Source organism: Metabacillus sp. 84 (assembly GCF_050107715.1).
Taxonomy (GTDB): domain Bacteria; phylum Bacillota; class Bacilli; order Bacillales; family Bacillaceae; genus Metabacillus_B.
Genome location: NZ_JBNILN010000001.1, coordinates 225,573 through 283,243, shown reverse-complemented (window position 1 = coordinate 283,243; position 57,671 = coordinate 225,573). Strand labels below are relative to the sequence as shown.

Below are 57,671 nucleotides of genomic sequence, written 5' to 3'. Positions count from 1 at the left end.
ATGATCGCTAAACCACGAAAAACCCCTCTCTATATCCTCAAACTGCAGGCTTTGCTCAGAAGGTTACCTCCCAGCCATCCCAAAGTTCCTCAAATTACCGAAGAACTAACTAAAAGGATGGCTGGTTTCAAAGGTGAACTGGCGGCAGACTATCAGCTTTCATTGATCGATCATCCGAATCGGGTGATCCTGACGGATTTAAGGCTGCCGCATGCTTTGACACACTTTCAGATGGATACGCTGATAATATCCCCTAAAGCTGCTGTGATCATTGAAGTGAAAAACATAGCTGGTACAATCTATTTTGATCCAAAGTTCAATCAGCTGATAAGGAGAAAGGACGGTCAGGAAACCGCGTTTGCAGATCCTGTTCTTCAGTCGCGGCGTTTAGAATTCCAGTTCTCTGAATGGCTCAGGAAAAACCACTTCCCCGCTCTTCCCATCCACACACTGATTGTAATAAGCAACCCTCAAACCATTATCGAAACCCCTTCTGCCCATAGTGCTGCGTTAGCTAAGAAAGTCATACACGCACAGATGCTCCCTTTTGAACTAAAATTATTGGAAGCACAATATAAAAAAGTATTCTTGACCGAAAAGGAACTTGAGAAGATGGCAAGGAGCTTAAATAGGGCAAATGAGGAAATAGATGTCCAAATAACAAATAAATACGGAATTCTGCATTCTGAATTAGTAAAAGGAGTTCTCTGTCCTGATTGCAGCGGTCGGTTTGAAAGGTACAAAGGGGGCTGGCTTTGCAGCGGGTGCCAAAAGAAGAATAAATGGGCTCATTTGGAGGCATTGAATGACTATCGGTTATTAATAGGCTCAACAATCACGAACAAGAAAATCAGAGAATATTTAAGCCTTGTAAGTCCATCCTCCGCTACTAAACTCCTCCAATCCCTCAACCTAAAATCCTCCGGTCAAAACAAGGGGCGAGTATATGAACTCGAGCTCCAGGAAAAAAGCACCCCATCATAAGGTGCTTTCTCGAACCATTAAGTCCATCCTCCGCTACTAAACTCCTCCAATCCCTCAACCTAAAATCCTCCGGCCAAAACAAGGGGCGAGTATATGAACTCGAGCTCCAGGAAAAAAGCACCCCATCATAAGGTGCTTTCTCGAACCATTAAGTCCATCTGTTATTCCGTACTTTCCCGTCTTGCCGCCTTCACTCGCCATAAGTTTTCACTAAAGTCATTCTTCATTGCATAAGTTTCAAACAGTACCTGAACAAAGCTGCCTTCGCAACCAGCTTTTACTGTTCATCATTCAAATTATTCCGTCCCCTTTTTCCACTTCTCCTGTTCAATAAGCATTTTGCCCGGCCATGTGTAGGCCATGATGCCGCCATCTGCTGTGATGTCTTCGCCGGTTACGTAGGAGCTGTCGTCGGAGGCGAGGAATAAAGCGACTGTCGCCATTTCCTCGGGACGGCCGAGGCGTCCGAGTGGTGTGATCCACTTGTTGGCTTCCCGGAATTGTTCACCCATGTTTTCCTGTTTGCTTCCCACCAGTTCATCGATTAGCGGTGTTTCGATCGTCCCCGGGGAAAGGGAATTGACTCTGATTCCGTCGCGGGCATAGTCGATTGCCATCGCGCGGGTGAAGTTGGTAATGCCGCCTTTTGCGGCGTTGTAGCCGGAGCGGTCCAGGTCGGCTGCGCGGCCGGACATGGAGGAGGTGTTGATGATGGAACCCCCATGTTCGAGCATGAGCGGGATCAGATACTTGCTTGTGAGAAAAGTCCCGCGCAAGTCAACAGCGATAATTTTGTCAAAGAGGTCGACAGGATATTCATGTACTTTTCCACCCTGCTGGTCCACACCTGCATTGTTAAACAGAATATGTATCACACCGTGCTTTTCTTTTACTTTTTCTGAGAATTCGATCACGTTTTTTTCGCTGGACACATCCAGGTGCCAGGCCTCAGCCTGTCCGCCATTTCCCTTGATCCGTTCAACGGTTTTCTTCATCTGCTCCTCATTGATGTCGGCACAGATCACATGTGCGCCTTCCCGGGCAAAAATTTCAGCTGTTGCCTGGCCGATGCCCGTGGCTGCTCCTGTAATCACTGCCGTTTTATTCTCTAATCTGCCCATTTTATAAAAACCTCCTATATATTGTATCTGACCGTAAGATTCCCTGTATGTGAAGAAGTAAACATAGGGATGGGCTCATTAAACCATACTCTATTAAAATAAGAAAACTCCCAACATTAAAACATTTATCCTTCAGGTTGCCTATTACTTTTGCCTGTTTTACAATAAGCAGTACTCAATTATCCTAATTTTATATCCTTGTATAATATCAGTTAAGATTCGGTCTGATAGTCTCTACCTGGCAGCCGCAAATGCCGGACTACAAGGAAGTATGAATAGAAGAGATGTGCGGTTCAGTCTGGTTTTTTAGCCAAGACCCCGGCATGCGGGCTCTGTTTTCATGCTTTCGGTCCAACTGGCTGAGGGTGAAAATTAGGGCTTTTTTTGTTGGGTAATGACATCCGGGAGTTGAGAGCATGTATTTTTTGATTAATATGTTGGGGATTTTTCTTGTCATTGGGCTGATTTTTGCTTTGTCTCCGAACAGGAAACAGATTAAGTGGAAGCCCATTGGCGTTTTGCTGGCTGCAGAACTGCTGATTACGTGGTTTATGCTCGGTACAAAAACAGGAGGACAGGCGATCCAAACCTTCGCATCGTTCTTTAATTGGCTCATCGAGTGCGCAAACGAAGGAATATCCTTCGTTTTTCCGTCGGTTATGGCCAATGAACAGGTGGACTTCTTTTTCAGTGCGCTGCTGCCGATTATTGTGATCGTTACTTTTTTTGATATTTTATCCTATTTTGGCATTTTAACTTGGATTATTGATAAAGTAGGCTGGGTCATTTCCAAGCTGTCCCGTCTCCCTAAGCTGGAAAGCTTTTTCTCCATTCAAATGATGTTTCTCGGTAATACAGAGGCACTGGCCGTGATCCGCCAGCAGCTGGTGGTGCTGAAGGATAACCGGCTGCTGACCTTTGGAATCATGAGTATGAGCAGCATCAGCGGTTCGATTATAGGAGCTTATCTGACCATGGTTCCTGCGGAGTATGTGTTCAGTGCGATTCCGCTAAACTGCCTGAATGCCTTGCTTCTTGCAAGCATGCTGAATCCTGTTGAAGTGCCGAAGGAGGATGACATTGTATACGTCCCTCCGAAGAGTGAAAAGAAGGACTTCTTTTCTACTATTTCCAACAGCATGATGGTTGGAATGAACATGGTTATCGTCATCCTTGCGATGGTGATCGGCTATGTCGCCTTAACAGCCATCCTTAATGGAATTCTTGGGTTTTTCGTTGATGGCTTGACCATACAGAAAATATTCTCGATCCTATTCAGTCCGTTTGCCTTCTTACTTGGCCTATCCGGCGAGGATACGATGTATGTTGCACAGCTGATGGGGATTAAAATGGCAACGAACGAATTTGTTGCGATGCTTGATTTGAAAAATAACCTTGATACGCTAAGCCCTCACACAGTTGCGGTGGCCACTACGTTCCTTACGTCATTTGCAAACTTCAGCACCGTAGGCATGATCTATGGTACATTCAATTCAGTTCTCGGTGAAGAAAAGTCTTCGATGATCGGGAAAAATGTCTGGAAGCTCCTAGTGAGCGGAATGGCTGTTTCTTTGCTCAGTGCGATGGTTGTCGGTCTGTTTGTCTGGTAATTAGCGGACAGACAGAGTGGTCAAGGCCCCGTTCCACCCGTAAAGCTTCGATAAAAGTGCTCAGAGCTCTGAGCACTTTTTCCTGTTGGGGAAGAGTCCATTTCATGCAAGCTCTTTAAGATAAAGCTGCCCTGACCATAATGACAGCTCGTTTATCATGCGTCATGGTGCGAATTTATTCAGGAGGATGTAATCCTATAAACCTGACTTTAGAGGCATCCTTTAGCCGGCAGTGATCCGGCGCTCCCCATGTCCCGCTGCTTGCAGCCCGGAGTGTCACGCAATCCCCATGCTTTAACAAAGCCTAAAAAACAAACCGCTGCATGAACATTCCGTAATAAGGCTACATTAAGAGCATCCAAAAAGCATTTCACCTTTCTGCCTGTCTGTAAGGCCGCATATACTGAGAGGGTGAGGGGGAATCACATGAGCAATTGGACCATGAAGCAGACTTGGAGCAATTTGCTGTTTGTACACTGGCCCGTGAGCGCTGAATGGCTGCAAGCCCTGCTCCCGGACCCATTGAAGGCAGATACATATGAAGGAAGCGCCTGGATTGGCCTTGTTCCCTTTAAAATGGAGAAAATCCGATTCAGAGGCTTGCCGGAGGTTCCTCTCCTTTCCAGTCTGCTGGAACTGAATGTTCGTACATATGTCACCTATAACGGAAAGCCCGGGATTTATTTTTTCAGCCTTGATGCCAGTCATCCCATAGGCGTATGGATTGCCAGAACTTTTTTTCATCTGCCCTATTTTCATTCTCAGATGAAGGCGGAATTTCAGCCAAATGAGATCAGCTTTTCCTCCAGGAGGATTCATAAGGGAGAGCCGCCTGCACAGTTAAGACTAACCTATCGGCCAGGACCGGTTAAGACTCAGCCTGAACCCCTGGACCTCTGGCTCACGGAGAGATATTGCCTTTATACAGTGAAAAACAGGAAAATATACCGCGGGGACTTGAAGCATGCTCCTTGGAGCCTGCAGAACGGAACATGTGAAATCTTATCCGATACAATGACATGGGATTTTGGGAGAAGCGAACAGAAAACCCTGCATATTCTATATTCAAAAGCTGTGGAGACGGAGTTTTTTCCGTTTGTTAAATTGTGTTAACATGTAAAGGAAAGACTTAAAGCAGCACCTTTCACAAGAATGTTCGGAATTTTACACCTGGTTTTCTTACGGTAAACATAGTAAGATGAAGAGGCTATACACTCAGATATTGAGGAGGAAGATATGTCTAAACAAAAGCAGCTCATGCTTAAAAAGAACATGGCCCCATTTGAAAAATCAAGTGTGAAATCAAGCGTACGACAGCTATTCAATACATTTCCGCCCTTTTTTCTCCTTTGGTTTGCAGCCTATCAGTCTCTTGCGGTTTCCTATTGGCTGACATTAGCCCTGTCCATTCTAGCTGCAGGTTTTGTGATTCGGATCTTTATTATTTTCCATGATTGCTGCCATCAGTCTTTCATGAAAACCCGAAAAGGAAATGACATTCTTGGAATTATCAGCGGTGTTTTAACCCTGTTCCCATATGAGAAATGGAAAAGAGCCCATTCCATCCACCATGCGACCAGCAGTAATCTGAATAAGCGGGGTACCGGCGATATTTGGGTTCTGACAGTCGATGAATATGTAGCCTCTTCATTTTGGAGGAAAGCGGGCTACCAGCTTTACCGCAACCCGCTCGTTATGTTCGGACTCGGTCCATTTTACCTTTTTCTTGTTTCCAATAGGTTTAACCGTAAAGGGGCAAGAAAAAAAGAACGCCTGAATACGTATTTAATTAACTTTTTGATTGCCGGATCTTATGGACTGATGTGCTGGTGGATTGGATGGCAGGCTTTCCTGCTTATTCAGCTTCCGATTGTATTTGTATCCGGAGCACTTGGTATTTGGCTTTTTTATGTACAGCATCAATTTGAAGATTCGTATTATGAGAATGAGGAAGAATGGGATTATGTAAAGGCTGCAGTAGACGGCAGCTCTTACTACAAGCTTCCGAAGGTTCTGCAGTGGGTAACAGGGAACATTGGATTTCACCATGTTCACCATTTAAGTCCGAAGGTTCCAAACTATAACCTGGAAAAGGCGCATCAATCCACGCCGCCGCTTCACAAGGCGACAACGATTACGCTCGCATCCAGTTTGAAATCCCTGCGGTTCCATTTATGGGATCAAAAAAACAAAACGTTCGTACGTTTTAAGGATATTAAGCATCTCCTTCGCAAACCAAAAACGGAAATGTAACATGTCCAGGCCTGCAGCGTTTAAGCTGCAGGCTTTTTGTATGCTGTTCTGCTGCATATTTTTCCCGGCCTGTGGAAAGATAGGGGTAATTGAGGTGAGACGGATGCATAACTCCGGAAGCGGATTTTCAGGACAAAAGCGCTTACTTTCTTCTGGAAAAGCAGAGGAAACAGTCCAGTATGTAAAGGATGCCTTTTTTCAGGCAGATGATTTGAAAATGAAGCAGCTTATTTTTAACGGGAAGCCTGCTTATATCATGTACATAGATTCGATTGCAGACCGGGATCAGATCCAGACCAATGTCCTGAAGCCTTTATTGAAAACTCCGGAGGGGAAAATTGAAGACCTGGCCGCTGTCACCATTTTGAAAAAGACTTATGAGCTTGAACAAGCGGTTCAAGCCATGTTGGAGGGGGATTGTCTTTTTTTTACAGACGGGAGAAAAGAACTATGCTTGCTAAATGTCTACAAAAAAGATATGGAAAGCGGGCAGGAGCCGAATAATGAAAAAATAATCCGCGGCTCCCATCAAAGCTTCTCTGAAAACGTGATGAAGAACATTCATTTTATCCGGGAACGGATAAAAAGCCCGGCTCTCACCGTTAAATTCCATTCTGTAGGGAGAACTAGCCGTTCAAAGCTAGCGTTCGTTTACGTGGGAAAAATTGCAAATCCTGCCCTTATGGAAGAAATAGAGCGAAGGCTGAGCTATCTGCAGGTGGATTCAGTGCAGTCTCCAGGCTATTTTGAAGAGTTTATAGAAGACTGCCCGTTTTCACCTTTTCCGCAAATTTTGAATACAGAAAGACCGGACCGGGCGGCAGCGAACTTAATGGATGGCCGGATAGCGGTTTTGATGGAAGGCAGTCCAACCGTTCTCATTCTCCCGGCCACTTTTTTCTCTTTTTTCCAATCATCAGAGGATTATAATATGCGGACGGTGCTCGGTTCTTTTTTCAGGCTGATCCGCGTCATCTCTTTCATTATTGCACTGATTCTTCCGGCATTCTACATAGCCCTCGTTTCCTTTAATTATGAAGTCATTCCGGTAGAGATTGTCTTCTCGATTAAAAACTCTTTGGAATTTGTGCCGTTTCAGCCTGTGCTGGAAGCGATGATTATGCAACTCACACTTGAACTTTTGAGGGAAGCGGCCATCCGGCTTCCGAATGCCATTTCACAAACGATTGGTGTAGTGGGTGGTTTGGTCATTGGGACTGCGGTCGTGGATGCCCATCTAGTATCAAACACGATGATTATTGTTGTCGCTATAACGGCCATCTCTTCCTTTGTTATTCCTTCCAATGAAATGAGCAATACCATCCGGATATTGGGGTTTCCGATCATGCTGATGTCCGCGTTATTCGGTTTTTTCGGAATTGTCATCTCCATGATGCTCATCTTGGTTCACCTCGTAAAGCTTCAGCCGTTTGGCAGCCCGTATTTATATCCGCTTGCCCCGTTTAACACAAAGTTCTTTAAGGATACGGTTCTGCGTTTCCCTGTATGGATGATGAATGAACGCCCTGAGGATGCGAAGCCCGTTTATCTTTGGAAGGAATCAAGATCCAGAGGGTGGAAACGAAATGAATAACCGAGTGACGGTGTTTCAGCTTTACTTTTTTATTATCCAGACTCAAATTGGAGTAGGCATTCTTGGCCTGCCTTTTGAGGTGCAAATGGAAGCTAAAGGGAATGCATGGATTTCAATTCTCCTTTCAGGGGTACTTATTCAGCTGATCCTTACATTGTACTGGCTATTGGCAAAGCGCTATCCGAATCAGAATCTATATGAGTACTCGCCGCAGCTTCTTGGAAGGTTTTTTGGCGGAGCAACAAATCTTTTGTATGGTGTTTATGGGATTGCCGTGATGGCTGTCATCCTCATTTTTGCGGTAGGTGTCATCAAGGATTGGGTGCTTGACGAAACGCCTAGATGGATTATTCTCGCGATGATTTGTCTAGTTGGAGTGTATCTTGGCAAGGAGAAGCCGGATGTGATTGCAAAATTTCACGTCATCGTTTCAGGGCTGATCCTTCTGCTTCTTGTCATCACCATCATCGCCCTCTTCAACTATCCGCTGGAAATAAGGTATTTGTTTCCCATTACTCAAACCGGAGTGAAGGAAATACTAAACGGAGTGACTAAAGTGTATTTTTCCATGATTGGCTTCGAGCTGCTTTTGATCATTTATCCTTATATGAAGGCAAGGACATCGCTTTCGATTTTAAAGTCAGCGTCGCTTGCAAACGTGACGGTCACATCTGTTTATGCCTATTTAACTGTCGTATGTCAAATTGTTTTCAGCCCTAGAGAAATGGAGATTATTCCACAGCCAATCCTCTATCTGGTGAAGGCGCTATATATTCATGTAGTAGAGAGGTTCGATTTGCTTTTTGTCTCTATTTGGGTTGTAAATGTTGCAACCTCTTATATAAGTTATTTGTTTCTCACGCTTGAAGGAATGAAGGCTGTTTTTAAAAAGGCCAAAAGATCCTTTCTTGCTTATCTAATTTGTGCAAGTACGTTTTTATTCGCTCTTTTAATAACGAAAGAGGAGCATGCTAATTTTTTGAATGACCTTTTATTGAAAGCAACTGTTTTTTTTCTATTGTTTGTTCCGTTCCTGCTTCTGGGCCTTTCATTGATTATTTCCAAAATGAACAGAAAAAGGAGTACGTAGATGCGAAAATTCACAATAACAGCCTTAGCTGCCCTGCAGCTGTTTTTAGCAGGATGCTGGGATCAGAGGCTTCTGAAAGAAAGCCGCCTTGTATTTGGGACTGGAATCGATCTTATGGATAACGAAAAGCTTTATGTTTCCGCTGTGATTAGAGACTTTATGAGCGGTGCGCCGACCAATACAATCGTTCACACGGAAGCGGATACATTAAGAGAATCAAGGATGAAAATGGACCGTAAAGTATCAGGCAGATTTGACCCATCGAAAAACAGGATATTTCTGCTCGGAGAAAATTTGGCCAAAAGTGATTTGTATTCCTATTTGGATGTTTTATACAGGGATTCGAATAGTTCTGTTTCTTCAAAAGTAGCCATTGTCAAAGGGAAAGCCAGCGAAATTATGAATATGACAAAGGTGCAGAACGTTCTGATATCGGAGTATTTAATCGAATTAATAGAGAGTGATGAGAAATCGACAAGCATTCCCGCACACAGCCTTCAGACAATTTGCACGGTGATGTTTGATGAAGGAAAGGATTTTGGTCTGCCGCTTCTGAAAAAACAGCTTGATGAAATCGTAGTGGATGGGATGGCTCTTTTTCATAAACGATCATTAGCCGGGTACTTAAATGTTAATGAATCCACCCTGCTCCTCCTGCTAATGGGGGAAAAGTCAAAATCAGCAGGCTATGTGAGCAAAGTGAGCGATGAGGAGAAACCTGAAAAAAATAATTTTATAACCTACTCCTTCTTAAAGGTTAAATCGAAAATGAACATAGCTGAAGCGGCTCCTGAGAGGATTAAAGCAAACCTTACGATGAGGGCTACGATAAACGTAAAAGAATACCCCCAGGATTCTTTAACGGATAAGAAAGTATTAAAGGAGCTGAATAAGAAAATTTCAGAGCAGCTGACCGCAGATGCCAAAGCCGTTATTCAAAAAATCCAAGAAGCAAACAGCGATATGTTTGGGATTGGAAGGGAATTAATGGCACACCATCCGGATACGTGGAAGAAGATGGACTGGGAACAGGATTATCAGAACGTCGAAATCATACCTAAGGTTGAGGTGGAAATCACGGAGCACGGGATCATTAATTAATAGAAAATGATCGAGAGAATGTGCATGCTCTGACTGATAAAGAATGGCAGAAAGAGCCGAACGCCGAACAAAAAAGGACCCGCCCGCGGGCAAGTCCTTTTTATTTTACAACTCGATATCCTCTGGTCCTTCAATGACTCTGCCTGCCGTTGATTCAAGGTTTGCGATTGGATCGCTTTCCTTCAGGTCTTTGAATTGAAGTCCGGTTAAAGATTCTATTTTTGAAAGGGGCACCTGATAGGTTTTGTAATCGCCGTATGCGAATTCAAGATCCCCGATTAAATTTTTCTGCGATTGAAGGTAGGCGGTGGCAGAAATAGACTCATCTTCTTTTACCATAACCGCAACCTTCCAGAATTCAGCCGGTATTTTCGTGTCGCGATAGACGAGGTCATCGTCTCTAAAGACAGGACCTGTAAAAATGGTCGCTTTAAATTGATGGTTTTCAGCATTTTCGAGAATATAGTTTTCTAAATCAAGCCACGTTTTTTGATTCAGGTTTTTATGCTGCGGAGAGCAGTTTGTAAAATGGAACGTATCCTCGTTCGCCTTTTTGGCATCTTTGCCCCACACCGGGTCTCTTCTCCGGACTAAATGGCCGCGGTCCAAATCGTTCCGCCTGTATAACTCTTCTCCCGTTTGATGGTTTTCATCAATTCTCGGATCAAAATACCAGGAGTCTTTCCCGCGCTTGACTTCTTTAATCTGTTCTCCATCAATGTTGACAACGGTGTAAAACGCGATTTTTCTTGATTTGCTCATGACAATGGAGAAATGGGTATAGTTTAAAACGTTTCCTCCTGATTTGACAGGAGCTGCATCCTTTTCAATGTTCTCTCCAAGTTCTGGTAAAGAAACGGTGTGCTTGCTGCCAAGAAATTCCGGATCATATCCGCTGCTGTTTTCATACTCGGAAGGCTTTAATTTTTCCACTTTCATTGGTTTTTCTTCTTCGATTTCAATCTCCTGGTCATTCAATAAGGCAGCAAGCTGTTCTCTTTTTTGCCCTCTCAGTACGGTCTTCTGTTCAGATAGAAAACGGACAATGCTGCTGATCCGAATGCCTTCGTTCGCTGTGTATTTTTCAGGATCTTCAGGATCGGGGACGCCTGCATGATGGAGAGCGACGATCACCCACTCATCATTGAAAACCGGTGAACCGGATGATCCTTCATTCGTGTCCGTAGAATAATGAATGTAATCATCAAATACATCTGAAATTTGGTTATCCCTGATTGCCAGTGCTTTCGGGGCTCCTGATGGATGCTGAATGATGGAAACATACTCACCAACGAGCGCTTTTCCTGATTTGGCATGAAGCGGAATGTGTCCAAAGTCGCTCAGCGGTGACCCGTCAGCAGATGTCTCTTCAACCGCGACAAGCGTGATATCCAGTTTTTCGTCTGTTATAAAAAGCTGTTCAGGTGTTATCTGGAAACTCTTAATCTGCTTTTCTTTTAAATGTATATCCAGCTCATAATTAAATTGTGCCAAGCTGTTTAAAGCGGTGTCTTCATCAGTAAGAACATGATGATTCGTCATTAAAAGGTTGGGGGAAATGAGAAATCCTGTACCGTGTCCAAGAACTCTGCCGATTCGGTCTCTAATCTCAATTCTGCATACAGATTTTGATGCTTGAATTCCGGCTTCAAGGTAGGAAATAGGAAACAGGTTGTTTTCTCCGACAATTCGTTCGATGGCGAGACCATCCCGCGGACTGAGAATCGCTTGCCGATATGCGGCTCTTTCCGGTGTGTCCACTTCAAGGGGATTTTTTGTCTCGAGCTTCTTTGACAGCTTTTTGCGCTCTTCTGAACGGTCTTCGTACCGCTTACGGGCCTCTTGATCCTGTTTAGCTGCAAGTTCCTGGTTCCACTGTTTCTGAGACTCTTTCAAACGAATGGTCATGGTTCCCTCCTGTAAGTTTGTTCTAATCCCTTCCATATACGGGGGACTCTACCATTATAAAAGAGACTTTCATGAAGCTCAAATCCTGGCTTATGTAAAAGCGGGTATGCTAACTTAGAAGAAGATACATGTGTGCCGCAAGCCCCATTCTGTTTCGCCGCAAATGGTGCTGATGGCGCAGCATCTGTTCTATCATAAAGGAGAGATTTGCATGATTAAGCTAACCGATCAAGCAAGACAGCAGTTCACTCAGACGCCTGCCGGAACCGTATTCTCCATTCCCTTTGACCCAGGCAGCTGTGACATTGTTAACAATGTGTACGAGATAAAAGGGGTTCAGGATCGGGAGTTGGAGGAACGGGAACAGAAAGTGACAGCAGACGGAATTACATTTATCGTAGATAAAGATTTTGGCGAGAGCTTTGACAATGATTTGACGATTGATTTTGCCAGCAATCACTTTGTGCTGAGAAACAGGAACCAAATCTTTAACAGCCGGGTCAGGCTTACTGTGGAAGAGCAGAAGGGGAGCTGAACAAGGGCTTGAAGGGTAGGGCCAGGCTTGTGCTGCCTGACTTTCTCAGCCTGCCGCATAAAAAAAGTGCTCAAATTTGAGCACTTTTTTTGTAAAATGGGAATATTTGAGCAGCTTGGCGGCTGCACCAGCCGCGACATATTACTTCCGGTTCTTTGTAACGTATTGAACAATCTTCCGAAGCTCAGTGACTGCCGGACGTCCGAATGGGCTCGTTTGTCTTTGCTGATAAAGGACCTTTCCATCCTCGTCAATGAGAAAATAAGCAGGCTCTCCATGAGCACCGTGGTCTTCGTAAGGAGCATCCTCTCCGTGATAGAAAACATCATAGCTTTTTAAGGCTTCCAATTGCTCATCTGCTAAAATCGGGAAGGTTAAGCTGTTATCCTCAGCCATCTTCTTCAAATCTTCTTTTTTATCAGTCGAGATCGTGATCAGGTGAACATTTTTATCCTGAAAATAAGCATTGCTTTCCTGAAGGCTGTTCAGGTCACTCACACAAACCGGGCACCACGCGCCTCTGAAAAAAATAACCAGGTGCAGGCTCTTATGCTCGCTTAGATGGGAATCAAAAGAAAATTCCTCTCCAGTTACTGCTGGCAGTGTAAAATTCGGTGCCTTTTCTCCTAATTGAAAAGCTGGCATACTAAATTCCTCCTATCCATTTATGATTTCGTGTTTACTATACCCCATTCCTGACAAATTCAACAGATTTCTGCTCATCCCAGACACATTTGACAAAACTTGAATCGTATCATAATTTGAAATCAACAGCATATCAATTGGTAAAATGAAGGGGGAGTCTGAACGATTTGTGATTCTGGAAACGTTGAAAGAACTAGAATGAGAGGGTTTTAATAATTGGTGCAGAGCAGCTGGAAGATGATCCGCGAAATGGCGAGGCTTCTGACAGGCCCTATCTTTTTTTCATTAATCTTTATAAAGCTAAATTAAGATGCTAGTTTCTGCCGCCTGTCACCCGGAAGCATTTAAAATCTGCTATAAAGACCTGTTTGATGCTATTCTGAGATGGAAACCGGATGAAGAAGAAATTAGAGCGTGAAAAATGATGGAGGAGAGTTTGTGCGGAATACTTGTAAAAAGGAGCTGGAGAAATGAAGCAAAGGGACCTGTATCGGGAATTTTTCCTCCACACGGATATTTGGATCATGGCTGCTATTTTTGCGGCGCTTGGAGGCTTGATTATTTCGCTTGGGACAGCTTGGCATAGTATTCTGTTTTTCGCAGGCGGTCTTATTCTTTTTGTTTTTAGTGAATACTTGACCCACCGGTTTCTGTTCCATTTAAAGCCGCCGGAGAACCGTTATTTACTTCAGTTTTTAAAGCGCTTACATTACGATCATCATAAACATCCAAACGATTTAAAGCTTTTATTTCTGCCTGTATGGTACAGCATTCCCAATTTCCTTGTCCTGGCAGGGATTTGTTATTTGATAACCAGAGATACAGCCGGTACGGCTGCCTTTGGAATGGGTTTGATCCTCATGTTGCTGGCATATGAATGGAAGCATTATGTCGCACACCGCCCGATCAGGCCCCGCTCAGCATTTGGGAAATGGATGAAAAAGACCCACCAGCTCCATCACTTTAAAAATGAAAACTACTGGTACGGCGTTTCCAATCCGATTGGAGATATCCTGTTCGGAACTTTGAAGGATGAAAAGAAGGTAGAAATGAGCCAAACGGCGAAGGATTTGGAAAAGAGAGGCTGATCATGTTGAAACGAATTGCGATTGTTACCGGCGCTTCCCGTCTAAATGGAATCGGAGCCGCTATAGCCAGAGAGCTTGCAGAAGCAGGGTGTGATCTCTTCATCACATCCTGGACACCCTTTGACCGGGATGTGTATCAAAACTCAAGGGAAGGGGAGCCCCTGCTGCTGCTCAAGGAACTGCAAGCCAGGGGAATTCGCGCCGAATGGATGGAAGCGGATCTATCGGATCCCGCCATTCCTGAACGAATTATTGAGAAAGTCAGCGGAAATTTTGGAGCAGCACCGGATATTCTCGTCAATAATGCGGCTTACAGCGTAAATAAAGATATTTTTGAATTGACTTCAGGAGACATGGATCTGCACTACAAAGTGAATGTAAGGGGAACCGTTCTGATGTGTACGGCATTTGCGAAAAGGTTTTCCAGGGAGTATGGAGGGCGGATCATCAACATGACTTCCGGGCAATCACTTGGCCCCATGCCGGGAGAAATTCCCTATGTTGCCAGCAAAGGCGCCATAGATGCGCTAACGATTTCTCTTTCAGCAGAACTTGCCCCTATAGGCATCACAGTAAATGCTGTTAATCCCGGTCCGACCGACAGCGGATGGATGAACCGGGAAACCAAAGAGCACCTTGAACCCATGTTTCCCTTCGGACGCATCGGCCAGCCAGCCGACGCCGCCCGCCTTATACGCTTTCTCGCAAGCGAAGAAGCCGAATGGATCACTGGACAAGTCATCCACTCTGAAGGGGGATTTCGGAGGCAGCCGGTTTAAACTGGCATGGCATGAGATGAACTGTCTTTATTGCACATCCCAATTTAATCTATAGGCAGAACCGGCCGGAAAAAGCGCGGTACCTGACACTTTGTATGGAAAAAAATTAAGGGAGCGTGTTAAGTTCCCCTGTAATCAAGCCGTAACGAGAGAGGATATTTCCAAATGCCTTCCATTCCTTCTATTCTTGCTGATACTGAACTCTCCTGCAGCGTTAAGATCTGCTATGCCGCTGAAACCGGAAGCCGGATATGGGGCTATGCATCAGAGCTAAGTGACTATGATGTACGTTTCATTTATATTCATTCTCCCGATTGGTATCTTTCAATTGATCAGGGCAGGGATGTAATTGAGCTTTCGGCCAGCGGCCCGCTGGATATGAGCGGCTGGGAGCTTACGAAGGCGATGAGGCTTTTCAGGAAATCGAATCCTTCCCTATTAGAATGGCTTTATTCGGAGACGGTCTATGTCAATCGGTATTCTCTTGCTGATCGCCTAAGAATGCTAAATGATTCTTATTTTGAGCCAAAGCCTGCGCTTTTTCATTTCCTGACCATTCTGAATTCTAACAAGAAGAGGCTCGCTGGAAATGAAATCCCTGTAAAAGCGTACCTTAATCTTCTCCGGGCGATGGCTTCAGCCAGCTGGGTGGCAAAGCGAGGGACGTTCCCTCCATCCGGTGAACAAGTATTTACGAACACACATCAAATCCTAAAGGACGAATTTTCGCGGGCCGGCGCTGAAAAGCTTTCACACAATCTATCCATCTCTCTCAGCAGGGAAGTGCAGGAGTTTATTCACCTTGAGTACGAAAATCTACGTGAAAGGGCGGAGTCTTTCAACAAAAAAGGAGAAGATCCCACACCGGAACTTAATCTATTATTCAGGAATGTTCTCCATAAAGCGTGGAAGTAAAGCAGTTTTCAACAAGAGAACTGTTTTTTTTTTGCACTTTTTTAAAAATAGTGTGATCCATTAGGAAACGGCTCCCGTTTACTAGGTGTAAAACAAAAAACAAAGGAGTGAACAGTACATGAACATGAAGAAAATTTTGATCATGATGATGGCTTTGCTGCTTTTTATCCCGACTATGGCAATGGCCGCGGGGGAAAAGTCTCAGCCGACAGTATCAACTCCGGCAGCGGATCTTAGATCCACACTTGACCAGCTGCTATCCGAACACTATGTATTGGCTGTTATGTCTATGACCAAGAAGTTTGATGGAGCAGAAGATGCAGAACAAGTACAAGCTGCACTTAACCAAAACGCTAAGGATATGACACCGGCTATCGAGTCTGTTTATGGCAAAGAGGGAGCGGCTCAGTTCGAAGAAATCTTCCTTGCACATAACAGCTATACGGATTCTCTTGTAGAAGCTGCGAAAAGCGGTGATGAAAATGCACGTAAAGAAGCTGAAGCAGAAGTACAGGAGTTTGTAGACGAACTTTCAGCATTCCTTGGAACAGCAACAGAGGGAAACCTTCCTGAAGCAGCAGCGAAAGAAGCTCTTCGCGCACATGAAGATGATGTAATGAAAACATTTGATCTTTATACTGAGGGCAAGTATGAAGAAGCATACACAGCAATGCGTGAAGGATATGCCCGTATGTTTACAATCAGTAAAGCGCTATCAACAGCAATCGTGGCTCAAATGCCTGAAAAATTCGAAAACACGAAAGCTGACACACCAGCAGCAGAGCTTCGATCCAACCTGAATATGCTTGCTTCTGAGCACTTTGCTTTAGCAGCGATCAGCATGCAAAAAGGATTCGATGGTGCGGAAGACTATGATTTCGCAACATGGGCAGAAGATATGCATACAGCAGATTTCAAAGCTGCAATCGTATCAATCTACGGTGAAGAAGGCGGAGCACAATTCGAAAAGGTTTGGCAGTCTGAGCACATCACAGCACAAGCTGACCTTGCTGCAGCTGCAGCACAGGGCGATGAAGAAGGAATAAAAGCTGCTAAAGAATCACTAGGCATGTTCTCTGAAGACTTTGGTGCATTCCTAGGAGCAGCAACGGAAGAAAATCTTCCAACTGCTGATGCACAGGCAGCTGTTAAAGGCCATGAAGATACAGTAATCAGCACTTTTGACAGCTATGCAGCTAAAGATTACGATGCAGCATACACTTCATTCCGCGAAGGCTATGCTTACATGTACGGTGTAGGTGAAGCTCTTGGAGGAGCAATCGTTAAGCAAATGCCGGATAAATTTATGGCAGAAAATATGCCGTCTGATATGCCTAAAACAGGTATGGGCGGAGCAGCTGATAATCAATCCCTAAACATCATGCTTGCAGCACTTGCCGGAATCGCAGCACTTACTGGAGCGATTGTATTCCGCAAAAAAGCAATGAATAAGTAATACAGCAGAATTGAGAAAAAGAAGAGAATTCCCTTCTCTTCTTTTTCCTGTAAATCTATCCCTTTGAAGCGGAGGTGCTTTCATGAAATGGTTCCTGTCAATTGTATATATAGGACTGTTCACTCTATTCATTTATAGTGCTGCTGACTATTTTTCTCTGAATAACCGGCAGCCTGCTACTACAGCTAATGGAATCGAAAGACAGCCGGAAGAGAAAAAGGAAGAGAAGCCTGGAATTATCAGGACAGATCTTCCTCTAAATAAAGAGTTTCCGAGAATCAAAGACCAGATTGAATCCATGAACGGTTTAACCTCTGACTTTAAAGGCATAGAACCTGCTAAAGTAGAAATACCATCCATTGAGGTTTCGGCTGATATGGAGCATGTTGGAACCCTTCCGAGCGGTCAGATGGATGTCCCGAAGGATGACCGCAATGCAGCCTGGTACAATCCGGGAACAAAACCTGGAGACAAGGGAAATGCTGTTCTGGCCGGTCACGTGGATAACAAAACCGGACCAGCTGTCTTCTTCGATCTCAAAAAGCTGGAAAAAGGCGACGAAATTATCGTCAAGGATGATAAAGGGAAAGAGATTGTTTTTGTTGTTAAAAATAAAGCAAGCTACGGACGGACGGACGCTCCGCTGAATGAAATTTTCGGAAGCTCCGATAAACGGAATCTGAATCTGATTACATGCACAGGAACATTCGACAGGGAGAACGGAACACATGAAGAGCGGCTCGTAGTCTACACAGAGCTTAGAGAAGATTTTGTCAAACAGATTGAAACTAAAGCTGAGAAGCCGGCCGCGCCTACCCAGGCAGAAGTGAACGGGAACTTTGTTTCCTGGCATGCTGTCAGGGATGAAAAAATCATCGGCTACCGGATTTACCGGAAAAATAAAGACGGGATCCCCGAACAAGTGGGCAGTGTTTCTTCACTGGACCGGAAAAATTACAATGATCCTGATGCAGGAAATTCCTCATACTCTGTAACCTCTGTTGATTTATACGGCCAGGAATCCCAGTTTGCCAAATGGACTGAAAAAAAATAATTCTTCCACCCGTTTCGTGAGCGCGAAGCGGGTTTTTAATTGGGGTTAATGTGAGCATAACGCTTATAAAACAGATGTCTCTTTGATATGATTTACATAAAGTCAATAGGATCTTAGTTCCTCATTTCTCATAATTTCACATACTTCTCTCATTCTCTTGCCAGATTCTTTTTCTATAATAAAAACATGGGCTAAGAGAGCGAAGAATAAAAATACACGGGAGGAATTCGCGATGGGTTATTACGATCAGCAAACCAATACAAACCAAGAGAATCAGGAGATAACTCCATCCCGGTATGGTGATGGAAAAAAACCTGTTAAGCAAAGCCGGTGGAAGCCTGTACTGTCCTCAATCACAAGCGGTGTAGTCGGAGGGATGATTGTTCTTGGGGTTTACCCAATGATTGAAGACAAACAGGAGGAAACTCCGGCCTCTCAATCGGCACCAAACGAACAGACTGCTTCGCAGACTGCAGCCAATTCAGATAATGTGACATCAGTCAGCAAGTCCGGCAGTGTAGCGGATGTAGCGGAAAATCTATCTCCTTCTATCGTTGGTATATCAAACCTTCAGCAAAATAAGCAGAGCTTCAGTGATGCAGCGAAAGAGGCAGGCTCTGGTTCAGGCGTCATTTTCAAAAAGGAAGGCAATGATGCTTTTATTTTGACCAATAACCATGTGGTGGAAGGTGCGGAGTCACTGGATATCTCACTTTCCAACGGAGAAAAAGCAAAGGGGAAACTCGTTGGAGCAGACGCGCTGACAGACTTGGCCGTGCTTCGGATTGATGCTGCTGAAGCACCTGGAGTCGCGCCAATCGGTGATTCCTCCAAACTTCGTGCCGGGGAAAGTGTCATTGCCATCGGCAATCCGCTCGGAATTGAGTTCTCAAGAACGGTCACCGAAGGAATCATCAGCGGAACAGATCGAAGCATTCAGATTGATACATCACAGGGGCCATGGGAGCTGAATGTTCTTCAGACGGATGCTGCCATTAACCCCGGGAACAGCGGCGGACCGCTGATTAATATGAGCGGAGAAGTCATTGGCATCAACAGCTTGAAGATCAGTCAAAGCGGGGTAGAAGGACTGGGCTTCGCCATTCCAAGCAGTGACGTGATGCCGATCGCAGAACAGCTGATGGAAAAGGGTCAGATTGATCGTCCGTTTCTGGGGATTTCTATGGGGGATATCGAACAGATTCCGCCTCAGGCTGCTGCCGAAGAGCTTGGGCTTCCGGAAGGCATGACAACAGGCGTTTATCTAGATAAAATTCAGTCAGGTTCACCTGCTGATCAAGGCGGTCTAGAAAGAGGCGACGTGATTACCGCCTTGGATGGCAAAAAAATAAAAAATTCCAGTGAGCTTAGAAAATACTTATATGAAAGCAAATCGGTAGGCGATACCCTGAAAGTCACCGTATATCGCGATGGCAGCAAACAAGACCTTACACTAAAGCTCACTGCTCAAGAATAGATCACCAATCCATTAATACTAGACTATTTCGGCCTGCTTCTTAATTTGGAAGCAGGTTTTTTGATTTTTAAAAAGTTTTTGTATACTAAATTTCGAAAAGATTGCAGGGATGCCGGGGAATGAATAGTAAGGTGGCTGCTAAAAACTATGAAAATCCTGGAACGGGCTCATTTTGTAGTTTCGTCATTTAGACAAAGGGTAATACAGCCAACGTAACCGCCCAAATCTGTACATATGGAAATAAAGGCAAGGAGGAAATGAAATTTGGATTATAAGGGGACAAAAGATTCAGTTACTAAAGATGATGTAACGGTCGTGGATATAGGGGCGGCTAAAAAAGCAGTAACAGCAACCAGTATCGGAAATGCAATGGAATGGTTTGATTTTGGTATTTATTCTTATCTCGCAGTAACCATCGGTAAAGTGTTTTTCCCTGAAGTGGATGGACCGATGCAGCTGGTATATGCATTTGCAACATTTGCTGTTGCTTTTCTTGTGAGACCCATCGGAGGCATCTTTTTTGGTATGCTAGGGGACCGCATGGGACGAAAAAAAGTGCTGGCGATTACGTTAGTGATGATGGCCATTGCTACTCTGGCGATTGGACTGATTCCGAGCTATGAGTCGATTGGTGTTACGGCATCAATTTTGCTTTTAATTGCACGTCTTGTGCAGGGGTTCTCCACCGGGGGCGAATACTCAGGTGCGATGACGTTCATTGCGGAATCCACACCGGATAAGAAAAGGGGGATAATGGCGAGCTGGCTCGAAGTCGGTACGTTAACCGGTTACATTGCGGGCTCAGGGCTTGTTACGCTGCTGACCTTTATACTTGGCTCTGAAACGATGCTTGAATGGGGCTGGCGGATCCCATTTTTAATTGCCGGACCTATTGGGATAGTAGGCTTGTATTTAAGAAATCAATTAGAAGAAACACCAGCTTTTGAAGCGATGGAAAAAGCAAAGGACAATAAAAAGGAGCACATCTCCTTAAAGGAATTGCTCGTTTTCCATAAAAATCCATTACTCATTGGGATCCTGCTTGTCTTTTTTTATAACGTAACGAATTATATGGTGCTTTCTTATATGCCTTCTCATCTTACGGCTGTCCTTGGCTACGGTGAGACAAATGGTCTTCTCCTCATCCTGATTGTTATGTGTGTGATGATTCCCATTGTTTTATTGATGGGGTATTTCAGCGACCGTATCGGAGGGAAAAATATTATCGCAGGCGGACTTACAGGTCTGATTATTTTTTCAGTTCCAGCATTCTATATGATTGGCACCGGAAATACTTGGCTCGTTTTTCTCGGAATTCTCATTTTAGCCATCTTTTTGGCAGCCTTTCAGGGGACAATGCCTTCGCTGCTTCCATCCTTATACTTTACCGATGTGAGGTATGGGGCGCTTTCCATCACGTACAATTTGTCCGCCTCATTATTTGGGGGAACGACTCCGCTCGCAGTAGCATGGCTAATCAATGAGACAGCCAATAACTATGTCCCTTCTTACTACTTGACAGCTGCATCGGTTATCGGCATTGTGGTTGTCCTGTTTTTGGTGAAAGATCCAACAGGAAAGCCGCTTCGTGGATCCCCCCCGGCAGTTGAAAAAGAGCAGGAGATTCAAGCAGCAGTAAAAAAAGGTCAGGCTGAGGGGCTATGGTGGAAGGAAGAAAAAAAGGAAATCGAAGGCAAAATCCAAGCTCAGAAGTCTGAGGAAAGCTTAAATTAATTCAAAAGGCAGGTTTCAGATGAATTTCTGGAACCTGCCTTTTTTACAAGAAGGCTGCACATACCAGTGCCGTACTATTCGCCCCCGCCATCAGATGATGAGCTTACCGATCCTGCAATCGCAGCAATCATGATAGCCTGCTGTGCCTGCAGCACAATTTCCATGGACGTATAAAGTCCGGTTCCAAGAACGGATGCCTGCTGAATACAGCCGCTTACGGACAAGTGAGTGGCGGCGGTAAAGTTCATGTTTTTATACCATTTAAACTCCCTGTCTGAATTCAGCTGGTCAACGGTTTCAGCAAGAATGGCCAAATCGCGGCTGCTTTCTCCAGCCAGGGAGAGGAGGCCGATTTCTGGATAATGTTTTTTCTTAATCGTAAATCCAAGCTGCTCCAGTTCGCGGGCAGATTGTGTACAGCGCGACAGAAGACTGTGAAAATTGGATTTTTCATCCAGTGATAGAATATGGCTGAGAAATTGCAGGTCATTGCCTTTTTTAAAGCCTTGCCTGTTTAGTTCGTCATAATAGGTTTCCATTCGCTCAACCAGTTCGTTTACAGCTTCTTCTTTATGGGAGAGAAGTGCGGCAAGAGGATAATCGCTGGCAGAGGTCAGAAAAAAATGCTTTTCTTTCATGCGTGAGTAGATGGAGTATGCTTTAGATGCTTTTTCCAGGCTAACCGGCGAATCAGCAGCAGTCCCCATGATGGCCAATGCTGCAATATAAGTAAAGATGCCTTTCCGGAAACCGGCTTCGGCAAGCAAATCATGCACATGGTTCATTTCTTCAAACTTTGCAAAAGGATCTTCGTACCGGACATCCAGCATCGTTGCGGTAATAAACCGGTGATAGGATTTAAATGGAGAAAATAGACCGCTGTATTGCTTCATGTAATCACAAATATTTAAATAGGATGGAAGGTGGAAAGGTTTGCCGGAGACAGCATAGAGGGAAGCCGCCATCATTATAACCCTTTGATCCGCAGCCTTCCATTTTAATTCTTCTTTCAATGATAAATAAATTTCTTTGTACAAATATAATTTGTGCTGGATGGTTTCCATGTGAATCCTCCTCGTCCATTGCCTCCTTTACATACGTATAAAAAGCAGGAAAGATTCCTTCAGCTTGCGGATTTTTCCATTTTCTTCTCAATTTCAACAAATTCCATTTGTTTGGCAGAGACTTCAGAGAGTTCTTTTAAAGGAGTAAGAAGAAATTGAACGTCACGGTCAAATAAGTACCGTTCCTCAAATCCTTTTACGACAAAGGTGGCGAAAAACCAAATTTGTTCTACATGGTTTGGCGCAATTGAACTGGCAAGGTTCTTCAAGGCTTTAACAAGTTCAATCGTGATCATAATATTATCACGGGAGTAATGGCGGATGGACGCATAAGAATCGTATAAATAATCATCAAAGCTGCGCTGCTTCATCACAACTCTCAGGTTTTCTCCCTCATCGGATAAATAAGGAGAAAATTGAGTAACCCGGCAAATTGTCCTAAGCAAATCCGATATTTGATGGATGGAAATGGTGGCTGTCTTCATATCATCGTTTCCTAATGAACGAATAGCAATCTCTACGAATTTCATTAAGTTGTAGTGGATATCCTGAACATCTGTCTCAGATTCCCCAACAAGCACCGCTTTGTAATAATCCTTCTCGCGAATGTCCTTTCCTTCTGTCCTGTATAAACAGAAAAGGGGATTTCCTTTTAGAATAAATTCGCCAACATCATAAACCATTTTGACGATGAGTCCATCGCGTATGGCCAATTCCAGCAGTTTCTCATAATCGGCGATTTGAATATAACCTGATTTTTTTGAAAGCAGGGAAAAGCCTTCCTCCTCTGGAATTTGCTGTTCGAGCTTCATTGCATCAACTGACCTGTAAGGTTCAAGGTCCTCTTCAAGAGAATGAAGGATCGTTTTCGTTGAATCTTTTTTCATAGAATTTGCCATATGGTTTACCTGAAGCCATTTAACCGCGTGGTTAATAAAGAACACGAAAGTTCCGGCACAGATTATGACAAGCAGCGTAACGGTGTATGGAATCGCAAAGAATGCCATGTTTTCTTCACTGGATGTAAACAGGAAAACGAGCATGGTGTACAGGAAGCTTCCTATAAAAATGCCCAGAATTCGCTGTGTAGCTTTAGAGGCAATGAAGTTCTTTAAAATTCTTGGTGAATATTGGCCTGCCATGGATGTGAAAGCAACGAGGACCAGGTTAAATGTAAACGTTGTAAGAGTTAATACAGCTGGCGCAATCGTACTCACGAGTGTATTCGTCAGCTCAAATTTCACACTTAAAAAGGACGGTACTTTCGAACCGAGCATAAAAGGATAATCCAACATAAGAGTGATGCAGGCAAGTAAAACGGAATAAAGGCAATAGATCAAAGGAGCAAACCATAATTGAGACCGCAGCTCGTTGATAAACTGCCTTTTTGTGATATTTTTTAATTGTATCGTTCGATTCGATAAAAATGACATGCTGCAAATCTCCTTAAAAAAAAGCTACTGGTTTGTTTCCCGCAGAAATATTCACTCAAACATTATATGGTAATCATAGAGATGCAGAGAATTGGATAAATCGCAGGTACTATCTGATCATTAGATGCATCCGGGTTTTACATGCCTGCTCATGCCTTCTGAACATCAAAAAAACCCAACAACTCTCGCTTGGGCCGAGTTCCTGGGTTTTTAACTATTGTGCATTCCCTTTTCCAGCTGAAGCAGCGGAACACCATCTGTCTATACCAGTTGCAGAAACCGTTAAAACTGCGTCTAAAGCAGCTTTATGCTGACTTAGATTCAGCCGGGGTTTCGCAGCTTTTCTTTTTAAAAAAGAACCGGTATATGAGATAGCCTGCCAGCGCCAGTCCTGCAAGGATAAGGATGACGGTTTGCATGCTAGACAGGAATGTTTGGACAGAGCCTAAATTTCCGGCTGAACCAAGCCATAGCATAGCAAGGTTTAATGGGAAAACACCAATGAATGTCAAAAGCAGAAAAGGCAGCAGTTTTACTTTTGATAATCCTGAAACGTAGGAAATATAGTTCCCCACACCAAACGGCCTCGAGATGGCAATACTCCAGATCCCGCATTTTTTAAACCATCGCTGGGTCCGTTCGATGGTTTTCCGTTTACGGTTAAACTTCTCTTTTACTTTATGCTCAAGCTTCGCTCCAATCCAGTAAGGAATAAGAGTAAATACTGTGTATACCAGACTCGCGAGGAGCGCAATCAAAATCATCTGGGAGAAAGGCTGATCAAGTACATATCCGTAAGCAAGTGTTAAAAGGGCTCCTGGAAATGGAACAGAGGAAGCCTCAATGGCAATTCCACCGAGCAGCCCCCAAATACCGAACGTTTTTAGGATGTTAATGACAAATTCAAGCATAATAGCTCCTTTCCAAGAGAATCAGTCGGTTACTAATTCCCTAAGAAAGGAGCACTCTAAACTGGAATATATTTGTTCCTATAAATATAGAGGAAAATGCGAGGTACGGTCATAGTAAGAAGCTTCGGCTAAATCTTTAAATAATTTTGGTTCAGAATGTGCTTTTAAAAAGTTTTTATAAACAGTAGAAGCCATACCGGGAGCAGCAGCCAAGCCTTTAACAGGATTGGACAGAGCAAAAAGGTACAAAAGGAATCCTCCTCTCTTTGTTATATCGATCGTTCACTGAGCCATTGACCCAAATAATCAGGGAGCCCATTTTTCACAGTGAAAGTAGCGTGGCCTCCGTGAAGCACATGGATGCTTTTATCCGTGCTGGAAACATGGTCTATCATTCCTGTGCTCAATTCCATTGGAACGAGCTTGTCATTAGCAGCGCAGATTACGAGCAGATTTGCCTTAATGTTTGATAGTTTGGCATCCCTGCCATTAATTTTTAAGGTGCCCTTAAGCAGTTTGTTTTCTTTTCCCAAGTCTTGTATAAGCTGTTTCATTGCCGCGCCTGAGAAAGGAATATGCCCCTGTGTCCAGCGATTGAACCGTCTCCAATAGTCTGTGTATTCTTTATGGTCAACCCGCTTGAGGAGGGATAAATAAGGGCTGTAATAAATAGGATAGCTTACCATTCTTAGTCCTGCCTTCATAAAAAAAGCAGGGATAATACCAACCGCGTCGAATAAAGGATCCAAATCAGCTTTTCCTTTTCGAAGCCCTTCTGTAATTTGATCGAATACTTCATACTTGTGAAAATCAATAGGAGCCACATTTAAGATGAAGTTGCGGATCGGTTCATCGGCTACAGTCGCATAAATGGCAGCAACCGTTCCCCCGAGGCAATACGCAATCATCGTCAGCTCTTTGGCACCCGAATGACGAAGTGTTCTTCTGGCCGCTTCCTGGACATACTTTTTAACATACTCATCAATGGTAATGTCCTTATCTTCATACCCGGGGACACCAAAATCGAGCAGGTAAACGTCGTATCCTTCATTGACAAAAGCTTCAATCATACTGTGTCCCGGCGCTAAATCAAGAATGAATGCTTTATTAACAAGTGAATACACAAGAAAAAGCGGAATCGAATATTTCCTTTCATTTGCAGGATAATGCCAAAGAACAGCCTTATTCTTTTTCCAGACAGCTGTCCGGGGTGTCATTCCAGTATCCGGTTCCTGCTCCGACAGGAGAAGAGCGGTCTTTTTCAGTTGTTCAACTATTCCGGCAGCTGGAATCATGATTCTGATGCTTCCTTTAAGAGGGGATGCTTTGTTCCAAGGGCATGGTGAAGGAGAACTTCTTTTAATAATCGTTTCCTTTTTTCACCTTCTGAAAGCTGAGTCTGTTTATTCAGGGCGGATGGAGCAGGGTCTGCTTGCTTAGGGAGGGGAAGGTCAGCCGGGTTTTCCTTCTTGGCAAATTCATACAGGAAGCTTTCGATTTGATCCAGTTTTTCTTCCATCTGGATAGTGAGATTTGCTAGACGCAGAAAATCCTTTTTTGTAGCGTAATTCAGAGGAACAGAGAGGAATTCGGAAATTTCCTGACTCTGATGATAAAATTTTTTGATAAGTGGAGCAGCTATATTGGCAAGGATCAAAAGATCTTCCCGATTCAGCTCAGTCTGAATTGTTTCATTAAGCTTTTTTTCCAGTTCCGTTCCGACTTTTTTAATTAGGGCCAACGCTTCTTGAGTAGTCATGTCAGGCATACGATGTTCCTTTCTCGTTCATTTATAGGCTTGTATAATAGAAACCGTTTACCGCTCTGCGGGCAGCAGCAGGAAGCGGAACTAAACGGAGTCTCTATTAATCATCACATTACAGTATAAGTTTAATTCTGGTAAATGTGATAAAAATGATTGATAAGCCCGTACGATCAGGAAGAAATGTCGTGTGTATAAAGTTATGAGTAATTATACCTATTTTTAGTGGTTATTATTGAAAATTGGACTTTAGTGACGATATTATAGTCATAATGAATCAAGACTATAAGACTCATACTGAAAAGGAGTGAGGGATATGGCGTTTATGGAAGCTTTTCGTGCAGCCTTTATGTGGGCGCATATTGGAGTGCTGGCGGTCGGCTGCACGTTCATCTATTATCACGTATACAAAAACCGTAAAAAAGGGAAAGCTTAAAGACTTCGGTATAGTTTAGAAAATACATCATTTAAATACTTTTCTTTCGGAGTCGTTCTTCCTGCAAACAGCTTTCTCTCAATGATGAGGGCTAAATCTGCACAGGAACGGACCTCAAGCTCATTCATATATTGATGGCGGGCTTTATTAACCGCAAAAAGCCTGCTGGAATCACTTACAAAGGAAAGAAGCTGTTCTTCAAATGGACGGCTGCCATCAATTTTTTCAGCAAGCCCTCTATTTGTTAAGTAATCCAGGTTGACTTCTTCCTGGCCAGGCAAGACAGAATGAATGAAAATCAGCAGCTTCTTTCGGATCGATTCGCTGATTGTTACACCGCCCGGTTTTGTTACAATTGCGTCTGCCCAGCCATACAGCTGATTCATTTGTTCAGCTGACGCAATATAAGGCAAAGGGGTGATGTGGGGAGAACCCAGGTTCTCAACTTTTTCAAATAAGGCCTTATTGGAACCGCATAAAACCTTGTATTCTACCAGTCCGCTGTTTGAGAATTGGAGCAGATTCGGCAGGTTTTTTCCAAGTCCGAGGCTTCCCCCTGAGAGGATGACGTGAATTTTTTCATCCGAATACCGGTTCATTTTCCGGCGGTTTAGACGATCATTCGCAAGAATTCCAGACACAATAATTTTGTCTTCCTCTATTCCCATTTCGAGCAGTTCATTTTTAATATCCTTGCTTGGGACACAATGCAAATCTACTTTTTCTTTTCCCCACAGACCGTTTATGAAAAAATCCGTATACAGGTTCAGAACGGGAACATCACATACTCCGTACCTTTTCAGTTTATCTACAAGAAACGAAGGGAAGCTGTGGGTACAGACAATTAAGTCCGGCTTCTTTACTTCAATCAGCTGTTCCATTTTTTCAAGAAAAATCGCTTCATATGCCGATTGGACAATGTCTGATTTTTTATTGAAGAAAAGCCGGTAAAATGTACTGTAGGCACTTGGAAATCGTTTTATCCAGGTTAAATACAGTGTGGATATGAATTTCTCCAAACCGGCGTTAACGAAGCTCAAAAAATCCACCTTCGCACACTGCAGTTCCGGATCATGCTTTTGCAAAGCCTCTGCTAATGCATTTGCACTCCGATGGTGACCGGATTCCATTGTAAACAAAGGCAATACCAATACCTTTTTCATATAAACGCCTCCTTTTTTAGCATCCTAATCCTCAAGCATAATGGGCAGCGGCTTCCGCAGCGATTTTACAACAGGAATCGCTGCGGACAGAAGACCGATTGTCACACTTGCGATCAGCCACCCTGCAATACCTTGAGGGTAAATCTCATTCTGCAGAGGTGATCCGAGCAATGACAGGCCGATTCTTGTACTTAAAAATTGACTTAGCGGGAGGGAGATCACCCCAGCCAAACCCCAGCTAACGATGGAGACAATAATGCTTTCTCCTGCATACATTCTAAATATCTTTCCCGACGATCCTCCGATGGCCCTTATAATGCCAATTTCTTTCTGGCGTTCATACACGTTCATGCTGGCAGCTGTCATTAAATTCATCATTCCTAAAAGGGTAAAGAGAAACCCGGCCGCTAAAATGGAAGACACTACCAGTCCAATGATTTGTTCTGGACGTTTCTTCATAGCCTGAATCGTTTCAGAGCCCTCCACTGACACATTACCCGCTGCTAAACGCTTTTCGAGCAGGTCTGAAGCTTCTGTAAGGTCGGCACCGGATTTCATTTTTACCGCAACCCGGTTTGCTGCATTGCTTGAAAGCCATTGCTCATAATCATTCGAACTCATATAAGCAGCAGGTCCCTTTAACTGGCTGCTGATGATTCCTTTTATAGTAAATGCTTTTTCTTCTCTGCCTATTTTAAGCTTTACGGTCTCGCCTGCTTTTGGATTTTCAAGCAGAGTGCGCAAATCCTCATTAATAACAATCGCAGGCTTTCCTACCTTACTGAGCCATTGTCCCTCCTGAACGGCAGGCCTGATGAGTTTGGACTGTTCTGGAAGCGACATAAGCAGAGCATTTTGTCTGCCTCTATCTTTGGAGAGAACTTCTGTATTTCGAACCGTCCAGCCTTCTGCTTCGCTCACACCTTCTGTTTTCTCAAAAAGGCCAATCAGTTCTTCCTTCGGTAAATCACTTTTGACAGACCATTCCTGATCATAATTCCAAAAGTGATTCATTTGCTGAAGCTGATTGGTCAGAGTCTGATGCAGAGTAAGACAGGATAGGATGATCGCTCCTCCAAATGAGAGCATCAGAATATTGGATAGCACCTGAGCTTTTCTAGACCTTGCATGTCTCCAGGATAATAGACTGAGGGAAAACCATACAGCTCCTTTTTTTTCCTTTGAAGGAAAGGAGTGCGGCACATTCCGCAAAGAATCAGTCAGCGGCTTGTTCAAAACGTTTAAAACAGGCCAGAATGCACCGAAAAAAGGAATCGCTAGTGAGAATCCGGCAAGCAAATACACCGTATTTAAATCGATAGATTCTGTGTACGATCCGATATTCAGCTCTTCTGCCAGATATCGGACTGCCCATTTGCTTCCATAGTAGGTCCCTGCTGCAGATAACAAAAAGGACAGTGTCCCTATTAACCCTAAATAAACAATATACTGCCTCCATATAAACGAAGCCGATGCCCCGACAACCCGCTGAATCCCTAATTCTTTTACTTGTTCGGCGATGACCCGGTGAAATAAATGAATGATTAGAATGAATCCGAGAACAAGAGAGCAAAGCCCGAACAGGATAAGCACCGTTAAAATGGAAGAGGCAAGAGTGTTTCGTATATAAAAGGTTTCCTCTGACTGTTCAGTGCGATAGGAAGTAATGTCTGAGGATTTCAGGATTTTGTTAATCCGGGAAATGAGCTGATCCCGTTCCTTTTTACTCGTTCCATCTTCAAATCGGACCTGAATCTGTGTGTAAGCCAGTGGGACACCTAGTTTTTTCAGGGCATCCTTTGTCAGATAAACATAGCCTGTGCCGGTAAACCCTGCTGGGATTCTGGAGGGGTCCGATACTGAGCCTGATAGCTGCATGCTTTTTTGCTTCTCACCGGGAATAAGAAGCTTGATTTCTTCGCCTTCCCTCCAAATGTATTCATTTTTGGTGGAAGCTTCAGCGTAGACACCTGAATCGGATTTTTCATCCTTTGCGATGTTGATTTTTCCAATTTGAAGCCTATCTTTATCAGGTAATCCGGTGACTTCAATATTCTTATATCCGTCCTCTGTTTTCGCCCTCGCACGAAGAGAGATCCTGGGCTCTGCTTTCTCCAGACCTTCCAATTCTGCCAGCTCTTTAGGGATATCTTTAAAGGAGTTGGTGTAAAAGGATGCATCCGCTGCGTTCGATTTTTCCATACTTTCCTGTAAAGCTGCTTCAAATTGAAGCTTCGTATGAAGAATGGTTCCCGCAATCGTTAGACTGATTGAGATTGATAACAGGATGAATAGTGTTTTGGCTTTATGCTTTCTTATATCGCGAAACGGTTTCTTCATCATTAGCGGCATCATGTTCCGCCAGCTCCGTGCTGCTGATAAACACCCGTATGATTTGATATGATTTTTCCATCCTTGACCGTGATAATCCGGTCAGTATTTTTGGCGAGCTCCAGATCATGTGTAACCATTGCGATGGTTTTCCCATTTTTGGATAGGGTTAGAAACAAGTCCATTACACCCGCTGCATTTTCTGTATCCAGATTTCCGGTTGGTTCATCAGCAAACAGGATGGGAGGATCATTTGCAAGAGCTCTGGCAATGGATGCTCTTTGTTTTTCCCCTCCTGAAACATAATCCGGGAACATATGGGCCTTATGCAAAAGTCCTACAGAATTCAGCAGCTCAGATGCGCGCTGTTTCTTGTTTCTTTTATTAGAAGAGAACGCCATAGGGAGCATTACGTTTTCAAGAAGAGTAAGGGTCGGAAGCAGATGAAAGGACTGAAAGACAATTCCGATCTCCCTGTTTCTCCATTTTGTCAGCTTCCGTTTTGAAAGCTTAGTAATTTCCGTTCCATTAATGATGATCTTTCCTCTTAGGGGCTGGTCAATACCGCACAGGAGATTTAGCAGAGTAGATTTTCCGCTTCCGGATTTGCCGGTTATCGCTACAAATTCGTTAGCCCGTATGCCTATATTCACTTTTTTTAGAACATGCTGCCGCTCGTGGCCGTTTGCATACACCTTCTCAATCTCAACCGTTTCAATCATTTCTGCACCTCACCGCGGTTTCTGGCTTGTCTGCGTTTCAACATCTATAAACCTCCATACCATTAAATATCATGTGGCTTGAAGATTGGCAACCAGCCTCCTACCCCCAAAAACGTATTGTATAAGTCGGATTGCGTATATATTCACAGAAAATAGACGTGAATAATTAGCACCTCTGGAATTTTATAGTGGAAAAGGACAATGGATATGTGAAATCCTTCTCATAAGTAATGTAGAAAAATGACGAAATTTGTCGAATATGATTGATTTTTTTAGACCTGTTTCCTCATTTTTCTTAACAAAACTTGATTTATCATCGAATTTTTTAAAAGTTCACGGATTTTCAAAAAAAGTCGAAATTTGTGGTGTTTTTTCATTACAAATTTATTACAAAAATTACAACGAATTTAATGTTTAATCTTGTATGTTGAATATAGGTTTTTACAAACCCTTACGTATACAGTGATTTTTATATTACATAAATGTTACAAAGTGAAGAAAATGATAATGTGAAATAGATAACGCTTACAAGCTTGCAGTTAACCCATTTTTCCCGTTTTCTTCAAAACAAGGATGAATAAAGTCACGGGCAAAACGGCAGATTGAATGCTTTCAGAAAATTTCTTACTCTGAACGAGATGAAAGTTCCGGTACGAACCGCCTTAAAGCGAAAGAACGGGACTAATATCAATTTGAGAGGAGAACGAGTATGGCTAAAGTTGAACAGGATCTGTCTGCGGTAAACAGCTCGCAGGAAATGAACACACAAAAGAAATTATCAACGAGGGAAAAAACTTTCGTTATTTCTTTGTTCGTGATCACAGTAGCAGCCCTTTTTTATGTAAACTGGACTGCATCTGATAAGTTGAATTTAACAATCGGTCTTTATGGTTCTGTTATGATTGCCTACCTATTAGGGAAAATGCTTCTTTCCTTCAAATACCAGGAAGTCATGATGGATCCGCCTGATTTAAAGGTATCAGTCGTTATACCTTCCTATAATGAATCACCCGATTCTGTGCTTGGCACCATTGAAAGTATTCTGAAGCAGGATTATCCAATTCATGAAATTTTCCTGATTGATGATGGAAGCAAGGACATTTCTGGTTATGAGGCGACTTTAAAACTTAAAGAAAACCTTATGTCAGGTATTGGTGAAACAGCCGCTGAGCTGGCTAAAGGCAACTACAAAATGCCGAATTTGATTGTTCATCGCCTTCCTCAAAATAAAGGGAAACGCCATGCGCAAATCTGGGCTTTCGAAAAAGCAACTGGAGATGTATTTATTACAGTAGATTCAGACTGTACTGTATTTCCAAACGCTGTCCGTGAATTGCTAAAACCATTTAACAATCCGGAAGTATCAGCTACAACAGGCCACGTAAATATCCGAAACCGCACTGATAATGTCCTTACCCGTCTTATTGATATGCGTTACGACAATGCCTTCCGTGTAGAGCGTGCTGCTCACTCGGTTACAAATAATGTTCTGGTATGCAGCGGACCATTAAGTGCATACAGACGCGAAGTAGTCATGAAAAACCTGGATCACTACGGAAACCAAATGTTCCTTGGACAGCAGGTTCAGCTTGGTGATGACCGCTGCCTGACAAACTATGCGATTCGTGAAGGAAAGACACTTTATCAATCGACTGCCCGCTGTATTACAGATGCTCCAACAGATTTGCGCACACTGCTTAAGCAGCAATCACGCTGGAATAAATCATTTTTCCGTGAGAGTCTTGTTGCATTGAAAATTGGTTTTACAAAGCCGAACGTTTTTGTATGGGTCATGCTTGAAATGTTCCTTTGGATTGCATTCGGTATTTCACTTATTCTTGCCATCTACTTTACGACGACAACAATGGGCTGGATCTTGCTCATCTACTACCTGGCTTACGTTATTATATCGGCATACGCCCGTAACGTTTTTTATGCCTATAAGAGGCCGTTTACATTCTTGCTCGCACCATTATATGGTTTGCTTTTCCTAATTCTGCTTTGCCCGCTTCGCTTCTGGGCGCTTCTGACTATTCGCTCAACTGCTTGGGGTACACGCGGCTAAGCAAAACATAGAGAGAAATTTCATGTGAATGGAGAGGTTTTAATGAAAGTACGTAAAGCGATTATTCCAGCAGCCGGATTAGGCACCCGTTTCCTTCCAGCTACGAAGGCTCAGCCGAAGGAAATGCTGCCGATTGTAGATAAACCGACGATCCAGTATATCGTAGAAGAGGCCATTAAATCGGGGATTGAAGATATTCTCGTCATTAGCGGACGCGGTAAACGCGCCATTGAGGATCATTTCGACAAGTCCTATGAGCTTGAGGAAACGCTCTACAAAAAAGGGAAATTCGATAGACTCGAAGAAATCCAGTCCATTTCGAACATGGCAAACATCCATTACGTGCGCCAAAAGGAGCCTCGCGGACTTGGCCATGCGATTCACTGTGCTGAAAGCTTTATCGGAAATGAACCTTTTGCTGTATTGCTTGGCGACGATATCGTTAAATCCGAAACTCCCTGCCTGCAGCAGCTGATCAGCGTGTATGATAAATATGAATCTTCTATTCTGGGTGTACAGGAAGTAGAGCATAAAGATGTTTCAAAATACGGCATTATTGCCCCACTTGAGAATCATACACTGGAAGATGGTGTATTATCCCTCTCATCCGTAGTAGAGAAGCCTGCTGCAGAAGATGCGCCTTCCAACTATGCCATCATGGGGCGGTACATTTTGACACCTGAAATTTTCAGCATTCTTGAAACACTGCCTCCCGGTTCCGGAAACGAGATTCAGCTGACAGATGCTATCAAAATTCTGAATGAAACACAGACTGTTCTCGCGTATAATTTTGCAGGCAAACGATATGATGTGGGAGATAAGTTCGGATTTGTAAAAGCAACGATTGATTTTGCTCTGGAACGCGGCGATCTTGGAGACCATGTTCATGAATATTTAAGCAGCCTTGTGAAAGAAAAAGAAATTACTTTGTCATAAACGTGCATTTGTCCCAGCTATCCAATGGACAGCTGGGACAAGCATGTCCCGCTGTAAAGCATAGGAGGAGGAAATCATATGAATATTGCCATTATCGGAACGGGTTATGTAGGTCTGGTTACCGGGGTCTGCCTTTCTGAAATTGGACATGACGTAACATGCCTTGACATCAACTCTGATAAAGTAGAAATGTTGAAAAAGGGAATCTCTCCTATTTATGAACCAGGCCTTGAAGAGCTGATGGTGAAAAACACCGAAGCAGGGCGCCTGAAATTTACAGACAGCCATATCATCGGCCTTAAAGATAAAGACGTTGTGTATATTGCGGTGGGTACTCCGCAAGCTGAAGATGGATCTGCTAACCTATCTTATATTTTCAAAGCTGCAAGAGATATCGGCCAGAATATCACTAGAGACGTGACCGTTGTTACAAAGAGTACCGTCCCGCTCGGCACGAACTACAAAGTGCGCGAATTGGTTATGGCGAACCTGCAGGACAATTACCTCGTAGAAGCTGTATCCAATCCTGAATTTCTAAGAGAAGGATCTGCTGTTCACGATTCCTTTAACGGTGACCGCATTGTAATTGGTGCTGACAATGCAGAAGCGGCAAACATTATTGAAGAAATCAACAAGCCATTCGGCCTGCCAATCTTAAAAACGACCATCAGCAGTGCGGAAATGATTAAATATGCAGCAAATGCTTTTCTTGCTACAAAAATTTCCTTTATCAACGAAATTGCGAATCTTTCCGAAAAAGTAGGAGCAAATGTAAGCGAAGTGGCTGAGGGCATGGGCCAGGATGCTCGAATCGGCAGACAATTCCTTAATGCGGGCATTGGCTATGGAGGCTCTTGTTTTCCAAAGGATACCCATGCACTTGTGAAAATCTCCCAGGATCACGGACATGATTTTCACCTGCTGAAGTCGGTTATTCAAATTAACGAAACCCAGAAAACACGTCTGGTTAATAAAGCAAAAGAGCGCCTTGGTTCTCTTGAAGGCAAACGCATTGCCCTCCTGGGACTTGCTTTCAAGCCGGAAACAGACGATATGCGTGAAGCTGCTTCTATCGTTGTTTCACAGCAGCTTGTCGAAGAAGGTGCTGAAGTCGTCGGCTACGATCCGATCGCTGTTGAAAATGCAAAAAAAATCCTTCCTGAAGAAGTCATCTATGCAGAGCAAATTGAAGATGCCATTAAAGAAGCAGACGCAGTCTTTATCCTGACTGACTGGAAAGAGATTGTTGAAAAAGCCCTTCTCATGTCAGGCCTTTTCATGGAAGAACCAATTGTATTTGACGGCCGCAACTGCTACTCAGCAGAAGAAGCGCAAAAACTTCATGTAGAATACATCTCCATTGGACGCGAAGCTGTCCTGCCTGCGGGTGAAAAAGAGCAGGAATCGATTCTTGCTGCTTCCTTTTAACCAATAGATTACTAAACTTACAGCTTAGGTGTTGGCATCCATGTAACTAAATTTGAGAGGGTGCAAGGAATGAAGAAAATCGCTTCAGCAGTATTGGCGGCAGCAGTAGCTGTCAGCGCAGCAGCTCCGGCTTCAGCTGCGGAAATCAAGGTTCCGCAAAGTGCAATTGAACAAGCTAAGAAAATTGATGTGAACTCCATCTGGAAAACCGTTGATACGTTCAAAGGCACAGTGATGCTCAAAGACGCAAAGTACAGGGTCAGCTACTCAGAAGAAAATGGCAAAGTAAATGTTGCCATTAAGAAAGAAAGCGGAAAAGAGACCGTCGCAGTAACAGGAGAAGAAGCAAATAAGAAAGTTGTCCAATTTGTTAAAGACCTTGACCTTTCTCTTAAGCTGAGCAAAGAAGAAGTGATTAAGCGCTTATCCAATGCCTTAGGTGTAAAACCTTCCGATGTTACCCGTGCGAACGTATCCATTGGCTTTAACAACATGGCCGGCGTTGACTTCTCCTTTAAAAAAGGTGAAAAATCAGCTGTAATCAGCCCGTACAGCATTAGCAGACTTTACATGAAGGTAGAAGATAAAAACGGCTACTACTATCATGTAACTTACCTGACAAGCGGCGATAGCATCAAAACAGTAATCGAAAAGAATACCGCTGCCGGCAAGAAAACATACAAAGGTTTCTATGCCCTGCTTGAAGCACTAAGAATAAAAGACAGCATCATTCCAGAAAAAGACGCAACCTGGAACGGCTACCTTGATCAGCTTTCCAAAACACTGGGCTTGAAAGTAACAGATATCACAAAAGTCGAAGTGCAATCTCAGTTTGAAAACAACTCAAAAGCCAACATCAGCTTCGAGAGATAAGTGAACGAACCGCCCCGGATTAAGTGTGGGGCGGTTTTTTTTTGGTTTTAAAGTGGCTCAACGGGTGAGAGGGTTAGATAACGGATAGGCCGGGCGGCTATACGGCTGTGGGTGAAACAGATCGATTTAACATATTGGGCTTTTTTAGGAACGGCTGCCGGGTTTGGACATGTAAATTGATTGAAATGAAATCAAAAGGAAGACTTAGGATTTGTGTGGGGCGTTGTGAGGCAGGCGGCGGGATAAAACAGGGGAGAACTTGGATCCTATTTGCGGAGGGGAGCACAATTTTTCAAGGGCAAATCAGTCAATGGGATAAAACAAGGGAGAACTTGGACAAGGCGGCACCCGGAATCGGCGTTTTTTTGGGATATATCGGATATTTTTGGAATATATCGACCATTTTTAGGATATATCGACCATATTTCCGATATATCGGCTATTTTTTGATTATATCGACCGAAACGAGGCGGATATCGACTTTTCGGGAGGATTCGACAAGGTGGGGCAATTCATGTTTGGTCTGCAGTGCTCATGCTAAGTCAGCCTCGTTTAGATCACTCAGCGGAATCTAGTATTTTCCTCCCCCCACTATCCAGAACGTCATGCAAACTCCCCTTAGGATCAGGAAAGCCATGCTTCCAACCGCTTATGATGAAGGTTCCACGTTTTGAAAGCGTTATCTATAGGGTATTATCCAGAATAATACAGGGAGGAGGAACAACCATGGTGAATACGTTTAACGAATCTGCGATTGCAACCTATTTAAAAACAACAGCAGAGGAATTATGTGAAGAGCTTGGCTCAAAGGATTGGGGAGACACAGACAGAGCCAGATTGGAGGGGAAAATCGCAGCGTACAAGCAAATGCTTGACCGGTTTGAGCTTGGGGATTACGAATGCGAGCACATTAAAACAAACAGATAAAAGCCTTCTGAATGATTCAGAAGGCAATGAAATCTGGCTTAAATAATGTGCCGTCCCTGTTCGGACAGAGCAAAGTATATACCGTGCTGCAAAGTACTGAAGCAATGGAAAGCTGACAGGTTGTATTCTGATTTAGCAATCGAAATCGCAAAATCAGGTGAAATCCCGACCAAAACCGTTTTTATGCCGATTAACGATGCGGATGTTGCAAGCTTATCGATAAACTCAACGGTTCCTTTTGTAACGTCTTCGCTCATTGCCGTCAGATCCAGGACCATATATTGAGCTTTTTGGGCAGGAAGGTTCTGAAGGGTGCGCTGTACAAGGTCGTAAGAGCGCTGTTCATCGTATTTCCCTATAAGAGGAACGACAACGATGCCTTCAAGTACGGGTATGATCGGAGAGGAAATTTCTCTGATCAGTATGTTCAGGTCATGGGTGCGTTCTTCCACTAAATGCTCAAGCTTTCTGATTTGGTCAGATTGTTCCTGTCGTGCATATTCATGAATATTCTGCTGAACTGTTGTGGCGGAAGGGAAATATTCAAATTCGCAATAAGCATCACCCTCAATCTGGCTCTTTATGACCTTATACCAGATATTAACACCAAACAAACCTGTCAGGATTCCTGCAAAATGTCCTGGGATGAACGTTCCCCGGTTTGTTTTTCCCTGAGCGCGGTTTATTTTAAATTCCCAGCTGTCTTTTACTTGGATAATGGCGGTTTTCCGGGCATGATTGACCTGGGAAATCTCCATTTTACCCCATCCGGCGGAAGCATACGTGTTGGGAAGAACAGCTGCTACTTCATTCAATGTAAGGCGTTGGCTTTTAAAATAGTCTCCTACTATTATTCCCTGTCTGAAACCGGCCGTTTCCAGAACAACGGAGGCGGCTTTGTCGCCGGAAATCTCTTCGATCGTATCAAAAAGAATTCTCATCGCAGAATCGATCCAAAAAAGGACCGCATCATCTTTCTCATATTTAAAAACACCCTCATCAAGATTCCAGCTGAACTCCAAGCCGCCAACCTTAATGGTGTTGTCCGTGAAGGATTTAATTTCGTTTTCCATCGTACACAACCTTTCAGTTAATCCCTTCTACTATCATACTACATATTCTGTCAATTGGCTGAAAAAAATCATATAGGAGGTGGGCAATTGAGGACAAGTGTGCTCGTTATTGGCGGAGGTGTCGGAGGCCTGACGGTTGCTTTAAAACTCGCCATGTGCGGCATTGATGTGACCGTGGCAGAACAGGCGAAAAGCGGGACTCATCTGTACAAAGGGGAGCTCCTTCAGCCGAAAAGCCTGGAAATTTTCAAGGCCCTCGGTTTAATCGGAAAAGTAGAATCCTGCGGTCATCGCATCCACCGTATTGATATACATGAAATGAAAAAGAGAGGGCAGCTGTACGAGGAAATCGGCCATGCGAGTATGGATTATGGAATGGTAGAGAGCGTGTTTTCGTACTCACTCATGATTCCGCATGAAACATTGAAGGAAATCCTTTTACATGCAGCAGAAGCCTACCCTGCTTTTCATTATCTGCAGCCTGCAAGATTCAGAGGATTTACGGATCAGCATAAAGCGGCAGTCAGTTACGAAGGGAAAGAAAAGACGATTGAAGCGGACTTTATTATTGGGGCGGAGGGACGGAGATCCAAAACGAGAGATTCGATGAAGACAGAGATAAAGGAACAGACGTATGACCACCATTTTCTGACGGTCTCTTTTGGAAGACCTGCTCATTTAAACGAAGGAAAGATGATCTCTTTTTCTAAAGGCTTCCTTGGCCTCTTTCCTCTCCCCGGCCAGCGTGTCAGGACGGTCTACCTGATTCCGGCAGGCAGCTATAAGGAAATGAAGGATAAAGGGATTGGGTATTTTCACCAATGCTATAAAGAGCTATGTCCTGAATTGGATGGGTACGTGGATGAGATTAAGGGATGGCGTGAAATCCAGCTGATGATTCCTGTAAGGTATCATGCAAGCCGATATGTAGAGGGAAGAATCGCACTTGTTGGAGATGCGGCTCACAGTGTGCATCCGATGGCAGGAGAGGGGATGAATCTGGCTATCCAGGACGGAGATATTTTAGGTGAGCTCCTGTGCTGGATGTACTCTACTGGGAATACAATACCAGAATGCTTGAAGTGGTATGAAAGGGTGAGAAAGCCGAGAACGAGTCACGTGCTGAACTTAAGCCATTTTTCAGCGCTCACTTATTCGAAGCCGCTTACGTATTTCCCTGCCTTTAGAAAAAAAGGCATTATCCAAACCACTAAGGATGACTGGCTTCATACGAAGCAGATGCTGAATGTTTCCGGGCTTGGAATTTGGCGGGAAAATGCTCTTGACCGCATGATTCAGATTGGGTTATTTCCAGCCAGATCTTCTTCGGATCCAGCCCATCTTCAAAAAAAATACATGTTCCATCAGGATTTGGACTATCCTTGGAGAACACGGGGAGGAAAGCACGGTGCTGAATGATTATGTGAGAGTGCTTAAGGCTAAAGGCTGGATGAAGCGAAACATGCCGTTTCTTTATACGTGGCACGCTTATATCGGGTACGAGCTGGATCTTTATGAGTACTTTCGCAAACCGAAGACAATTGCAGAAGTCGCCCGGCAGCATTCTTTGCAGAAAGATCTGCTGGAGCGCTGGATGGAAGTCGGACTCTCGATCCGGTATATGAGAAAAGCCTCTAAAGGAAGATTTAGAACTTCCAGAAGCTTTATGCTTCCTTCTGCGAAGAAAAACCCCTTATCGACCGGGGTCATACTTAAAGAAATGATGGAGCTTCATATCCCTGCATTGCTCAGCTATCCTGCGATCATGAGAAGTGAAGAAAAAAAGACCTTCGATCATGAGCAGCACGGGGAAGTAGTGGCTCAAACCTCCTCCATTCTGGAGCAGGTGGCATATCCGGCAATTCATCATCTTGTCAGGAAAACGGGAGCAAAAAGCATCCTTGATGTCGGCTGTGGCCATGCCGGTTATTTAAAAAGACTTGCAAGAGATTTTCCCGCACTAAAGCTGACAGGAATTGAATTGAATGAAGGAGTGGCAAATGAAGCAAGAACGAGGTGCCGGGATTACCCGGACCTGCATATTGAATGCAAGGATGCGTTTGAATGGGAGAATCCTTCCAAAAAAGATTTGGTCCTCTTTAATAATCTTCTTCATTATGTTCCGCAGGAAAGGCGGAGCCTGCTGCTGAAAAAAGCGGCGAGCTGGCTTGAAGAGGGAGGCGGAATGGCAATCATTACTCCGATGAGCCATGCGAAATACGGGAAACAATTTTCCAGTGCCTTTAACAGCTTCTTCTCAGCATTTGAGAATCTTCACCCCATTCCCTCTGAAAAAGACATGAAAGAGATGGCAGCCGAGGCTGGCATGAATGTGTCCTCGGTCCGTCCTGTCGTAAAAGAAGGAGGATGGTTCGCCGTCTGTATGCAAAAACACGGTGATTAAGCATTTTGCAGACAACCAGGGTGCCTGAAACGAGCATCGGAATTATTGAAAGGAAATAGTGCCAAGCAGGCCTAAAAAGAAGCGGGGCTAAAAGGGCTGGCCTGATCGGTGGAGTGAGTTTCTAAAAGAAGACTGGATTCCCGGTCTTGCGAGTCTCTCCATGAAGGCGAAGTTTTCTTATTCTGAAAGAAAGGCTGCCAGAGTGCTGCTCTTCGGTACAGGCGATTGGGACGCAGCGCTGTGGTGATTGGGTCAGGACAAAACAAAACCAGACTGAACGGCATGGAAAGCAACAGGGCGGGAATCAGCTTTTATCCATTCGCAGGCTGTCGGCTCAAAAGTATTTTTGAAAGAATAAAAAGCACCTTCCAAGATTGTAGTATCACCCCACGAATGCCTGCTGGTGTGTGCAGAGCAATCCTGGGTTTTTTTGTACCTGAAACGGCGGCTTTATCCATCCGAAAATATTCTTTAAGCTTACAAATGGCCGTATTCATTCTTTCCTATCCCTTTTTTAATCCCTTAACATATCAGAGGAAATTAGACTCCTGTTCATTCCTTTTCATAGACACAATGGAGGGGCACCTCAAGTAAAAGGAACTACATTGATTGGTTTTAGTCTGTATGTAAACCCTTCCATATTGAGAGCGCTCATTTCGTCCCGATCTGCAAATTTTTACATTCCTTTACAAAGTGAGAAAAGATCTAGAGATATCCTTGTGCTTTCAATGAAGGAAAAAAATAGAAGAAGTTGAAGGGGCAGAAAATCTTCAAAACTCCTATTCAAAGGGGGGGATGGATGGAAATCGTAATTCCTGGAGCGCTTTAAATGTTAGAAAAATCTAAATAATTGAGCCGAAGCACATGGTTCGGCGAAAGAAACAGAAAAAGGACTTGTAACTTTTATCATCTGTTATTCCTGCCGCTAAATCCATACAGTAGACATGGGTTAATTAAAAAGTGCTGATGAAAACGTTAAGAGGAGATGAGGTTACGTGTGGGTCATTTTAGCGGCCGCTGTTTTCGTTCTGCTGCTGGGAATGATTGAAAAGCGCCGCCACCAAAAGCGGATTGATTCCATTCCGGTCCGGATTAATATTAATGGAATCCGCGGCAAATCAACGGTAACCAGACTGATCTACGGTGTTGTCAAAGAAGCCGGATACAAGACGGTCGGCAAAACGACTGGTACCGATGCAAGGATGATGTACTGGAACACGAGAGAAGAAAAGCCAATCGTCAGGAGACCGGAAGGCCCGAACATTGGGGAACAAAAACGTGTCATTCACGAAGTTTACGATCTGAAGGCTGAAGCACTCGTCAGCGAGTGTATGGCAGTTAATCCTGATTACCAGGTTATTTTTCAGGAGGATATGCTGCAGGCAAATATCGGTCTTATCGTCAACGTACTGGAAGATCATATGGATGTCATGGGACCGACGCTTGATGAAGTGGCTGAAGCGTTTGTCGCAACCATTCCGCATAACGGGCATGTCATCGTAAATGAGAGCCCTTATATTGATTATTACCGGAAAGAAGCAGAGAAGCGTAACTCGACATTGATTGTATGTGACAATACCAGAATTTCCGAGCAATTTTTAAAAAGCTTTGAATATATGGTTTTTCCTGATAATGCCTCTCTGGCACTCGCAGTAGCGGACGCATTGGGAATTGATGAGAAAACAGCATTCAGAGGCATGCTCAATGCTCCACCCGATCCGGGGGCAATGAAAATCCTCCCTTTAGCAGATGCAGCGAATCCAGGCTTCTTTGTTAATGGATTTGCAGCGAATGATGCTTCTTCTACCATTAACATTTGGAAAAGAGTGGAAGATCTTGGCTATCCAACAGAAAATGCTGTGGTTATTATGAATTGCCGGCATGACCGCGTAGACCGGACCATACAATTCGCGCACGATGTCCTGCCGTTTATTCCAGCCGGAGACGTAGTCATCATTGGAGATACAACGCAGCCGATAGAAGATTCCTATCAAGCCGGTAACATTCCTGCCGGCAATTTTCACAATCTTGAAGGCTATTCCACTAATGAGATTTTGGCTGTGCTCGAGCCGATGATGAGTGGGCGGGCAATATATGGAGTAGGAAATATTCACGGTGCTGCAACACCGCTTATCGAACAATTAGAAGAGTATAAAATAAAGCAGATTGTCAGTTAGGAGGAGAGTCATTGTTCGGTTCTGATTTATACATAGCCCTCGTATTGGGGGTACTGCTAAGCTTGCTGTTTACTGAAAAAACGGGGATCATACCCGCCGGATTGATTGTACCCGGCTACCTGGCTCTCGTTTTTGACCAGCCTGTTTTCCTGGCTGTTGTCTTTTTTATCAGTTTGCTTACTTATCTAATTGTTACCTATGGCATTGCGAAAGTCGTGATTCTTTATGGGAGAAGAAAATTTGCGGCGATGCTTACGGTAGGGATTCTTTTAAAGCTCGCTTTTGATTATACTTATCCGATTCTTCCCTTTGAAATATTTGAATTCAGGGGGATCGGCATCATTGTGCCCGGCTTGATTGCCAATACGATGCAGAAGCAGGGAATGGCCCTTACAATTGGCAGTACGCTGCTGCTGAGCGGTGCTACATTCCTGCTGATGACACTTTACTACATTATATAAAGGGGGTTGAAATGTGAGCAAGCCACCAGGAAAAGAGCTGAATTTTGAAGAAAAGCTCTTGCGGTTTATTAAAAAGAACCGCCGGAACTCAAAGACCCACGCTGTAATAGGGCTTGTAGTTGCCGCTGCAGTTATGTTCGGGTTCTCTTTCGCTGAGAGGCCCCCGGCTCCGGCGGTAACGCAATATGAAGATGAGGTATTTACAGCTTCGTTCATGGGAGACGTCATGATGGGCCGGAATGTGGAAAAAGTTACCGAAGTGAAAGGCCAGGATTATTTGTTTCAGCATGTGAAGCCGCTGCTGCAGAATTCTGACTACATCACAGCAAACTTTGACCATCCCATTGTCCTGGATGAGAAACTCCCGAAAAATGAATCAAAGCATATTCAGCTTAAGACGGATAAACAGACAGCCAGGACTCTCCAAAACATGAATTTTACAGCTGTCAGCTTAGCGAACACCCATGCGATGGATTACAACGTACAAGGCTTATATGATACGAAAGAGACACTTAAAGAACATGGGATCGGGGCTGTTGGAGCAGGATCAAACTTAAAGGATGCCAAAAAATCCATCCATTACGAAAACTACAACGGCTTGAAAGTAGCGACCCTGGGTTTTACAGATGTCTACGCTGAAGGTTCAAATGCGACCGAATACAACAGCGGAGTCCTGGCTATGGAGCCGGATAACTTTGTTCCCATGATTGCAGAAGCCAAGAAAAATGCCGATTTTGTATTTGTTCATGCGCATTGGGGACAGGAGTATGATACGGATCCCCATCCCCGGCAAAAAGATCTGGCTAAAGCGCTCGCGGATGCAGGAGCTGATGTGGTCATCGGCCACCACCCGCATGTCCTCTCTCCTGTCGAGGTGTATAAGGACAGTGTCATTTTCTATAGCCTCGGAAACTTTATCTTTGACCAGGGATGGACGAGAACGAGGGAGAGCGCCATTGCCCAAATGAGGCTGATGGAGGACGGAAAAGCAAGATTTGAACTGACGCCTCTGGAAATTAAAGGAGCTCAGCCTGCTCCGATCCGTGAGATGAATCAGCTTCAAATGAAAAAAATGAAAGCTCAGCTTACGAAGGATTCTCACAATCTGGACTGGCATGAAGAGGACGGGAAGCTGGTCTTTGAAAAAGACTTCTCAAATAAACTCGATTAAAGCAGGGATGCAAATGAGAAAGAAAAGGCTCTGGACAGCACTGGCAATCCTGCTCATTGTCATTTTGCTCGTTGCACAATCCGGACTGCTAAAGAAATCATTTGAAGGAGAAGCGGCTGTCAGTGCCAACCATCCGCTGGCTGTAAAGGCAGGCATGGAAGTGATGAACAGCGGCGGAAATGCGATGGATGCTGCGGTGGCGGTTTCTTATGTGCTTGGTGTTACAGAGCCCTATGGCTCTGGTCCCGGTGGCGGCGGGATGATGATCGTTTATAATCCTGAAAAGAACTTGAAAAAGGTATATGATTACAAAAATTCCGCCCCAAAGGATGGGAAAGATTCAAAGGATCAAATCGCGGTTCCCGGATTTATAAAAGGACTTGAGCATGCTCACAGGGAGCAGGGGAAGATGGAGATGGATCAGCTTCTTAACCCGGCCATTCACTATGCTTCCAAAGGGTTTAAAGCTGACGAATTTCTCTCTCAGCGGCTGATCGATGCGGAGGATCAATTTGACGGACAGCTGCCCGAAGCTTTTTACCCTGACGGAAAGGCTGTAAAGAAAAATGAAGTCATCAAACAGCGGGAGCTTGCTGAAACACTAAAGCGAATTCAGAATCACGGGAGCAAAGGGTTTTATGAGGGAGAATTGGGAGATGCCTTTACGAAGGAAATGGACAGCGTAACTGCAGAGGACTTAGAGGATTATGAAGTAAAAGAAGAAATACCGCTGGAAGGAAAATTTGGAGAGTACAGGATCATGACATCTCCTCCGCCGGCTGGAGGGATTTCTCTTCTGCAAATCGCAAGACTGGCTGATTTGTATAAAGGAGAATTTCAATCCAATAAAGTGACCAATTCTACTCATTTAATAGGAGAGTTTACGAAGCATTCGTATCATGAACGCATTACAGAGATCCAAGATCCGGCATTCGGGGAAGTGGATGCTGACCGGCTATTATCGGATGAGCATCTGAAAAACATGGCAGATGATATGGATTTTGATAAAGCATCTTTCGATATCGAAGTGAATAATTCAGAAGCAGACGAAGAGGACCATGACAATACCACTCATTTTGTGATTAAAGATAAAGAAGGTACAATGATTTCGGTCACAAATACGCTCGGGGAGTTTTTTGGTTCAAAAAAACAAGTAAACGGCGTTTTTATGAACAATTCGCTAAGCAACTTTAGCGATGAGAAGGACTCAGTGAACCGGCTTGAGCCGGGAAAACGCCCTAACAATTATACATCCCCTGTCATTCTCGAAAATGATGAAGAAATCGTCGGCATCGGAACACCTGGAGGAAAGAGGATTCCAACGGTTCTTGCACAGGTATTGATTCAAAGAGAATATTTTGATTCATCATGGCAGGCAGCTATAAACGAACGGCGTTTTTATATTGAAGATAACGAGATTACGATGGAACCGGGTTATCCGGAAAACGTCCGGGACAAGCTTGAAGATCGCGGCTATGATGTCCGGGTGAAGAAATCACCTTTTTATTATGGAGGCGTTATGGCCTTGACTATAGATAAGAAAAGCCAAAAGGTGTCCGGCGCAGCTGATCCAAGGAGAACAGGCACGTGGAGTTCATCCAAATAATCTACAGGAGGAATCGGAATGAAAGTATTGAAAGGAATCTGGTCTACTTTTGCAGTTATGGGAATCTTGGCTCTAATGATCGGTTTTAAGCATACGGAAGTGATGGAACCGGTTGAGAAGACAGCTGTCGCAGAGGAAATGCAGAAGGTTGCAGCCCGGCAGCAGGCAGAAGCAAAACAGCAGGCAGCAAAGGAAAAGAAGAAAGCAGCGGACAAAACGGCGCCTGAAGAGACGCAGCAAGTTCCAAAGCCAGCATCTGCAGAATAATAATATGACCAAGCCCGGGGCTATTCCCCGGGCTTTTATATTATTCTCAAAATCTATTTTAACCATGTCTAATAATAAGAAATGAAAGCCTGAATTTAGCCAGTTCTGTTGCACAGCATCATAGTATGACGAAAAACATAGTTAAATAGCCCTGAAATGAACCTTTTACAAAATAGAATTTTCGGACTATTTAATCTATTCAGATAAGATTTATAATAGTTTTGTAACGAAAAATTTCATTTTCATGAAAAAATGTATAAATTTGTGCGTTTTTTTGTGAGATGCGGGGGGTCTTGGGTTGAGGAAATTGAAAAGATCGGTAGAAAGACACAGCAAACGCTGGCAAAGGGCAGCGGTCGGTACGGCAGTAGCAAGCGGCTTGCTGCTTGGGTCATTGCTTCCAGCAGGGGGACAAGCACTTGCTGCTGAAGCGCATTCGCATGCTCCGGAGTCGGCGCCAATAGACTACAATATCATTCCTGAAGAGAGACTGGCAAAATCTCTTAAAGAGAGAGGCGTAATTTCAAAATCTGCCACACAAAGCGAAATCAATAAAGCGGTTAAATCGTATATTGAGGAAAAAGAAGGGGAAAAACCCTCAGTAGCAGCAGATTCCCACGGACATTCGATGGATGCGAAAGTAAAAGAATTCATGGCTAAACAAAAAGCGAGCATTCAGAAGAAGCTGGGTAAAAACAAGGCTGCAAAAGGCAAACCCAACGGCCTCGTTAAAGTAAAACCTGCAAAAGATGCAGCGTATAGTGGAAATGTCCGTGAAGACAAAGTTCTTGTCCTATTAGTAGAATATTCTGATTTCAAACATAACAACGTGGTACAGGAAGAAGGCTACATGTACTCTGATGACTTCAACAAAGAACATTACGAAAAATTGATGTTCGGGGATGAAAAATTCACCATGTTCAACGGTGAAAAAATCAGCACATTCAAGCAATATTATGAAGAGCAGTCAGGCGGAAGCTACACAGTTGACGGAACAGTCTCCGAATGGCTGACGGTACCTGGAACAGCTAAAGAATATGGAGACGATAATCCTAATGGCGGGAATGACAATGCATTGCCAAAAGGACCGCGTGATTTGGTTAAAGATTCACTGAATGCTGCTGTTAAGGCTGGGATGGACCTTTCCGAGTATGACAAGTTCGATCAGTATGACTTAGATGGAGACGGAAATCAAAACGAGCCTGATGGTCTTGTCGATCATTTAATGCTGATCCATGCTGGTACTGGTCAGGAAGCTGGAGGCGGTTTGCTTGGAGATGATGCAATCTGGTCGCATAGATGGGTAGTCGGCAATCAGCCGTACAGTGTACCAGGAACGACATCTTCAGTACCGTATTGGGGCGGACAAATGGCGGCATTTGATTACACGATCCAGCCTGAAGATGGAGCTGTCGGTGTATTCGCCCATGAATTCGGCCATGACCTTGGCCTTCCAGATGAATATGACACACAGTATACGGGTGCAGGTGAACCGGTTGCTTCCTGGTCCATCATGAGCGGAGGAAGCTGGAATGGGAAGATTGCCGGAACAGAGCCGACAAGCTTTTCTCCAATGAACAAAGAATTCTTCCAAAAAGGAATGGGCGGCAACTGGGCCAATATCACAGAAATGGATTATAACGACCTTAACGCGTTTGGCTTCTCTACAGTCATCGACCAAAGTGTAACGAAGTCCAAAAACCCGGGAATCGTAAAAATCAACCTTCCGAAAAAAGCAGTGAAAGGAATTGCCCCTGCTTTTGGAAACCAATATTACTACAGCACAAAAGGTGACGATCTCAATACAAAAGCAACCTCTCCTGAAGTGGACTTAACGAATGCCACAACTGCAAAATTCGATTACAAAGCTTATTTTGACATCGAATTCGATTACGATTATCTGTATGTGAATGCAGTAAAAGCTGACGGTACAAAAGTTCTTATCGATACGATCGGAGACGAAGATACTGACAGCGATGCACGCGCAGAATCCTCAAAAGGCCAATGGGTGGACAAGTCCTATGATCTGAGCGAATTTATAGGAAGCAAAATTAAACTTGAATTCAACTATGTAACAGATGGCGGGCTGGCTCTTGACGGCTTTGCAATGGACAACCCGACATTGACAGTTGATGGAAAAGTTGTCTTCTCTGATGACGTTGAAGGAACACCTAAAATGATGCTGGATGGATTTATCGTTTCTGACGGAAACTTCTACAAAGACAACTACTACTACCTTGAGTGGAGAAACTACGCGAAAGCCGATAAATCTCTCGCCTACTCCAGGGGTGCTGTCTACAATACAGGTATGCTCGTATGGTACGGCGATGAAAGCTACACAGATAACTGGACAGGCCCAGCACACCATCCGGGTTATGGCTTCATCGGTGTAGTGGATTCCCATCCGGAGACCGTATTCGGAATGCTGAACGGCAAACCAAGTGCTGCAAACAGCACACGCTATCAGGTAGCAGACGCTGCGTTCTCATGGGACAAAACAAAAGCATTCACCGTGTCCTCTCCGACCCGCGGAGAATATACATTCAAAGGAATGCTCGGAAACACGTTGTTCGACGACTCCCAAACATACATTGATTACGATCTTCCGGATGCAGGGAAAATCCTTCCGAAGCATGGCTTGAAAGTACAAGTTATGGGAGAAGCGAAAGATAACTCTGCCGGTATGGTCTGGATCCGCAAATAATTCTGATAGAAAGAAGGGCTTTGTAAAAAGGGATATGACAGGGTCTCCTTTCCTGGATCCCCGGAATAAAGCCTTCCTTCCATAAAAGTGCTCAGAGCATGCTCTGAGCACTTTTTCTTATTGTTTGGCCCGCCTTGCATCATGCAGGGAGAGGAATTTCTGCTCCATTTTATTCATAGCTTGACGGGGGTGTTTTTGCCTCCTATCCTCATTGCTGAGCTCCGATCGCCAGTCCGCCTGGTCTGCCTCACCTCCGGCCCCACCTCCGGTAAAGGGCTAAAGCTCTGACCCCATCATGATTAATCGCTTGCAGCACAAGAGACTGCTTTTGCTCTGCTCTGTCCCCGAAAAGGAGGAAAAAGGGGGTCGGAGGATGCCTCCGATCCCGATTATGTCAACTTGATTTCCTCCGACCCCGACCTTTAAAGGTGTTGTGAGAGAAGGGAAAAGAGCTTTCCGCCTCTGGCCCCCAATGCTTTGCAGTACTGGGGGACGGAGGCAAAATAACGCAGTACCACCGCATAAAAACAAAAAAGCCGGTGCCTAAGCTTTAACGCTTTATCTGAGTGAGAGCCAGACCCCGAATTTAGGTTCAGGCCCTTCATTCAGAACCCATATCCAAAGTATATACAGATCACCATCATTCATGACTAAATACCCATTTTTGCGAATTTCCCATATTCCAGACTATAGCAATCCTTCCACCATGTTTTTTATTTAAAATTTTAGTATTTTTCGAAAGTGGTAGCCAAATATTGTACAAGTTGTTATACTTCATAATTATATTTTAGATGAGGAGGAGAGGACGATGGGTAAGCTTAGCAGCAAGGATCAGATTCTGATCAGTGTTATGCTGTTTTCGATGTTTTTTGGGGCTGGCAACCTGATTTTTCCAACATTCCTTGGCTATTCTGCCGGTACTCATACATTTTCATCTCTTGCAGGGTTTATTGCTACAGCCGTCGGGCTCCCTGTGATGGTCGTTATGGCAATCGCCATTCATGGCAGTGCCGATCAGCTGAATCAGAAGGTCCACCCTTATTTTGCTCTTGTTTTTCCAATTGTCATTTATCTTTGTATAGGACCTGGACTTGCCATTCCACGGGCAGCGACAATCTCATTTGAAATGGGAATGAAGCCCTTTCTAGGAGAAGGAACCGCGGGAGATCAGGTTCAATTAGGGATTTATACACTGTTATTCTTCGGAATGGTTCTATGGCTTAGTCTTTCTCCTTCTAAACTTATAGACAGGCTTGGAAAAATTCTGGCTCCGGTAACGTTAACGATTATTGGAGTGTTATTTGCAAGAAATCTTTTTTCTCCCCCGGAGTCATTTGCAGCTCCTCAGAAAACGTATCAGGATAACTCATTTTTTCAGGGATTCCTTGACGGCTATTTAACAATGGATGCATTGGGAGCGATGGCTTTCGGCGTCCTGATTGCCAATACCGTCCGTTCAAGAGGGATGAAAACGAAGACGGAAATTTCCCGCAGTATGATGACTGTTGGACTGGGAGCAGGTATTCTCTTAGCTTCTGTTTACAGCGTTTTAGCCTATCTCGGCGCTTCTTCAGCGGGCTATGGTGCAGCGGAGAACGGAGCAGAAGTTTTGACCCTTTTGACAAGAAATCTTTTCGGGGATGCGGGTCTTGTCATCTTGGGTGTCTTGTTCACCTTCGCGTGCCTGAGTGTGTCAATAGGCCTTGTCATAGCATGCAGCCAGTACTTTTATAAGCTCATTCCAGCACTTTCCTACAGGATTTGGGCAGTGGTGTTTTCAGCAGCCAGTATGCTGATTGCCAATCTTGGCCTGAATCAAATTTTAAGCATTTCCGTTCCGGTTTTAAGCATGATCTATCCGGTGCTTGTTGTCTTAGTCACGATCGGCCTGATGGAAAAAGTCTTTAAGGATCATCAGCCTGTATATTACACAGCCGTTTTGTTTACGGGAATTTACAGCGTTGCTGAGTTTTTGAATACATCCTTATTTAATGGAAGCCTTGATCCCATTATCGGAACCATTCCTTTTTCTGCTGAAGGAATCGGCTGGCTTCTCCCTGCTGTGGCAGGAGCTGCTGCGGGTTATGGTTTCAGCGTACACCGGAAAAACAGACAACCCGCTGAACAGTGAAAAGAGGCCTTTACCAGGGCCTCTTTTTGATTGCCTATAGTGAATATCCCCCGTCAATAATCAGGTTGTGGCCATTGATATAGCTGGAGTCAGGACTCGCCAGAAAGAGAACCGCTTTAGCAATTTCCTCCGGCGTACCGAATTTTCCACGCGGATGATCCTTCTCTGCCTTTTCGTAGGCTTCTTCATTGGGATAAAGGCTTTTAGCCAGCCTCGTTTCAACCGGTCCAGGGGAAATTGCGTTGACCCGCACATTCCGTTTTGCAAACCTTGAAGCCAATGATTTGGTCATCGCAATCACTCCTGCTTTACTGGCGCTGTAAGCAGGAAGAGCAGGCGGGAATTTTCCGGTTCCGACGATGGCTGCATTGTTTATAATGCTCACCGGCTCATCTTTCGAAAAATGTTTTTCACCGTGCTTGATCATAAAGTATTGGGATTTCAAATTAATGCTGAAAAGCTTTTCCCAATCGTCCTCATGAATTCTGCTGAGCGGGCCTATGGCCGTATTCCCTATTCCTGCGTTGTTAAATAGGACATGAAAGCTGTCCTGGTCTTTTCCAAACTCTTCAAAGAATGACTGAACACTGCTTTCCTGGCTGATATCCGTTTTTGAAAAAGTGATACGGCCTTCCAGACTGCGGGATTGATCTTCAAGCTCTTTGCCGCTTTGTTCATCCCGTCCCAATGCGTATACATGAGCGCCTTTCTCTGCAAAGGAGAGAGCGGCTGCTTTGCCGATTCCTGCAGTGGCGCCTGAAATGATGACTACTTTGTTCTTCATGTAAAACATCCTTTCATCCCTGCATTTATTCGTTTCCTTCAGACTTCGCCATTCTCACGAGAATATGGGATAGATGCCCGCGGTGCTCCTCGTTTCCAGCCTTCCAGAGCTCTTTGAGCAAGTACTCTTCGCGGTTTTTCGGTTCCACATTATTCGCCAAATACTCAGCAGCTGTTTTGGCTGCCTTTGCCATTGTTTCTTCGCTTAATCCCATTTTTTCGCCCATGCTGACCTTGTCATTTAAGTAGCTTTTGAAGTGTTCGAAATTCTCCAGAATCTGATCCATTTCCTGCTTGCTCATCTGATCCATTTTGCCTTCTACTTTTTCTTCACGAATCGCGGTATCTTTTTCAAAACCCATGTTCATCCACCTCCTGGAAGATTAGTATTGTATTAGCCCCCCGGGAAGCGGGATAAACGAAATTTAGGTTTTGGATGTGCTGCTCCTATTCTTTTATTACATAATAGAGGATCAGGCAGACGATCCCGGCACTCAATGAGCCAAGCCAATCAAGTGGAAAAGAAGGTCCTGTCTCAGGAATCAGCAGGCCGCATGCCACCAGCAGACCTGTCAAAAGTGATCCGGCGATTCCTGCTTTAACAGAGTTTAAATTGTGCGTATTTTTTTTCTTGAATAAAGATTGCTGGATCGTCCGGAAAAAATACAGGATTAACAGCGGCGTAAAAATTAAAATTACGCTGAGCGTTACTCCGGATTTGATCAATGAAACGGAGGGATCAATTGATAGGAAAGGTCCGGCACCTAAAAGAATTAGTCCTCTTCCTGCTAAAATCCAGCCCAATAAATTCATTAGCTGTGAAATATAAAACTTCACTTTGCTTTTTTTGCTGTCCTTTGGAATAAGGGCGATGAGCTCATCTGCATATCCCTTAGGGTCGCTGCCGAATAAAACCTCTGCTTTCTTTCCCTCTTTTTGAGCTTCCAGCAGGTGTTCCAGGATTTCCATGAGGATTTCCTCCGTCTGCTGGGCTGATAAAGAAAGCTGCATGCGGAGGTAAAGCAGAAAGTCTGAATAAACCTGCTCGTTTTCATTAGTTAAAAGCCCGCGCTTTTCGTTATTCATTTTAATCAGCTGCTTCGCTTGCATCGTTCAATCCTCTCCTTCAAATAGTAAGCTTACGGGTACAGAGATTTTGTTCCATTCCTGCTTAATGATTTCGAGAGCTTCTTTTCCCTCCTCCGTCAATTCGTAATATTTGCGGTTAGGGCCTGATGGAGACGGCTGCATCTTCCCGAGTATCCAATTGTTCTTCTGAAGTCTAAGCAAGACGGGATAGATTGTCCCCTCGCTTACCTCATTCAGACCTGCTGTCTGAAGTTTTTTGGATAATTCGTAGCCGTAAACCGGCTCTCTTTGAATGACAGCCAGGACACAGCCATCCAAAATGCCTTTTAGCAATTGACTGCGACTTGACACAATCAACCCTCCTTTGCTGTATTGCATAACAAGATAGTGGGGCGTAAAGTTAGCTACCTTGCTAAGCAAAGTAGCTGACTTTACGATACATTTAGTAAGGAATACTGTCAAGAAGATTTTGACTTAATCTCCTGAAGATTCTGTCGAAGTCTCGGCCGTTTCGATTAGAGCCGGATTTGCATCTGTTTCTTCCAGCTCGTCCAGCCTTGCAAGGATTCTTCTTTTTTGGTAAAGCATTGTTCCAGTTTCGGCAAGTTCTTTAATCATGGAGCGATTCGTTAAAGCCCCAAACACCATTCCTGCAATCGGAATCATCTGAAGAAGCTTTTTGATTCCATATGTGTCTCTGTAGGAATACATGACTTCCCTCCACCCTTGAAGCTGGGAAAAGACTTCGGAGGAATCGGTTCTCTTATGAAATCCTGCCAGCTCATTTAGGATGGCCTGTTTTCCAACGATATCCGCTGAAGTAAATTGAAGGCATTTAACGATAAACACCCGCTCTTCTTTTTGCTTCGGATCATATCCGTGGGCAATCGCAATCTCCTGCAGAGTTTTAAGGGAGAGCCCCAAAATAACAGGGATATCCAAAGCGAGAGTGAACATTCCTCCAAATCCTGTAGAAGCTCCTTGAACCGTCGCAAGGTTGCCGCGTGACGCTCTGATTTCTTCACATACCTTTTTCATGTCTGCAACAGGGATCATTGCTGCTTCTTCGATCGTTTCAATTTCTCTCCCTGACTTTTCAGCCAGTTTATTGAGCATCATTTTCTCCTGAGTCAGGTACTTTCCTCCTGACTGAACGTAGCTGCCGATTTCATCCAGAAGAACTCCGATTTTTTTCTGCAGAAAAGCAGGGGTGATCCTGTCTAAAAGCTTAAAAGGGAGCCGGGTGATTTTTTCCCAGAACCATAAGCCCTGCTGATCTTTTTCCCATTTTTCCACTTCAGATAATGAGTGCTGCAGTAATTCTTTCGTTTCCATACAATCTCCCCCTTTTATGGTTAGTAGCTAATAGTACGTATATTCAATCGGCAGGTTTCAGTCTGTCCGATGTCCGGATGGGTTATGCTGCAGGATGAGAGCAGCAGGGACACATTCATTATAGCAGGTGGAGTCAGTAAGTACTCTGGACATTCGGGCTTGTACCCGTTAAGATGATGAAATCATAAAAGAAAAGGAAGATGTTTTTGGCTCAAATACGATTAATGGGCAGCAAGGAAGAACTGGAAGCTTTTCATATGTTCTTTTGAGAGAAATTATTCGGTTTCTTATACATCAAAAGAGTATGGCAGAACAAATCCTAAATACAAACACTCTAAGGATGAGCGGGTTTTTAAAAAACAAGTCTATGGGAGAGTAACCATGAAAAGAACAGGGGAGAGAGTCCGGCTTAGGGAATTGGAAGAAAAGGATGCGGAGCAGCTGTACCCGATTTGGTCTGATCCGGAAGTGGTCCGTTATTTAAATATGCAGGCAGCAGGCACGATAACCGAAGTCAGATCCATGATCTATATTCTTCGGTCACTCTCGGGAAAGAGGAAAGCATTCCGGTGGTCAATTCTTGATCAGAATACGAACGAATTGCTCGGAACATGCGGATTTAACGAGTGGGATGAGGAAAATTCCAGAGGTGAAATTGGCTATGAGCTCGGCATGCCTTATTGGGGCCAGGGTTACATGGCAGAGGCGCTTCAATTGTTGTTTGATCTTTCCTTTAGAGAGATGGGGGCAAACAGGATTGAAGCAAAAGTCGTGCCCGATAATCTAAGTTCGATCGGTCTTCTCAAAAAGCTGAACTTCCGGTACGAAGGAAGGCTGAGGAAATACGAATGGATGAATGGGAAATTTCAGGACGTTGAGCTTTTTTCTTTGCTCAAAGAAGAAATGAGGGATTAAGCGGCAGGTTCATGGGGGAATGAATGAGGGGAGGGATCAATAATCATGCAAACAAGAATTGAGAAGGATACAATGGGGGAAATTGAGGTTCCGGCAGATAAAATGTGGGGAGCCCAGACACAGAGGAGCAAGGAGAACTTTAAAATCGGTACCGAAAAAATGCCGCTGGAAGTTATTTATGCATTTACCGTTTTAAAACGAAGTGCGGCTGTTTCCAATGAAAAATTAGGAAAGCTTACGGCAGCAAAAGCAGAAGCGATTGTCCAGGCATGTGATGAAATTCTTGATGGGAAGTGGGACGAGCAGTTTCCGCTGGCAGTTTGGCAAACGGGAAGCGGCACTCAAAGCAATATGAATGTAAATGAGGTTGTCGCGAGAAGGGGCAATGAGATTCTTGGTGAAGGGGAAGCCAAAATCCATGCAAATGATGATGTGAACATGAGCCAGAGCTCAAACGATACGTTTCCGACTGCGATGCACATTGCCGCTTTAAGAGCGGTAAAAGACCAGCTCCTTCCTGCTGTGGAACAGCTCCAAAAGACGCTGGAGGAAAAATCCGGTCAGTTTCAGGACATCGTGAAAATTGGCCGGACTCATTTGCAGGATGCGACTCCGATTACACTTGGCCAGGAGATCAGCGGCTGGTCCTATATGCTTGAACGATCAAAGGGAATGATAGAAGAAGGTACTTCCCACTTGCTTAACCTTGCGATAGGAGGAACAGCTGTTGGAACCGGCATCAATGCCCATCCTGAATTTGGGGATGAAGCAGCTCAGGAAATTGCCAGGTATACAGGCTTCCCATTTATTTCTTCTGCGAATAAGTTCCATGCATTAACCTCTCACGATGAAATGGTTTATGCCCATGGAGCCATTAAAGGGCTGGCTGCCGATGCAATGAAAATTGCAAACGATGTGCGCTTTTTAGCCAGCGGCCCCAGATGCGGTATTGGCGAGCTGATTATTCCTGAAAATGAACCTGGAAGCTCCATCATGCCAGGGAAAGTCAACCCGACGCAAAGCGAGGCTTTAACAATGACGGCGGTTCAGGTAATGGGGAATGATGCAGCAATAGGCTTTGCAGCAAGCCAGGGGAACTTTGAATTAAATGTATATAAGCCGGTCATTTTGTATAACTTCCTTCAATCCGTCCGACTGCTTTCAGATGCCCTTCTTTCCTTTAATGAGCACTGTGCCAAAGGGATCCAGCCGAATCATGAGGTGATCGGCAAATACCTTAAAGAATCTCTCATGCTCGTTACGGCATTAAATCCGCACATCGGATATGAAAATGCAGCAAAAATTGCGAAGCATGCCCATAAAGAAGGTCTGACGTTAAAAGAATCGGCTTTGCAGCTTAATCTTCTTACTGAAAAGCAATTTGATGAATATGTCATTCCAGAGCAAATGACTAAACCGAAATAATGACCGTCTCTTATAGGGTGCTGTTTCTCAGAAGCAGCGCCCTTTTCCCATAAGCTTTCATACTCCGCTTCCATGCAATTTCCAGATTATAACTCAGGGTAAACCCTTTTTTCAGCAAATAATAAAATCACCCGGCAAGGATAAAAAACACAGGCGGATTTCGAACCATGTGAAAAAGATAAATGAAGGAGTTTCAACCTTATGAATTTACATCAGCTGCTTTTATCTTCATCCATCCGTCCCGAGCCTGAATTGGAAAATCTTAAATCCATTGAAATAAAAGGGATTACGTCCGATTCAAGATGCGTGAAGGCGGGAGATTTTTTTATTGCCATTTCGGGTCATGACCAGGATGGACACCAATATATCAACGCTGCGATTGAAGCAGGGGCTGTGGCTGTCGCTGGAGAAAAAGCACTTAATAACCTTCCTGTTCCCTATGTTCACCTGAACGACAGCAGAAAGCAGATGGCGGAAATGGCCATCGCTTTTTACGGCAATCCTCAGCAGAAACATAAAATGATCGGAATTACCGGAACGAACGGGAAAACCACGACTGCTTATATGATAAAACATATAGTAGAATCAGCGGGATATTCCTGCGCCCTTTTTGGTTCAATCGCCAATTACATAAATGGAAAATGGTACAGAGCCTCCAATACAACTCCGGACAGCCTCGAGCTTCAGAAATTGCTTCATCTGAGCAGGGATGAGTTTGCAGTGATGGAGGTTTCA

Annotated in this window: 51 protein-coding genes, 1 pseudogene and 1 riboswitch (1 of these 53 only partly in view); of the genes and pseudogenes, 33 read left to right on the top strand and 19 right to left on the bottom strand. The window is 44.1% G+C overall.

Going from position 1 to position 57,671, the window contains the following annotated elements; genetic code table 11:
* Positions 1 to 984: a nuclease-related domain-containing protein gene (locus ACQCV8_RS01465; protein WP_426842766.1), complete on the top strand. Its 984-nt coding sequence runs from the start codon at positions 1 to 3 to the stop codon at positions 982 to 984.
* Between the two features lie 296 nt (positions 985 to 1,280).
* On the opposite strand, the gene ACQCV8_RS01460 is transcribed toward ACQCV8_RS01465, so the two are convergent.
* A complete protein-coding gene (locus ACQCV8_RS01460; protein ID WP_426842765.1) occupies positions 1,281 to 2,105 on the bottom strand; it encodes an SDR family oxidoreductase in 825 nt (274 codons plus the stop codon).
* A 178-nt stretch (positions 2,106 to 2,283) separates the two neighbouring features.
* Positions 2,284 to 2,387, top strand: a riboswitch (purine riboswitch).
* Between the two features lie 134 nt (positions 2,388 to 2,521).
* Here ACQCV8_RS01460 and ACQCV8_RS01455 point away from each other — a divergent pair.
* The 6 genes from ACQCV8_RS01455 (at position 2,522) to ACQCV8_RS01430 (ending at position 9,753) form a co-directional block, all read left to right on the top strand.
* Positions 2,522 to 3,715 carry a nucleoside transporter C-terminal domain-containing protein gene (locus ACQCV8_RS01455; protein ID WP_426842764.1) on the top strand — a complete coding sequence of 398 codons (1,194 nt, stop codon included), beginning with the start codon at positions 2,522 to 2,524 and terminating at the stop codon, positions 3,713 to 3,715.
* Between the two features lie 426 nt (positions 3,716 to 4,141).
* Positions 4,142 to 4,828, top strand: a complete 687-nt coding sequence (locus ACQCV8_RS01450) for a YqjF family protein (protein ID WP_426842763.1) — start codon at positions 4,142 to 4,144, stop codon at positions 4,826 to 4,828.
* A gap of 123 nt (positions 4,829 to 4,951) precedes the next feature.
* Positions 4,952 to 5,968: a fatty acid desaturase gene (locus tag ACQCV8_RS01445; RefSeq protein ID WP_426842762.1), complete on the top strand. Its 1,017-nt coding sequence runs from the start codon at positions 4,952 to 4,954 to the stop codon at positions 5,966 to 5,968.
* Positions 5,969 to 6,071: 103 nt separating this feature from the next.
* The gene (locus ACQCV8_RS01440) at positions 6,072 to 7,562 is read left to right on the top strand and encodes a spore germination protein (protein WP_426843343.1); all 1,491 of its coding nucleotides are present in this window, start codon (positions 6,072 to 6,074) and stop codon (positions 7,560 to 7,562) included.
* On the top strand, positions 7,555 to 8,652 hold the full coding sequence (locus tag ACQCV8_RS01435; protein WP_426842761.1) for a GerAB/ArcD/ProY family transporter: 1,098 nt from the start codon (positions 7,555 to 7,557) through the stop codon (positions 8,650 to 8,652). The genes ACQCV8_RS01440 and ACQCV8_RS01435 overlap by 8 nt, the downstream gene beginning before the upstream one ends.
* Positions 8,653 to 9,753: a Ger(x)C family spore germination protein gene (locus ACQCV8_RS01430; RefSeq protein ID WP_426842760.1), complete on the top strand. Its 1,101-nt coding sequence runs from the start codon at positions 8,653 to 8,655 to the stop codon at positions 9,751 to 9,753.
* 105 nt (positions 9,754 to 9,858) lie between these two features.
* On the opposite strand, the gene ACQCV8_RS01425 is transcribed toward ACQCV8_RS01430, so the two are convergent.
* Positions 9,859 to 11,661: a DNA/RNA non-specific endonuclease gene (locus ACQCV8_RS01425; RefSeq protein ID WP_426842759.1), complete on the bottom strand. Its 1,803-nt coding sequence runs from the start codon at positions 11,659 to 11,661 to the stop codon at positions 9,859 to 9,861.
* Positions 11,662 to 11,872: 211 nt separating this feature from the next.
* Between ACQCV8_RS01425 and ACQCV8_RS01420 the strand changes: the two genes are divergently transcribed.
* Positions 11,873 to 12,196 (top strand): iron-sulfur cluster biosynthesis family protein, encoded by a 324-nt coding sequence (locus tag ACQCV8_RS01420; protein WP_426842758.1) that lies wholly within the window; start codon positions 11,873 to 11,875, stop codon positions 12,194 to 12,196.
* Positions 12,197 to 12,337: 141 nt separating this feature from the next.
* Here ACQCV8_RS01420 and ACQCV8_RS01415 read toward each other — a convergent pair whose 3' ends face one another.
* A complete protein-coding gene (locus ACQCV8_RS01415; protein ID WP_426842757.1) occupies positions 12,338 to 12,841 on the bottom strand; it encodes a peroxiredoxin family protein in 504 nt (167 codons plus the stop codon).
* A 470-nt stretch (positions 12,842 to 13,311) separates the two neighbouring features.
* On the opposite strand from ACQCV8_RS01415, the gene ACQCV8_RS01410 reads away from it, so the two are divergent.
* The 7 genes from ACQCV8_RS01410 (at position 13,312) to ACQCV8_RS01380 (ending at position 21,344) form a co-directional block, all read left to right on the top strand.
* A complete protein-coding gene (locus ACQCV8_RS01410) occupies positions 13,312 to 13,929 on the top strand; it encodes a sterol desaturase family protein (protein ID WP_426842756.1) in 618 nt (205 codons plus the stop codon).
* A 2-nt stretch (positions 13,930 to 13,931) separates the two neighbouring features.
* Positions 13,932 to 14,708: an SDR family oxidoreductase gene (locus ACQCV8_RS01405; protein WP_426842755.1), complete on the top strand. Its 777-nt coding sequence runs from the start codon at positions 13,932 to 13,934 to the stop codon at positions 14,706 to 14,708.
* 165 nt (positions 14,709 to 14,873) lie between these two features.
* Positions 14,874 to 15,623, top strand: a complete 750-nt coding sequence (locus ACQCV8_RS01400) for a DNA polymerase beta superfamily protein (protein ID WP_426842754.1) — start codon at positions 14,874 to 14,876, stop codon at positions 15,621 to 15,623.
* 118 nt (positions 15,624 to 15,741) lie between these two features.
* Positions 15,742 to 17,079, top strand: a complete 1,338-nt coding sequence (locus ACQCV8_RS01395) for a copper amine oxidase (RefSeq protein ID WP_426842753.1) — start codon at positions 15,742 to 15,744, stop codon at positions 17,077 to 17,079.
* Between the two features lie 82 nt (positions 17,080 to 17,161).
* Positions 17,162 to 18,133, top strand: coding sequence for a sortase domain-containing protein (locus ACQCV8_RS01390; protein ID WP_426842752.1), 972 nt, complete (start codon positions 17,162 to 17,164; stop codon positions 18,131 to 18,133).
* A gap of 232 nt (positions 18,134 to 18,365) precedes the next feature.
* Positions 18,366 to 19,610: a S1C family serine protease gene (locus ACQCV8_RS01385; protein ID WP_426842751.1), complete on the top strand. Its 1,245-nt coding sequence runs from the start codon at positions 18,366 to 18,368 to the stop codon at positions 19,608 to 19,610.
* A 264-nt stretch (positions 19,611 to 19,874) separates the two neighbouring features.
* The gene (locus ACQCV8_RS01380; protein ID WP_426842750.1) at positions 19,875 to 21,344 is read left to right on the top strand and encodes an MFS transporter; all 1,470 of its coding nucleotides are present in this window, start codon (positions 19,875 to 19,877) and stop codon (positions 21,342 to 21,344) included.
* Between the two features lie 74 nt (positions 21,345 to 21,418).
* Here the strand turns inward: ACQCV8_RS01380 and ACQCV8_RS01375 are convergent, their stop codons facing one another.
* From ACQCV8_RS01375 to ACQCV8_RS01335, 9 genes are all read right to left on the bottom strand, one after another.
* Entirely contained in the window at positions 21,419 to 22,408 is a 990-nt protein-coding gene (locus ACQCV8_RS01375; protein ID WP_426842749.1) for a DUF4003 family protein, read from the bottom strand.
* A gap of 59 nt (positions 22,409 to 22,467) precedes the next feature.
* Positions 22,468 to 23,841, bottom strand: coding sequence for a DUF2254 domain-containing protein (locus ACQCV8_RS01370; protein ID WP_426842748.1), 1,374 nt, complete (start codon positions 23,839 to 23,841; stop codon positions 22,468 to 22,470).
* A 305-nt stretch (positions 23,842 to 24,146) separates the two neighbouring features.
* A complete protein-coding gene (locus tag ACQCV8_RS01365; protein WP_426842747.1) occupies positions 24,147 to 24,752 on the bottom strand; it encodes a DedA family protein in 606 nt (201 codons plus the stop codon).
* 78 nt (positions 24,753 to 24,830) lie between these two features.
* Complete coding sequence (locus ACQCV8_RS01360) at positions 24,831 to 25,001, bottom strand: hypothetical protein (protein WP_426842746.1); 171 nt, start codon at positions 24,999 to 25,001, stop codon at positions 24,831 to 24,833.
* Between the two features lie 20 nt (positions 25,002 to 25,021).
* Entirely contained in the window at positions 25,022 to 26,047 is a 1,026-nt protein-coding gene (locus tag ACQCV8_RS01355) for an alpha/beta fold hydrolase (RefSeq protein WP_426842745.1), read from the bottom strand.
* A complete protein-coding gene (locus tag ACQCV8_RS01350) occupies positions 26,044 to 26,520 on the bottom strand; it encodes a hypothetical protein (RefSeq protein ID WP_426842744.1) in 477 nt (158 codons plus the stop codon). Before ACQCV8_RS01350 ends, ACQCV8_RS01355 begins: the two co-directional genes overlap by 4 nt.
* A 426-nt stretch (positions 26,521 to 26,946) precedes the next feature.
* Entirely contained in the window at positions 26,947 to 28,113 is a 1,167-nt protein-coding gene (locus ACQCV8_RS01345; protein ID WP_426842743.1) for an MGDG synthase family glycosyltransferase, read from the bottom strand.
* A 24-nt stretch (positions 28,114 to 28,137) separates the two neighbouring features.
* Positions 28,138 to 30,468, bottom strand: a complete 2,331-nt coding sequence (locus tag ACQCV8_RS01340) for an FtsX-like permease family protein (RefSeq protein WP_426842742.1) — start codon at positions 30,466 to 30,468, stop codon at positions 28,138 to 28,140.
* On the bottom strand, positions 30,465 to 31,166 hold the full coding sequence (locus ACQCV8_RS01335) for an ABC transporter ATP-binding protein (RefSeq protein WP_426842741.1): 702 nt from the start codon (positions 31,164 to 31,166) through the stop codon (positions 30,465 to 30,467). Before ACQCV8_RS01335 ends, ACQCV8_RS01340 begins: the two co-directional genes overlap by 4 nt.
* Before the next feature lie 709 nt (positions 31,167 to 31,875).
* Between ACQCV8_RS01335 and ACQCV8_RS01330 the strand changes: the two genes are divergently transcribed.
* From ACQCV8_RS01330 to ACQCV8_RS01310, 5 genes are all read left to right on the top strand, one after another.
* A complete protein-coding gene (locus tag ACQCV8_RS01330) occupies positions 31,876 to 33,231 on the top strand; it encodes a glycosyltransferase family 2 protein (protein WP_426842740.1) in 1,356 nt (451 codons plus the stop codon).
* A gap of 42 nt (positions 33,232 to 33,273) precedes the next feature.
* Entirely contained in the window at positions 33,274 to 34,167 is an 894-nt protein-coding gene (gene galU, locus ACQCV8_RS01325) for a UTP--glucose-1-phosphate uridylyltransferase GalU (protein WP_426842739.1), read from the top strand.
* A 78-nt stretch (positions 34,168 to 34,245) separates the two neighbouring features.
* Complete coding sequence (locus ACQCV8_RS01320) at positions 34,246 to 35,595, top strand: UDP-glucose dehydrogenase family protein (RefSeq protein ID WP_426842738.1); 1,350 nt, start codon at positions 34,246 to 34,248, stop codon at positions 35,593 to 35,595.
* Positions 35,596 to 35,664: 69 nt separating this feature from the next.
* Entirely contained in the window at positions 35,665 to 36,468 is an 804-nt protein-coding gene (locus ACQCV8_RS01315) for a YusW family protein (protein WP_426842737.1), read from the top strand.
* A 726-nt stretch (positions 36,469 to 37,194) separates the two neighbouring features.
* Positions 37,195 to 37,395 carry a hypothetical protein gene (locus tag ACQCV8_RS01310; protein ID WP_426842736.1) on the top strand — a complete coding sequence of 67 codons (201 nt, stop codon included), beginning with the start codon at positions 37,195 to 37,197 and terminating at the stop codon, positions 37,393 to 37,395.
* Positions 37,396 to 37,433: 38 nt separating this feature from the next.
* On the opposite strand, the gene ACQCV8_RS01305 is transcribed toward ACQCV8_RS01310, so the two are convergent.
* Entirely contained in the window at positions 37,434 to 38,468 is a 1,035-nt protein-coding gene (locus tag ACQCV8_RS01305; protein ID WP_426842735.1) for an STAS domain-containing protein, read from the bottom strand.
* An 87-nt stretch (positions 38,469 to 38,555) separates the two neighbouring features.
* On the opposite strand from ACQCV8_RS01305, the gene ACQCV8_RS01300 reads away from it, so the two are divergent.
* Positions 38,556 to 39,887: an FAD-dependent oxidoreductase gene (locus ACQCV8_RS01300; RefSeq protein WP_426842734.1), complete on the top strand. Its 1,332-nt coding sequence runs from the start codon at positions 38,556 to 38,558 to the stop codon at positions 39,885 to 39,887.
* Complete coding sequence (locus ACQCV8_RS01295; protein ID WP_426842733.1) at positions 39,877 to 40,872, top strand: class I SAM-dependent methyltransferase; 996 nt, start codon at positions 39,877 to 39,879, stop codon at positions 40,870 to 40,872. The genes ACQCV8_RS01300 and ACQCV8_RS01295 overlap by 11 nt, the downstream gene beginning before the upstream one ends.
* Positions 40,873 to 41,183: 311 nt before the next feature.
* Here ACQCV8_RS01295 and ACQCV8_RS01290 read toward each other — a convergent pair whose 3' ends face one another.
* Entirely contained in the window at positions 41,184 to 41,369 is a 186-nt protein-coding gene (locus ACQCV8_RS01290) for a hypothetical protein (protein ID WP_426842732.1), read from the bottom strand.
* A gap of 498 nt (positions 41,370 to 41,867) precedes the next feature.
* Here ACQCV8_RS01290 and pgsB point away from each other — a divergent pair, with 498 nt between their 5' ends.
* The 7 genes from pgsB to brnQ all read left to right on the top strand — a co-directional run bounded on the left by pgsB (position 41,868) and on the right by brnQ (position 51,389).
* Entirely contained in the window at positions 41,868 to 43,049 is a 1,182-nt protein-coding gene (gene pgsB / locus ACQCV8_RS01285) for a poly-gamma-glutamate synthase PgsB (RefSeq protein WP_426842731.1), read from the top strand.
* Between the two features lie 11 nt (positions 43,050 to 43,060).
* The gene (gene pgsC, locus ACQCV8_RS01280; protein WP_426842730.1) at positions 43,061 to 43,510 is read left to right on the top strand and encodes a poly-gamma-glutamate biosynthesis protein PgsC; all 450 of its coding nucleotides are present in this window, start codon (positions 43,061 to 43,063) and stop codon (positions 43,508 to 43,510) included.
* Between the two features lie 13 nt (positions 43,511 to 43,523).
* Complete coding sequence (locus tag ACQCV8_RS01275) at positions 43,524 to 44,681, top strand: CapA family protein (protein WP_426842729.1); 1,158 nt, start codon at positions 43,524 to 43,526, stop codon at positions 44,679 to 44,681.
* A 13-nt stretch (positions 44,682 to 44,694) separates the two neighbouring features.
* Positions 44,695 to 46,287 carry a gamma-glutamyltransferase family protein gene (locus ACQCV8_RS01270; RefSeq protein ID WP_426842728.1) on the top strand — a complete coding sequence of 531 codons (1,593 nt, stop codon included), beginning with the start codon at positions 44,695 to 44,697 and terminating at the stop codon, positions 46,285 to 46,287.
* Positions 46,288 to 46,305: 18 nt separating this feature from the next.
* Positions 46,306 to 46,554, top strand: coding sequence for a hypothetical protein (locus ACQCV8_RS01265; protein ID WP_426842727.1), 249 nt, complete (start codon positions 46,306 to 46,308; stop codon positions 46,552 to 46,554).
* Positions 46,555 to 46,861: 307 nt separating this feature from the next.
* Positions 46,862 to 49,258: an immune inhibitor A domain-containing protein gene (locus tag ACQCV8_RS01260; protein WP_426843342.1), complete on the top strand. Its 2,397-nt coding sequence runs from the start codon at positions 46,862 to 46,864 to the stop codon at positions 49,256 to 49,258.
* A gap of 808 nt (positions 49,259 to 50,066) precedes the next feature.
* Positions 50,067 to 51,389, top strand: a complete 1,323-nt coding sequence (gene brnQ / locus ACQCV8_RS01255; protein ID WP_426842726.1) for a branched-chain amino acid transport system II carrier protein — start codon at positions 50,067 to 50,069, stop codon at positions 51,387 to 51,389.
* Between the two features lie 34 nt (positions 51,390 to 51,423).
* Here brnQ and ACQCV8_RS01250 read toward each other — a convergent pair whose 3' ends face one another.
* From ACQCV8_RS01250 to ACQCV8_RS01230, 5 genes are all read right to left on the bottom strand, one after another.
* Positions 51,424 to 52,173: an SDR family NAD(P)-dependent oxidoreductase gene (locus ACQCV8_RS01250; protein WP_426842725.1), complete on the bottom strand. Its 750-nt coding sequence runs from the start codon at positions 52,171 to 52,173 to the stop codon at positions 51,424 to 51,426.
* 25 nt (positions 52,174 to 52,198) lie between these two features.
* The gene (locus ACQCV8_RS01245; RefSeq protein ID WP_426842724.1) at positions 52,199 to 52,534 is read right to left on the bottom strand and encodes a DUF3243 family protein; all 336 of its coding nucleotides are present in this window, start codon (positions 52,532 to 52,534) and stop codon (positions 52,199 to 52,201) included.
* 85 nt (positions 52,535 to 52,619) lie between these two features.
* Positions 52,620 to 53,282, bottom strand: coding sequence for a DUF1129 family protein (locus ACQCV8_RS01240; protein ID WP_426842723.1), 663 nt, complete (start codon positions 53,280 to 53,282; stop codon positions 52,620 to 52,622).
* Between the two features lie 3 nt (positions 53,283 to 53,285).
* Positions 53,286 to 53,612: a PadR family transcriptional regulator gene (locus ACQCV8_RS01235; protein ID WP_426842722.1), complete on the bottom strand. Its 327-nt coding sequence runs from the start codon at positions 53,610 to 53,612 to the stop codon at positions 53,286 to 53,288.
* 123 nt (positions 53,613 to 53,735) lie between these two features.
* Positions 53,736 to 54,596: an EcsC family protein gene (locus ACQCV8_RS01230; RefSeq protein WP_426842721.1), complete on the bottom strand. Its 861-nt coding sequence runs from the start codon at positions 54,594 to 54,596 to the stop codon at positions 53,736 to 53,738.
* Between the two features lie 255 nt (positions 54,597 to 54,851).
* On the opposite strand from ACQCV8_RS01230, the pseudogene ACQCV8_RS01225 reads away from it, so the two are divergent.
* From ACQCV8_RS01225 to ACQCV8_RS01210, 4 genes and pseudogenes are all read left to right on the top strand, one after another.
* Positions 54,852 to 54,938 (top strand): annotated as a pseudogene (locus ACQCV8_RS01225) (DUF3970 family protein); the annotation flags it as partial.
* Between the two features lie 39 nt (positions 54,939 to 54,977).
* Entirely contained in the window at positions 54,978 to 55,511 is a 534-nt protein-coding gene (locus ACQCV8_RS01220; RefSeq protein ID WP_426842720.1) for a GNAT family N-acetyltransferase, read from the top strand.
* Between the two features lie 45 nt (positions 55,512 to 55,556).
* Positions 55,557 to 56,936, top strand: a complete 1,380-nt coding sequence (fumC, locus tag ACQCV8_RS01215) for a class II fumarate hydratase (RefSeq protein ID WP_426842719.1) — start codon at positions 55,557 to 55,559, stop codon at positions 56,934 to 56,936.
* A gap of 201 nt (positions 56,937 to 57,137) precedes the next feature.
* A protein-coding gene (locus ACQCV8_RS01210; RefSeq protein ID WP_426842718.1) for a UDP-N-acetylmuramoyl-L-alanyl-D-glutamate--2,6-diaminopimelate ligase crosses the window boundary here: on the top strand, positions 57,138 to 57,671 show its start. It continues 936 nt past the right edge of the window; 534 of the gene's 1,470 nt are visible here — the first part of the coding sequence; it begins with the start codon at positions 57,138 to 57,140; its stop codon lies off the right edge, out of view.

What these genes read in the sequence shown, in the direction of transcription:
- ACQCV8_RS01250 (WP_426842725.1), bottom strand. Translation starts at nt 52,173, where the DNA reads ATGAAGAACAAAGTAGTCATCATTTCAGGCGCCACTGCAGGAATCGGC.
- ACQCV8_RS01355 (WP_426842745.1), bottom strand. Translation starts at nt 26,047, where the DNA reads ATGATTCCAGCTGCCGGAATAGTTGAACAACTGAAAAAGACCGCTCTT.
- ACQCV8_RS01390 (WP_426842752.1), top strand. Translation starts at nt 17,162, where the DNA reads ATGAAATGGTTCCTGTCAATTGTATATATAGGACTGTTCACTCTATTC.
- ACQCV8_RS01400 (WP_426842754.1), top strand. Translation starts at nt 14,874, where the DNA reads ATGCCTTCCATTCCTTCTATTCTTGCTGATACTGAACTCTCCTGCAGC.
- ACQCV8_RS01435 (WP_426842761.1), top strand. Translation starts at nt 7,555, where the DNA reads ATGAATAACCGAGTGACGGTGTTTCAGCTTTACTTTTTTATTATCCAG.
- ACQCV8_RS01350 (WP_426842744.1), bottom strand. Translation starts at nt 26,520, where the DNA reads ATGCCTGACATGACTACTCAAGAAGCGTTGGCCCTAATTAAAAAAGTC.
- ACQCV8_RS01460 (WP_426842765.1), bottom strand. Translation starts at nt 2,105, where the DNA reads ATGGGCAGATTAGAGAATAAAACGGCAGTGATTACAGGAGCAGCCACG.
- ACQCV8_RS01425 (WP_426842759.1), bottom strand. Translation starts at nt 11,661, where the DNA reads ATGACCATTCGTTTGAAAGAGTCTCAGAAACAGTGGAACCAGGAACTT.
- ACQCV8_RS01230 (WP_426842721.1), bottom strand. Translation starts at nt 54,596, where the DNA reads ATGGAAACGAAAGAATTACTGCAGCACTCATTATCTGAAGTGGAAAAA.
- ACQCV8_RS01290 (WP_426842732.1), bottom strand. Translation starts at nt 41,369, where the DNA reads ATGAATACGGCCATTTGTAAGCTTAAAGAATATTTTCGGATGGATAAA.
- ACQCV8_RS01320 (WP_426842738.1), top strand. Translation starts at nt 34,246, where the DNA reads ATGAATATTGCCATTATCGGAACGGGTTATGTAGGTCTGGTTACCGGG.
- ACQCV8_RS01245 (WP_426842724.1), bottom strand. Translation starts at nt 52,534, where the DNA reads ATGGGTTTTGAAAAAGATACCGCGATTCGTGAAGAAAAAGTAGAAGGC.
- ACQCV8_RS01395 (WP_426842753.1), top strand. Translation starts at nt 15,742, where the DNA reads ATGAACATGAAGAAAATTTTGATCATGATGATGGCTTTGCTGCTTTTT.
- ACQCV8_RS01270 (WP_426842728.1), top strand. Translation starts at nt 44,695, where the DNA reads ATGAGAAAGAAAAGGCTCTGGACAGCACTGGCAATCCTGCTCATTGTC.
- ACQCV8_RS01315 (WP_426842737.1), top strand. Translation starts at nt 35,665, where the DNA reads ATGAAGAAAATCGCTTCAGCAGTATTGGCGGCAGCAGTAGCTGTCAGC.
- ACQCV8_RS01365 (WP_426842747.1), bottom strand. Translation starts at nt 24,752, where the DNA reads ATGCTTGAATTTGTCATTAACATCCTAAAAACGTTCGGTATTTGGGGG.
- ACQCV8_RS01335 (WP_426842741.1), bottom strand. Translation starts at nt 31,166, where the DNA reads ATGATTGAAACGGTTGAGATTGAGAAGGTGTATGCAAACGGCCACGAG.
- ACQCV8_RS01340 (WP_426842742.1), bottom strand. Translation starts at nt 30,468, where the DNA reads ATGATGCCGCTAATGATGAAGAAACCGTTTCGCGATATAAGAAAGCAT.
- galU (WP_426842739.1), top strand. Translation starts at nt 33,274, where the DNA reads ATGAAAGTACGTAAAGCGATTATTCCAGCAGCCGGATTAGGCACCCGT.
- brnQ (WP_426842726.1), top strand. Translation starts at nt 50,067, where the DNA reads ATGGGTAAGCTTAGCAGCAAGGATCAGATTCTGATCAGTGTTATGCTG.
- ACQCV8_RS01305 (WP_426842735.1), bottom strand. Translation starts at nt 38,468, where the DNA reads ATGGAAAACGAAATTAAATCCTTCACGGACAACACCATTAAGGTTGGC.
- ACQCV8_RS01220 (WP_426842720.1), top strand. Translation starts at nt 54,978, where the DNA reads ATGAAAAGAACAGGGGAGAGAGTCCGGCTTAGGGAATTGGAAGAAAAG.
- ACQCV8_RS01440 (WP_426843343.1), top strand. Translation starts at nt 6,072, where the DNA reads ATGCATAACTCCGGAAGCGGATTTTCAGGACAAAAGCGCTTACTTTCT.
- ACQCV8_RS01410 (WP_426842756.1), top strand. Translation starts at nt 13,312, where the DNA reads ATGAAGCAAAGGGACCTGTATCGGGAATTTTTCCTCCACACGGATATT.
- ACQCV8_RS01385 (WP_426842751.1), top strand. Translation starts at nt 18,366, where the DNA reads ATGGGTTATTACGATCAGCAAACCAATACAAACCAAGAGAATCAGGAG.
- ACQCV8_RS01345 (WP_426842743.1), bottom strand. Translation starts at nt 28,113, where the DNA reads ATGAAAAAGGTATTGGTATTGCCTTTGTTTACAATGGAATCCGGTCAC.
- ACQCV8_RS01465 (WP_426842766.1), top strand. Translation starts at nt 1, where the DNA reads ATGATCGCTAAACCACGAAAAACCCCTCTCTATATCCTCAAACTGCAG.
- ACQCV8_RS01310 (WP_426842736.1), top strand. Translation starts at nt 37,195, where the DNA reads ATGGTGAATACGTTTAACGAATCTGCGATTGCAACCTATTTAAAAACA.
- ACQCV8_RS01445 (WP_426842762.1), top strand. Translation starts at nt 4,952, where the DNA reads ATGTCTAAACAAAAGCAGCTCATGCTTAAAAAGAACATGGCCCCATTT.
- ACQCV8_RS01370 (WP_426842748.1), bottom strand. Translation starts at nt 23,841, where the DNA reads ATGTCATTTTTATCGAATCGAACGATACAATTAAAAAATATCACAAAA.
- fumC (WP_426842719.1), top strand. Translation starts at nt 55,557, where the DNA reads ATGCAAACAAGAATTGAGAAGGATACAATGGGGGAAATTGAGGTTCCG.
- ACQCV8_RS01450 (WP_426842763.1), top strand. Translation starts at nt 4,142, where the DNA reads ATGAGCAATTGGACCATGAAGCAGACTTGGAGCAATTTGCTGTTTGTA.
- ACQCV8_RS01330 (WP_426842740.1), top strand. Translation starts at nt 31,876, where the DNA reads ATGGCTAAAGTTGAACAGGATCTGTCTGCGGTAAACAGCTCGCAGGAA.
- ACQCV8_RS01265 (WP_426842727.1), top strand. Translation starts at nt 46,306, where the DNA reads ATGAAAGTATTGAAAGGAATCTGGTCTACTTTTGCAGTTATGGGAATC.
- ACQCV8_RS01420 (WP_426842758.1), top strand. Translation starts at nt 11,873, where the DNA reads ATGATTAAGCTAACCGATCAAGCAAGACAGCAGTTCACTCAGACGCCT.
- ACQCV8_RS01455 (WP_426842764.1), top strand. Translation starts at nt 2,522, where the DNA reads ATGTATTTTTTGATTAATATGTTGGGGATTTTTCTTGTCATTGGGCTG.
- ACQCV8_RS01240 (WP_426842723.1), bottom strand. Translation starts at nt 53,282, where the DNA reads ATGCAAGCGAAGCAGCTGATTAAAATGAATAACGAAAAGCGCGGGCTT.
- ACQCV8_RS01405 (WP_426842755.1), top strand. Translation starts at nt 13,932, where the DNA reads ATGTTGAAACGAATTGCGATTGTTACCGGCGCTTCCCGTCTAAATGGA.
- ACQCV8_RS01430 (WP_426842760.1), top strand. Translation starts at nt 8,653, where the DNA reads ATGCGAAAATTCACAATAACAGCCTTAGCTGCCCTGCAGCTGTTTTTA.
- ACQCV8_RS01415 (WP_426842757.1), bottom strand. Translation starts at nt 12,841, where the DNA reads ATGCCAGCTTTTCAATTAGGAGAAAAGGCACCGAATTTTACACTGCCA.
- ACQCV8_RS01375 (WP_426842749.1), bottom strand. Translation starts at nt 22,408, where the DNA reads ATGGAAACCATCCAGCACAAATTATATTTGTACAAAGAAATTTATTTA.